We start from the raw sequence: 56,442 nt of genomic DNA, 5'->3' as shown, positions 1-56,442 counted from the left end.
AGACTGTCACTCCTTTTAAATCTTCCAATTGTGGCTTAAGCCATGCAGAAAGAGGTCGAAAAAACATAAATAAAGGGGAATTTTATCCCCAGTGTTAAGTAAAGTATAATCATTTTAAAACGATAAAATTTCGAATTGTTCACAATGTTATCCACAGCCTGTTAATAAATCGGCGGATAAACTTAGATATTCACAACGAAAACAATATAATCATAGCAAAAGAAGGCCTGTTTTTCAATGAGCTGTCTGCTTTTATCCACAAATTCAATAACTTGTGCATAATTATCATGCACACCACTACATATTGTTTATAATTTGTTTAAAATTCGACAGGGAGTCCCAAAATCTCAAAAAAAATATTCACAGGTTATTACAAGAAAGCTCGAACTACCGAATTTGATGTGTATAAATCAACCGGCAGGGATAGACAGTTAGCTTCGTTCTTCTTGGTAAAAATAAAAATCCGACCAACCCTTACGGGTGGTCGGATTTTTATCATCTATCATCGAGTGAATTATTGTTCGGATTGTTGCTGCTGGAACTTGGCGATCGCCTCGTAATCTTCCTCCAGCTTGCGCGAAATGCGAATATAGATCGGCAGCAGCTGTTTATAAATTGCTGCATGTTCCGGATTTGGCGTATGCTGATGGGTGCCACCTACCATTTCTTTGACGACTTCGAAGGAGTCGATTTCCCCTAATGCATACAAGCCGAGCACTACTGCGCCCAAGCAGGAGCTCTCATAGCTCTCCGGGATAACGACCTGTTGGTCGAAAATATCAGCCATCATTTGGCGCCACAGTGGGGAGCGGGCAAAGCCGCCCGTCGCTTGGATTTTCTGCGGCCGTCCGATTTGTTCTTCCATCGCCAGAAGTACCGTATAGAGGTTGTAAATCACGCCTTCCAGCACGGCCCGGATCATGTGTTCCTTCTGATGGTGCAGCGTCAGCCCGAAGAAGGATCCACGCGCATGCGGATTCCACAGCGGTGCCCGTTCGCCGGCCAGGTACGGATGGAAGAGCAGCCCGTCCGCGCCCGGACGGACACGCTCGCCGATCTTGGTCAGCACGTCGTACGGGCTGATCCCCAGCCGTTTCGCCGTCTCTACCTCGGAAGCGGCGAATTCGTCCCGCACCCAGCGGAAAATCACGCCGCCATTGTTGACCGGCCCCCCGATTACCCAGTGCTTATCCGTCAGCGCGTAGCAGAAGATTCGGCCCTTGGGATCGGTCCTTGGGCGGTCGACAACGGTGCGAATCGCCCCGCTGGTACCGATCGTGACGGCGACGACGCCGGGGTCGATTGCATCGACCCCAAGATTGGACAGAACGCCGTCGCTGGCACCAATGACGAAGCGGGTGGAGGGTGCGAGTCCCATGGCGCTGGCGTAGCTTGGCGCCAGGCCTTGCAGGATGTGCGTCGTCGGCACGAGCTTCGACAGTTGATCTGGCGTGATGCCGGCCAGCCGCAGCGCTTCTTCGTCCCAATCCAGGCGCTCCAGATTCAGGAGGCCGGTCGCCGAGGCGATCGAATAGTCGACGATGTACTCCCCGAACAGCTTCAGGAAGATGTATTCCTTAATGGAGACGAACTTGCGGGCTTGTGCGAACAGTTCCGGCCGTTCATGACGCAGCCAAAGCAGCTTGGTCAGCGGGGACATCGGGTGAATCGGCGTGCCGGTGCGCAGATAAATTTCGTGACCACCCAGCTCGTTCTTCAGCTTCTCTGACCAGTCCGCACTGCGGTTGTCCGCCCAGGTGAGACAACGCATCAGCGGTTTGCCCTCGACATCCAACGGGATTACGCTATGCATCGCTGAGCTGATGGAGACGAAGCCAATCTGTTCAGGAGCGATCCCGCTCGTATTCATGACTTGACTCACCACCGCGATCACCGCGGCAAAAATCTCCTCGGGATCCTGCTCCGCCACCGCTGCGGAGGGCGTGTATAGCGGATATTCTTCATTGGCTGTGGCGATCACTTGACCGTTGCGTTCATATAACACGGCTTTCGTGCTGGTCGTGCCGATATCCAGGCCAATCATATGCGTCAAAGAACCCATATCCTACCTTCTTTCCAAGTCAATTCTTCTTATTTTCATTGTAATGAGTTTTGCCTCAAAAAATAAAGCTCAGCCCGAGGAGGTCAAATCCCATTCTGTATACTTGTCGACAAGAATAAACGGCCAAAAGGGCCCGGGGTACCGTCCCAGCTCGAATTATTGAGGGATGCTCGTCTGAAGCGTGCGGTGCGAGTCGGCGAAGTATTCCTCGACGTTCTGCCCGATAATGTCGGCGTCACGGGACTCTAATGCCTGCAACAGCTTGCGGTGTTTCCCGATCACATAGTCGATTTTGTCCTCACCTTGCGACAAAACCTCCCGCGTCGTAATCAACATGACCGTCATCACGATTTGGCGGATGCTGGTCCAAAGATGCATGATGCGGGTATGGTTCGCTCCAGCGATAATCGTCTCGTGAAAACAGAGATCCTGATAGGCGAATTCTACGACGTCCCGGTGTTTGCCGGCCAAGACCATTTTATCGATGATTTGCGATAGCGGAGCAATCAGGGCCTCTGGACCTTCCGCCATCCGCTGGGAGGCGAAGCTTTCAATTAAATAACGAACATCGTACAATTCGTCCACGTCCTGCAAGCTAAGGCCATTGACGACCGCACCCATGCGTTGTAGGTGGATCAGACCTTCGCCGGAGAGCGTTTTTAGCGCCTCGCGGACCGGGGAGCGGCTCGTGCCGAAATCCGCGGCGATACGATTTTCCGACAGGACCGCGCCCGGCTTGATCGTACCTGCTATGATTTGCAGCCGCAGCTCTGCGGCGATCGATTCGCCGAGTGAACTGCCTTTCAACCAGGAAGAAGGGTATTGCATGCGATATTTCTCCTATTCCAAGGGATGTCATCCCGCTTGATGATCGATGAAACCTAAATACTTCGATCATAGCATGAAATTTGTCGGATGGGGAATCTCGCTCTAGGTTTTTGGAGGAATTTAAATGATTTATTTAGCCGATTCTACCGCATGTCCGCCAAATTCGTTGCGCAGCGCCGCGACTACTTTGCCGTGAAACGTGTCCTCCTGGAGCGAACGGTAACGCATGAACAGCGACATTGCGATCACCGGTGCGTTTGCTTGCAGATCCAGCGCCGTTTCAACTGTCCATTTGCCTTCTCCGGAAGAATGCATGACACCGCGGATCCCTTCCAGCTTCGGATCTTTGGCAAAAGCGTTTTGCGTCAGCTCCATCAGCCAGCTGCGAATGACCGAACCATTCGACCATACCCGGGCGACCTGCTCGAAATCGTAATCGTAAGGGCTTTTGTCGAGCAACTCAAAGCCTTCGGCAATGGCCTGCATCATGCCATATTCAATTCCGTTATGGACCATTTTGAGAAAATGGCCGCTCCCGGAAGGTCCGGCATATAGATAGCCGCCGCTAACGGCGATATCACGAAAGATCGGTTCCATCAACCGGAAGGCCTCTTCCTCGCCGCCGATCATAAAGCAGCCGCCTTGCTCCGCGCCTTCGACCCCCCCGGAAGTACCGACATCGAGGAAGTGAATGCCCTGCGCCGCCAGTTGTTCCGATAACTCCAGCGAGTTTTTGTAATGCGAATTTCCGCCGTCAATGACGACATCGCCCGGTTCTAACAAAGGGGTTAGCTGATCGACGACTGAGCGCAGCGGAGCACCGGCCGGAACCATTACCCATATGAATCTTGGCGTTTCTAGAGCAGCGACGAGTTCCTCCAGGTTGGCGGCGGGGACCGCGCCTTTTTCGGCCGCGCCTGCAACTGACCGCGGATTCATGTCATGAGCCACAACGTCATGTCCGTGCTCCAGCAGATTCAGAACGAGATGAAAGCCCATTTTTCCAAGTCCAATCATGCCTAATTTCATTGAAGTAAGCACCTCATTTCGAATTATTGTATACTTGTATACAACTTATAAATTGAATATACTCCGATTCGATTTGGCTGTAAACCATCTACAAGAAGGCGTTTCTTGACGGGTTCTTTCGGTTGAAAGTACTTTTCCACATGTGCATAACTTATATGCGAGGAGGTTATCGGGAAGGCTGTGGAAAAGTGAAGCGTGATTTTTTTTCGTTACGAGGGCTGTGGATTGTGGATAATGGGAAGGGAATAGCGGGAGATGGCGAGGGAAGTTCGGTTGACTTTTACTAGGCGGTGTGGTTAAATGTATAAAGGCATTTTCTGTGGATATGAAAATGGTAAACATACAGATAATGATAATCCTGTAAGGGGGTGCGATAAATGAAACCAACTTTCAAACCGAATGTGAGCAAACGTAAAAAGGTTCACGGTTTCCGCAAAAGAATGAGCACGAAAAACGGCCGCAAGGTTCTAGCTGCTCGTCGTCTCAAAGGCAGAAAAGTACTGAGTGCGTAAAGCGTGCGTAAAGACCACCACGGTGGTCTTTTTTTTATACTTGAGCCTAGCGCGAGAGTTACGGCGACGTTTGGTCAATACTAATTTAGAAGTGATGAATCAAGGAGATTGCTCGTGCATAAACAACTTCGATTGAGAAACCGCGCCGATTTTAACCGCATCTACCGGTTTGGTAAGTCCTTTGCGAATCGTCAGCTGGTGGTGTACTGGTCCAATAAACCGGATATTGAACGTTTTCGCCTGGGGGTATCGGCCAGCAAAAAAATCGGAAATGCCGTCGTTCGCAACCGGATGCGGCGGATGTTAAAGGAGATCGTCCGACTGCATGAAACGGAAATTCGCGACCATGTCGACCTGATCCTGATCGTGCGTAATGGGGCCGTTGGAATGGAATATAAGGACCTCGAAAAAAGCGTGCTTCACGTGCTTCGAAAAGCTTCGCTGCTGCGGGCTTCCGGGCGTTAGGCAGGCTTGTTTCTTTGTCCCTTCAAATATGTTATGATTTACGTTGAATGGATAGGTTAAGAGAGGGGTTTTAAAGTGTCGCGATTGATGACTAACCGAAGAAGATGGCTTCTTCTCCTTCTGGCGGTCGTGATGGTAGCGGTTCTCGCGGGATGCGCTCCGCAGAATGCTCATTTGGCAACCACGACGGAAAATATGAAGGATAGCAATTCGTGGTGGACCGCGAACGTGGTTTACTATTTCTCGCTCGTACTGGATACGTTTGCAAAATGGTTTAATGGTGCTTATGGCGTAGCGATTTTGATTATGGTGCTGATCGTTCGGACGTTGATCCTGCCTTTGACACTGAAGCAGGTCAAGAGTTCGAAAGCGATGCAGGCCATTCAGCCTCAGCTCCAGAAAATCCGTGAGCAATATAAAGATAATCCGGAGCTACAACAGCAGGAGACCATGAAGCTATTCCAGGAACACAAGGTCAATCCGATGGCGGGTTGTTTCCCGTTGATCATTCAGATGCCGGTGTTCATTGCGTTGTATAATTCGATTTACTACAACTCGGCGATCCGAGAGCATTCCTTCCTGTGGCTGCAGCTCGGCGAACCTGACAAATTGTTTATCTTGCCGGCGGTCGCGGCTCTGACGACTTTTATTCAAACGAAGATGATGTCGAGCGTGAATCCGCAGGGCATGCAAGGCCCGATGGCGTTTATGATGTGGGTCTATCCGATTTTGATTTTTGTCATGGCGTACAATTTCGCCGCTGCGTTGCCGTTGTACTGGATTTTCAGTAACCTGTACACAATTGCGCAAAACTTCTTTATCTACCGTAAGAAAGATCCGGCTTTGGCTGCGGCTGCTGTTACAGCAGGCGGCGGCGGTTCATCTTCCGGCTCTGGGAACAAGAAGCGAGGCGGCTCCAATCTAAAAGCCGGTCATCCCGGTAAGGGTGCCAAGGAGGCCAAAAAATCGAAATGAATAAAATCGTGACGTCGGGAAAAACCATTGAAGATGCTGTAAGACAAGGATTGGCCAAGCTCGGCACCACCGAGGATAATGTCGCCGTGAACGTGTTAGAGCAGCCATCAAAAGGATTCCTGGGACTGTTTGGGGGAAAGGAAGCAAAGGTTGAGCTTACTTTGGTTGAGGAACCTGCCCCTGTATCAGTACCCACCCCGAATAGGGCTGCTTCGGCACCTCGTTCGTCTGCTTCCGTGATAGAGGAGAAGGCGGCGGGAAGCGAGAAGGATCCCTACGCGGAGGCGGCGTCATTCATCCGGGAGGTCGGCGTAAACATGGGCTTGGACGTCAAAGTCGAAGTCTCCCATGGCAAAGACCATACCGTGTTGAACATTTCGGGCCATGATTTGGGTTTAATGATCGGGCGGAGAGGGCAAACCCTCGACGCGCTGCAATATTTGGCGAATATCATCGCTAACCGTTATTCCGACAGCTTCATCCGCATCGTCCTCGATGCCGAAAACTTCCGGGAACGCCGGAAGAAAACGCTGGAGGAGCTTGCCGTCAGATTGGCCGGACGGGTCGTTCGAACGCGTAAAGAGGTTACGCTCGAACCGATGTCGCCGCAGGAGCGCAAAGTGATTCATTCCAAACTTCAGGATCACCCGGAGGTCAAAACTTACAGTAAAGGCGAAGAGCCGAACCGGCGGGTCGTTATTACTCTGAAGCATAGTAAATGAATGAGACGCAATGACGTTTGCTCGGCGTAAGCTGGGGGACGTCATTTTTTTATCCCCAGGCCTCAACCCACCCCACCCCTCCCTTACCGTAAGGGAGGGCGTCCGAGGGCCTGCTGCCCTCTGGGCTCCCGCAAACTGGAGGAACGTAGGAGGGAAAGAGGCGCTCCTGCTCGCTGTCCCCTTCGGGGATACGCTTTACTTCGGTGTGTGGAACGCTTTTCCCCCCTTCGGGGTACGTCTTACTGTTGAGCACCCGGGATACCTGGTAAACCGTTCTGCTCATGACTACTGCTGTCGGCGCACCCGAGGGGATGTGGAGGTGGGAGCGGCTTCTCGCCCCTGCGGGGCCCGCCTCTACTTTAGAGTTCCTGCCTGTGAGTGAGAGGCTCTGAGGGGAGCGTCGAGTACGGTTTGCGGTGGTAGAGAAACTACATGCAAGGAGGGCGCTATCCCTTCGGGATGCGCTGACGTAGGAGTAAGACGTGAGGGCGGATGCTTCGAAGGGATCGAGGAGTAGCGGCAGGCGCTTGAAGTGTGACTATGTGCAAGGAGGGCGCTGTCCCTTCGGGATGCGCTGACGTTGGAGCAAGACGTGAGGGCGGATGCTTCGAAGGGATCGAGGAGTAGCGGCAGGTGCTTGCGGAGTGACTATGTGCAAGGAGGGCGCTGTCTCCTGCGGAGATGGCGCTGACACTCGGAGCAATGCGATGCATGAGGATGCTCTGATGGGGTGAGTGAATTGGGGGCGGAGAGGGGCGTATGAATCCGAAGAAGCGGAGTGTTCGCCTTTGTGAGCGGATTTCTACAACTTCTGAATTTAGTCCAATCCAAGAAATCCGCGAACAACAGCGATCGTAGGATCATACGACCAGCGGAGCTATGAAATTCACGAACGGTTTTAAAACAACTTGCGAGGTGAAGCAAAATGCTTAGCGATACAATTGCAGCGATATCGACAGCGGTGGGCGAAAGCGGCATCGCCGTGATCCGCGTCAGCGGACCGGAGGCCATCGCCGAAGTGGGGCGGTTATTCCGCGCCAAGACGGAGCTGCCGGAGGCGGAGAGCCATACGGTACATTATGGCTTCATCGTGGACCCGGCGACGGGCGACAAGCTCGAGGAGGTGCTCGTCAGCGTCTTTCGCGCGCCGCGCTCCTTCACAACGGAAGACGTGGTGGAGATTAGCACGCACGGCGGGATCATCTCCGTCAAACGCGTGATGGACCTGCTGCTCCAGCAGCGAGGCATTCGCCTCGCAGAACCGGGCGAGTTCACGAAACGCGCGTTCCTGAACGGCCGGATCGACTTGTCGCAGGCGGAGGCGGTCATCGACCTGATCCGATCCAAGTCGGATCGGGCATTCTCCGTGGCGCTGAAGCAGGTCGAAGGCCAGCTGTCGCGCCAAATCGGGATGCTGCGACACACATTGATCGAGACGTTGGCGCATATCGAAGTGAACATCGATTATCCGGAGCATGACGTGGAGTCGATGACGATGGCGTTTATCAAGGAGAAATGCACGGCGGTGTCGGAAGGCATCGATGCGCTGTTGAAAACGGCGGAACAGGGCAAGATTTTGCGAGAGGGAATTACGACGGCGATCGTCGGTCGCCCGAATGTCGGGAAATCCTCGCTGATGAATGCCCTAGCCCGCGAGAATAAGGCAATCGTCACCGACATCCCCGGAACGACGCGGGATGTGATCGAAGAATATGTGACGATCAATAATATCCCGCTGAAGCTGCTCGACACGGCGGGGATCCGCGAGACAATGGACGTAGTCGAGCAGATCGGGGTGGAGCGGTCCAAAGCGGCGGTGAACGAGGCGGACTTGATCTTGCTCGTGCTCAACAGCGCCGAGGCGCTGCATGAGGACGAAGTTGCGTTGATGGAGCAACTGAAGGGGCGGTCCACGATCGTTCTTTTGAATAAAATCGATTTACCGCAGCAGTTGGATCAAGAGGTGGTACGGCGTTATTTTTCCGAGGAAGCGATCGTCGAGTTGTCGGTCAAAACGGAGGAAGGGCTGGATCATCTGGAGGAAGCGATTGCCCAATTGTTCTTCGGCGGAAAGCTGGAGTCGAACGACCTGACGTATGTAAGTAATGTGCGCCATATTGCCTTGCTGAAGAAGGCAAAGCAGTCCCTTGCGGATGCGTACGAGGCGGCGGACAGCGGGATTCCGATCGATATTTTGCAAATTGACGTGAGGTACGCTTGGGAGCAGTTAGGCGAGGTGATCGGGGATTCGGCGCCGGATGCGTTGATCGATCAGATTTTTTCGCAATTTTGCTTGGGGAAATAAGCGTTCTCTAGTATCAGCAGAGCCGGTTCATGGTATGATGTTACGGATAGAGTTTGTAGGGTGTAGGGTAAAGGAGGTTGACGATACATGGGTTATGCTGCCGGAAACTATGAGGTGATCGTGGTTGGCGCAGGGCATGCTGGCTGCGAGGCGGCTTTGGCTGCAGCGCGGATGGGATGTCGAACGCTGATGGTTACGATCAATTTGGATATGGTTGCTTTTATGCCGTGCAATCCTTCGATTGGAGGTCCGGCAAAAGGCCACGTCGTGCGCGAGGTTGACGCCTTGGGCGGCGAAATGGGCCGTAATATCGACAAAACGTTCATCCAGATGCGGATGCTTAATACCGGGAAAGGCCCGGCCGTTCACGCGCTTCGCGCGCAGGCGGATAAATTCTCCTATCAACATACGATGAAGGAAACGATGGAGAAGGAGCCGAATCTAACGATGCTCCAAGGGATGGTTGAGGAGTTGATCGTCGAGGATGGCCAGTGTGTGGGTGTAATTACCAAGACCGTCGCGGAGTATCGGGCTCAAGCGGTGGTACTGACGACCGGTACGTATTTGCGCGGCAAAATCATCATGGGCGAGCTGATGTACGAAAGTGGCCCAAACAACCAGCAACCTTCGGTGCGACTGTCGCAAAACTTGAAGGAGCTGGGCTTTGAACTGGTGCGTTTCAAAACCGGGACGCCGCCGCGGGTGCATAAGGATACGATCGATTTCTCGCAAACGGAGATACAGCCTGGGGATGAGAAACCGAAGTTTTTTTCCTATGAGACGAAAGAATCGGACAATGAGCAGCTCCCTTGCTGGCTGACGTATACTTCCGAAGAGACGCATAAGATCATTACGGATAACCTGGATCGTGCGCCGATGTTCTCCGGGGTGATCGAAGGCACGGGTCCGCGGTACTGTCCGTCTATCGAGGACAAAATCGTGCGGTTCAGCGACAAGCCGAAACATCAGATTTTCCTGGAACCGGAAGGTAAGAATACGTCGGAGTATTATGTACAAGGCTTCTCCACTAGTATGCCCGAGGAGGTTCAGCTAAAAATGCTGCGTTCGGTGCCGGGTCTGCAAAACGTACAAATGATGCGCACCGGTTACGCGATCGAATATGACGCGGTTGTACCGACTCAGCTGTGGCCTTCCTTGGAGACGAAACGGCTGCCTGGGCTGTTTACAGCGGGACAAATCAACGGGACCTCCGGTTATGAGGAAGCGGCGGGACAAGGTATTATGGCCGGGATTAACGCTGCCCGTAAAGTTCAGGGGAAGGAACCCGTTGTTCTTGATCGTTCGCAAGGTTATATCGGCGTATTGATCGATGATTTGGTGACGAAAGGCACGAATGAGCCGTATCGCTTGCTTACCTCGCGTGCCGAATATCGCCTGCTGCTTCGTCACGACAATGCAGACTTACGTCTGACGCCGCTGGGCCATGACATTGGCTTGATTTCGGAAGAGCGGTATGCGCGGTTCTTGGATAAGAAAGAGAAGGTTGAGCAAGAGATTGAGCGATTGAAGTCAACGAAGGTTCGTCCTACTGATATCAACCCGCTGCTCGAGTCGATCGGTTCGGCACCGATTCAGGATGGCAGCAACTTGCTCACGATTTTGCGGCGTCCGGAAGTGTCGTATGCTCATATCGCTTCATTGTCCCCGTCGGAGATCGAACTTGATGAAGAGATGCAGGAGCAAGTTGAAATTCAAATCAAGTATGCGGGTTATATAGAGAAGCAATTGATCCATGTTGAAAAGTTACAAAAAATGGAAAAGAAGAAAATACCCGAAACGATCAACTATGATGATATTCAAGGCTTGGCGATAGAGGCACGGCAAAAGCTGACTAAAATTCGTCCGATCTCGATCGGTCAAGCTTCGCGGATTTCGGGGGTTACACCGGCCGACATTTCGATTTTGCTGGTGTATTTAGAGCATTATAACCGGGTCACGGCTGCAGGAGGGTAACCATTGGATTCGATACAAGCCCAATTTTGCACACTGCTCCAAGGTCATGGCATCGAGGTGTCGGACGAGCAGTTGAAGCAATTCGAACGATATTACGAAGTGCTAGTTGACTGGAATGAAAAGATGAACCTCACCGGGATTACCGAACGAGAACAGGTGTATCTCAAGCATTTCTATGATTCGATAAGCCTAGCGTTCCATGTCCCGATGGGGGAGATGGGGTCTATGGCGGATATTGGCTCAGGGGCGGGTTTCCCCGGCATTCCGTTAAAAATTTGTTATCCACATTTGCAGCTAACGATCGTGGACTCTCTAAATAAACGAATCCAGTTTTTGCAGCATGTGGTTACTGAACTTGGTTTATCCCGAGTACAATTGCTGCATGGACGCGCTGAGGACTTGGGGCGGCAGGAGGAACTTCGCGATGCGTTTGATCTGGTCACGGCCCGAGCTGTTGCCCGGATGGCCATTCTCAACGAGTTTTGTCTGCCATTTACTAAACCTGGTGGATTATTCGTGGCTATGAAAGGAAGCAATCCGGTGGATGAAGTGAAGGAAGCGGCCCGTAGTTTGTCTGAATTAAAAGGGAAGTGGGTCAGCACTCCCGAGTTTTCACTTCCGCTGGAAAATTCGGAACGTCATTTGGTCATTATTCAAAAGACAGCCCCAACACCAAAAAAGTACCCCAGAAAACCTGGAACACCGGTCAAGATGCCGCTGATTTAAATCATAAGCTATGCCCCTTAGCAAATTGTTCCACGTGAAACATAGCTAAGGGGGATTTTTTTGTCTTTAGGCCGATAAATCTATCTTCTTTTCTTAAACTTCTCTCAATTAGAGAATAGGATTATAGAGGAAAAAGTGGTAGAATAGATATATCAGGTTTTATATTGCATTTCGTTTGGAGTAATGTCATCCCGGGGGATGATTCGTAAGGCGGTTTGGCCTTATGTCACTATGAAACTAGGTGGTAATTGACGGAATGAAAGAACAATTTTCTAAATTGTTTGGGTTAACCGAACGAAGCGGCGGAGATGAAGTGAGACAAATTCCGGTGGAGGAAATTGTCGGCAGTCCTTATCAACCGCGGACGATCTTTGACGACGAGAAAATCGATGAGTTATGCCAAACGATTCGTACGCATGGCGTGATTCAACCGATTGTCGTTCGTTACCGGAATGAGAAGTATGAAATTATCGCCGGAGAGCGCCGCTGGAGAGCCGTCAAAAAGCTGGGTTTAGAGTCCATTCCTGCAATTTTGCGAGATTTCAACGATTCGCAAGCGGCATCGATTGCCTTGATTGAAAATCTCCAACGAGAAGGGCTCACCTCGATAGAGGAAGCTATAGCTTACCAAAATTTGATTGATTTACACCAGTTGACGCAGGAAAGCCTGGCACAACGCCTTGGAAAGAGTCAGTCAACCATTGCTAACAAAATCAGACTGTTGCAGCTTCCGGAGGGTGTAAAGACAGCGCTGATGGAACGGAAAATTACAGAACGTCATGCGCGTGCTTTACTGTCCTTGGACTCGGAAGAATTGCAGTTAAAGGTCCTGGGTGAAGTAATTAGCAAAGAGTTGAATGTCAAGCAGACAGAAGCTCGCATTACCTTCTACAAAGAATTGGACAAAAACAAAAAGTCTCCATCGAAACGAATTTCTTTTACGAAAGATGTTCGTTTAGCCTTGAATACGATCCGCCAATCCATTGACATGGTCACCGGATCGGGCTTGCAAATCAAAACGGAAGAAAAGGATCATGAAGATCATTATGAAATTGTGATTCAGATTCCAAAACGTTCATAAATTCACTCGCTGACCCCAACCGCGAGGTTGAAGGTCAGTTTCTTTTTCGGTCTTGAACGATAAGCGTTATGCACATGTGGATAAAGACTGTTACGGCTGATATTTTTATCGATCGGCAGCTGTATTCACAACGCATTGCTATAGGTCTTTTTGTAGCAGCAGCCTAGAATGCGTACATGAGGACTACAAAGAGATTCTTCTATTATATTGAGGTGAACTGGATTGTCTAAAATCATAGCCATAGCTAACCAAAAAGGGGGCGTCGGAAAGACGACGACTTCCGTCAATTTGGGGGCGGGCCTAGCTGCCATCGGAAAGAAAGTACTACTGATCGATATTGACCCTCAAGGCAATACGACAAGTGGTGTTGGCATTAATAAAGCAGATGTAGCGAATTGCATCTATGATGTGCTGATCAACGAAGTTCATCCGAAAGAAGCTATCGCACATACCGACATTGAAAACTTGCATATCATTCCAGCAACGATTCAATTAGCCGGTGCTGAAATCGAGTTGGTTCCAACGATATCACGGGAAGTCAGACTCAAAAAGTCGCTACAACCGATTCGTCATTTGTACGATTATATCTTGATCGATTGCCCGCCATCGCTTGGGATCTTAACGATCAACTCTTTGACCGCAGCAGATTCCGTACTTATCCCTATACAGTGCGAATATTACGCTTTGGAGGGATTGAGCCAACTGCTAAATACGGTACGATTGGTTCAGAAGCATTTGAACACATCCCTGCAAATTGAAGGGGTCTTGTTGACGATGTTTGATGCTAGAACGAATTTGGGCATTCAAGTGATTGAAGAGGTCAAGAAGTATTTCCAGCAGAAGGTGTACAAGACAGTGATTCCACGCAATGTGCGTTTAAGCGAAGCTCCATCCCATGGTCAATCCATTATTACGTATGACCCTCGATCGAAGGGTGCGGAAGTTTATCTTGAGTTGGCAAAGGAAGTGGTATCTTATGAATAAACGATTGGGCAAAGGATTGGATGCTCTGATCCCAGCACTATCGATCCAAGATGATGATAAGGTGGTCGAGATTCCACTCAATCAGCTTCGTGCCAATCCGTATCAACCACGCAAAACTTTCGACGAAGAGGCAATACGGGAATTGGCCGAATCTATTCGGCAGCATGGAGTCATTCAACCGATTATTGTGCGTAGCGTGCTTAAAGGGTATGAAATTATCGCTGGGGAGCGGCGGTTCCGCGCTTCGCAATTTTGTGGAAACGCAACGATTCCTGCTGTAGTACGGAGTTTCTCTGATCAGCAAGTGATGGAGATTGCCCTTATTGAGAACCTGCAACGGGAGAACTTAAACGCAATGGAAGTGGCCGTGGCGTATCAAGGGCTGATGGATCAATTCCAATTGACCCAGGAAGAACTTTCGATGAAGGTGGGTAAGTCTCGTTCACATATTGCTAATTTCTTACGGTTATTGTCTTTACCGGAGGAAGTTAAGGAATATGTTTCACGTGGAACATTGTCGATGGGACATGCTCGAGCATTAGTTGGACTAAAAGACCCAACCACGATCAAACAATTAGCCCAGCAGTGCATCGATCATGAGTGGAGTGTTCGAGATCTGGAGGATGCGGTACAACAACTCGATCGCAAGAAACAAGAAAAACCGAAAGCAACCGGAAAGAAACGGGATCCTTATATCGATGAGGTAGAAGAAAATTTGCGTGAACGATATAAGACGACCGTGAAAATTAAAGCAAACAAGGATAAGGGAAAAATCGAAATTAACTATTATAGCCAGCAGGATTTGCAGCGATTACTGGATATGCTGAGCTAAAGGATAAATGAAATGACATATCCATCTTTTGGATAGCCTGAGCAAGAGGGGCTCGATAAAAGAAGGGTATGTCATTTCTTGGTCTGTCTCTGATCTTATGAATGAACACTTGTGGAGCTTAACGCCCGAGGAGGAGTTATCGTTGCGCGAGACAAAATCGGTCATCTACCTAGATCATGCAGCTACATCTTGGCCAAAACCTCCTAGGGTAGGAGAAGTCATGTTGGAAATACTAAACGGATCAGCTGCCAATGCAGGACGTGGAAATCATGGGATGGCGTTGCATGCAGGTAGGGTACTGTATCAGACCCGTATGAAGCTTGCAAAATTGTTTGGCGTACTTAATCCGAACGACATCGCGTTCATGTCCAACGCAACTTCTGCTTTGAATTTAGCCATTAAAGGTTGGTTGAAGCCGGGGGATCATGTTATAGCTACGTCGGTCGAACATAATTCAGTAAGGCGTCCTTTGGAATTTTTAAAACGGACAATAGGTATTGAAGTTGATTATGCCGAGGTGGATCGTCAGGGCCAGTTGGATTTGCTTCAGGTGGAGAAACTTTTTCAACCTCATACACGTTTACTTGTATGTTCTCATAGTTCGAATTTGCTGGGTTGCATTTTACCGATTCAAGAGTTAAGTCGGATAGCTCATGCAAATGGAGCGATTATCTTGGTTGATGCAGCTCAAACGGCGGGTTGTTATCCAGTGGATGTGCAAGAGATGGGGATTGATCTTCTTGCTTTCCCGGGTCACAAAGGATTGCTCGGGCCTCAAGGAACCGGAGGCTTGTACATTCACCCGGAAATTGATTTGGAACCGCTGCTGCATGGAGGGACGGGAAGCCAATCCGAGGAAAGCGAGCAGCCTTCCGTTCGACCTGATCGTTATGAAGCGGGTACTGTAAATACTCCGGGGATTGCCGGACTAGGTGCTGGTGTAGAAACGGTTCTGGAATGCGGGGTGGAGCGGATTCATCAGCATGAATGGAAGTTAACGCAGTATTTAATGAAGGAACTGCAGGCCATCCCGGGTATTCGTCTGATCGGTCCGCAAGTGGGACAGCCTCGAACAGGCATCGTTTCCTTTACGATTGAAGGAAGAGATGCATCTGAGGTCGCGTTCACGTTAGACAAGGAGTATGGTATCGCCGTTCGCGCCGGTTACCATTGCACGCCTTTAGGACATCAAACCGCTGGGACCTTACAAGGTGGCGCCGTCCGTGCAAGTGTAGGTTATAGGACGACAGAGGCAGAGTTACGAATGTTCATTCATGCAATACTTCAATTAATTAAATGATCTCAAGCATAGAGGAGTAGACAGTCGCATGCGGGAATGGAATGATCTCATCTTTGAGCAATTAAGCTGGATCGTCGGAGGTTTGGTTCTCCTGATTCTGTGGCTATTGGTCTGGAATCTGATCCAAGGAAGTAAGCTGCGCAAGATGAAGAAAAGATACGAACTGATGATGAAAGGTGCCGGCGTTGAAGATCTGGAGAGCTTGTTGATCGATTTAAAAATGCAGCAGGGTAAAATCGAAGACCTCCAGGAGGAACAAAAGCAGCAGCTCGCGCAAATCCAAAAAAGAATGCCTATGCAAAAGTCGAAGATCGGCATTAAACGGTATAACGCTTTTGGAGAAAAAGGGAACGATTTGAGCTTCTCGATTGCGTTCGTCAACGATCAGCAAGATGGTGTGGTCCTCACAGGGCTTTACAATCGAGATGGCTCTTTTGTATATGCCAAGGGCTTGGAGAAAGGGGAGTCACCGCATGCACTCTCTCCGGAAGAGCGTGAAGCTATAGCTCTCGCCGGGCTAGAGAAATCGAACCCCGGGTCCACTCCTTAATCGCGGTATACAAGCAATTTGAGATAATTTCGGAAAGCCGCATGACTAGACTAAGACGCGTATTTTGCAGAACAAAGTATTCCATGAAGCCGCCGACATTGACGATGCCCGTTAGATGGATATCGCCGACCGGCGGTAATTCTTTATTTACGCCTGCGCCGGGACGAAGCGGTCCTTGGACGACCTGAATGGATCCCACGCTGGACGTTTGGCCGAGACAAGCGTCAATGCTAATAATATACGGATCAACGAAGCGAGAGTGGATTTGGTCCAGCGTTTCTTTTAAATTCATCGCATGTACAGGCTCTTCTAAGGTGCCATAAAGGTGGAAGTGCGAGCTGTGATACTTGGCCAATGCGCTACCGACCAGAGGCCCTAAGCAATCACCGGTAGAACGGTCCGTACCAATGCACACGATGACCATATCTTGCCCAGGGGTAACCTGTCCAAAATGCAAAAGCAACCGGTGAATAATCGCCGAATGAATGCCGGGTTCGGTATGCGGGATTTTTAAATAAGGAATTTCTTGCCCTGGAATTGTCGGTTGAAGCTGTGACATGGAATCTTCCTTTCCACTGGGGGATCATGTGCGTACGAAGCGCACTTCAAAGATTTAGTAGATAGTATATGGAAGAAACACATATTATATACTCATACGAAAGTCTCATTGGGGAAAAGGAGAGGAATCGAAGTGGAAGAAGAAGATTGGTTAGTGATGGCCTTTGATTCAACCCAGCAAGCGCTGCGCGCCGAAATGCTTTTGGAGTATGCCGACGTAGACATTGATTTATGCCCCACGCCTAAAGAAATCACCGCCGGGTGCGCGTTATCGATACGGTTCCCGCAATTATCATTGGATGCGGTTAAAGAGATTATTACATCCGAATCAGTAGAGATTCGGGGAATTTACTCCCGTCAAGGGATGGGCTATGATAGCATCAAGTTATGAAATCTGAGAAGGATTGATAGATATGCTATTGGCGAATGAAACTGAAGTGATCCAGGATGCTGCCGAAACGGTAAACACCTGGAGAGATAATATGTGGAATTGGTTTACAGATATGGATATGTGGACGAATGTTCTCTACGCGGGGATAAAAATCATCATTATCTTTGTCCTCACTCGTTTGTTCGTTCATATCGTGTTCCGGTTGATCGATCGATCATTGCAGAAGCGAGAAAAAAGCCGGCTGCAGATGAACCCGCGGCGATTGATTACGGTGGGAGAGCTGCTGAAAAATGTCACCAGTATCACCAGCAACTTCATTATGGTGATGTTGGTGTTGGGGGAGATTGGTTATGATTTGGCACCGCTGTTAGCGGGCGCCGGTGTTCTTGGGCTGGCGATAGGTTTTGGTGCCCAGAGTTTGGTGAAGGATGTCATTACTGGGTTCTTTATTATCCTGGAGGATCAGTTTGCCGTTGGGGACGTGATTCAAACGGGCAGTCTGAAGGGAACGGTAGAAATTATTGGTCTACGTTCCACGCGGCTGGTGAGTTGGACGGGGGAGGTACATATCATTCCAAACGGGATGATCACCAATGTGACGAACTTTTCCGTGGGGACCGCATTGGCAGTGGTCGATTTGCCGTTCAGCAACACTCGGAAATTAGAAGGGGCCGTAGAGCTGCTCCAGGGGGCCATGCAGCGATTGAGCGAGGAACAGGAGCATATCCCTCAGGTACCAAGCGTCCTGGGCATCCAGTCCTTAACGGCAAGCGAATACGTCATTCGGATCGCCGTGGAGTGCCCCCCGGCTGTACGTGCCGATGTCGAGCGGCAGATTCAGACCTATGCCAAGGAAGCACTGGAGCAGGCAGAGATGAACGCGTAACACCGGAAGGCCTCATGTAGGAATAGGACATAAGTATAGAAGATGGGATAGGGGGAATAAGCGATGGAGCGTAAATCATTTCAGTTGGGCGATATCGTGCAAATGAAAAAAAACCATCCTTGCGGCAGCAATGAAATGGAAATCATCCGAATGGGTATGGACATCCGCATCAAATGCGTAGGCTGCAAACACAGCGTTTTGGTGCCCCGTGCCAAGTTCGAGAAGAATATGCGTAAAGTGCTCCGCTCGGCGACGCCCACACAAGAGGAGTCGGGGCAGGACGGACAATAAACGTCAGAGGAACAAACAATTTATGGGATGAAGGATGCCTCTATTGCATTCGGAATGAATTCATGGTACAATCATTCTTGCTGTGGAGAGGTACCCAAGAGGCCCAAGGGGGTTGACTCGAAATCAACTAGGCGTCGCAAGGCGTGCGTGGGTTCGAATCCCACCCTCTCCGCCATTTACTTAATTAGACGAACTCTTACGTTTATGCGTAGGAGTTATTTTTGTTGTATAGAATTTTGAGCCTAATCAAAAGGAAAGAAGGACCCTTTCGGGTCCTTCCTCTGGTTGACGGCGAACTGATTTTGGAATTCTTTTCTCAGCGACAAACAGAAACCTTACGATGTTTGCCTTAGCAAGCACGAATCAGGGAAGAGGGGTCTTCGCTAACTCGTGATCTGATGCTTCTACAAGTCGTGAACAAGATCTCCTTGCGGTTTGTTTCTCGCGGAATCCTCTAAACGGACCAACGGAACCACACCTCTCTTGCTCGCCGTCGATTGTATTATGTGCAGGATTCGTTTTTCTATACACATGAATTTTAATGGGTCAAAAATCCTTAATGGACGCGGGCCTTTTCTTCCTTTTTCCACTTGCGGTCTTTGTTTGACGTCTCAGGGAATTTCTCGCCCTTCTGCAACGTAATCCGCTTTGGATGTTGTATCTGCGTATGGAAGCTTCGCGCCTCACCGACTTCCACGTATACGCCCGGGTTTGGAGCGCGCATGCCTTCCTCAAATTCCGTTTGTTCACCCATCTGGCGTTCCTCCTTTCAGCCTCACATTGGAATTCACGCTTATTGTTTGTCAGAGCGGCTTAATCATGTACCGCGAAGGACCGATAATTATTTACAAGCATAAAAGCGATGTGGAGGAAATGTTTAAGTCATGGGAAGCGGATGAGAGGACTTGTCATCATGGTCTTAAAGAAGGCAAGTATTGGGTCCTTGCACAGCTGACATCAATTTGATATACTACTATGGTGCGAGTTTACGCTCGCTCCTTGCTCCTAAACGAGTTACGTATTGGGGGCCATAGTCCAAGAGGAGGTGAATCAGATGCGCAAATACGAAGTGATGTACATTATTCGTCCTGACGTTGAACAAGAAGCTGTTCAAGCTACAGTCGAAAAATTCCAAGGCATCATCCAAAACGGCGGTGAAATTACCAAACATGACGTGATGGGCAAACGCCGGCTTGCGTATGAGATTAACAAGGTTCGCGATGGAGTTTACGTTCTCGTAAATTTCACAGCTACCCCTGAAGTGGTAGCTGAGTTGGAACGGATCTTGAAGATTTCCGACGAGGTTATCCGTTATCTCATTACGAAAGACGTAGCCTAATTCAAGTTTGAGTAACCATTGCCCGAAGGAGGGGATTTGATTGTTGAACCGTGTCATACTCATCGGACGTCTTACCCGGGATCCAGAGCTGCGATATACGCCAGCCGGCGTAGCGGTAACTCAGTTTACGCTTGCAGTGGACAGACCGTTCACCTCGCAAGGGGGCGAACGCGAAGCGGATTTTATCCCGGTCGTAACCTGGAGACAGCTTGCCGAAACTTGCGCGAACTATTTGCGTAAAGGCCGGTTAACGGCTGTGGAAGGACGTATTCAAGTACGGAACTACGAGAATAACGAAGGTAAACGCGTATACGTAACCGAAGTTATTGCCGATAATGTCCGTTTCTTGGAATCGAACCGCGAAGGCGGTGCAGGTGGTGGCGGCGGTACGCGGGAGGAAGCTCCATTCGGAGGCGGCGGCGGTGGCAATAGCAACCGTGGCGGTAATTTCTCACGCGGCAATCAAGATGATCCATTCTCCGACGACGGGAAACCGATCGATATCTCGGATGACGATTTGCCATTTTAAACACGGAAAGGACTGACAAGCATGAGCTTCAAGCAAAGAGAAGGCGGAGACGACAAAAGACCGGCTCGCCGTGGCGGCCGCAACAAACGTCGTAAAGTGTGCTACTTCACTGTGAATAAAATTACTCACATTGACTATAAAGATACGGAGCTGCTGAAGAAATTCATCAGCGAACGCGGCAAGATTTTGCCTCGTCGTGTTACTGGCACTAGCGCTAAATACCAACGCCTTTTGACGATCGCGATCAAACGCTCCCGTCAAATCGCATTGCTTCCTTACACAACGGAATAAGCAGTGATCTGCTAAAGAGACAGCCGAACCTTAGGGTTCGGCTGTTTTTTTGTTTAGAAAAGGGATGACTAAAGAACCACCTATCGAGTACTTACGACATAATTCTAGTAAATGGAGGGGAGATTCAGTCGATTCGTGACGAGATAGATAGATAAACATCGAAAATTGTTAACATATCTGGTTAAGTACGAGTAAGAAAAATTAACGTTCAACTTTTTGCAAACGCTTCATATTCAAAAATTCTATAAAATATTAGTAATTCAGGGGTAAAAAGGAGCCAACAAACGATTAAAAAAGATATTGACGTGAGATATTTTCACATGTATTATGAACAATAATTCAACTGGTGTTTTTCCCTTGCTGGGGACCGGCTAAAGACCCTTATTAACCGTTGGTTTATACCGAACCTATGTCACCCTTTATTACAAATGGCTCATGGAATTCAACTCCTTAAAGGCTAGAGGTCATGGTAGAGGTAGTGCCAAAGGTTAATAGGTAAGTCGTTTTATTCCAGGCTGTAAGCACGGTTAGAAGTGACGGAAGAAGATAAAGGGGGAGATTGGAGGACAGATCCAGACGAAAGTGAAACTAGACGAAACTGCATGTTCTCAACTTCATTAAACAAGGAGGAGTCAACACACATGGTGGCTAAGAAGAGAAGTTTATGGTCCCTTTTACTTATTTTATCCCTCGTAGGAATTTTGTTTACGGGCTGCAGTACCAATAACACAGCTTCCAATACGCCGACTCCGACAGAGAACAACACAACTCCAGAGAATACAACGGAGCCTGAAGCAGAACCGTCGGCCGATGAGCCGGTGGATGGCGGTACGATTACATTGAGCACTTTCTCTGACGTCGTCAGCTTGAACCCTATTTTCATTAATGATACTTCTTCCGGCGATGTAGCTCAGTTCCTGTTCGCCAAGTTGTACGACTTGGATCGCGAAGGGAATGTCGCTGCCGAACCTTGGTCTTTGGCATCCGAGCTCCCGCAAATTTCAGAGGATGGTTTGACATATACCGTTAAGCTGAAAGATACAGCGAAATGGAGCGACGGACAGCCGGTAACGGTAGATGACCTCATCTATACTTTCGATACGGTTCGCAATCCGGAAGCAGGTGCTCCAGGCATCAGCTTATTCGATAAGGTTGAGAAAATCGATAAAGTAGATGACCATACCGCAAACATTAAATTGAAACAAATTTATGCTCCTTTCCAATACACGCTGGTGACGGAGTTGGTTCCAGCCCATGTCCTTAAGGATATTCCTGTGAAAGAACTTCAATCTAATGCTTACGGCACCGATCCAGCGAAGACGGTCACGAATGGACCATGGAAGTGGACCGCTTGGAAGCAAGGGGAAAGCCATACACTTGATGCCGATCCAAACTATTGGGGAGCCGTCAAACCGCATATTGCCCAAGTTATTTATAAAATTTATGCCGATCAAAATACGGAGGTTCAGGCATTACTCAAAGGAGACACCGATCATGTCAGCGCCATCCCTGTGACTCAGGTTGAGGTCGTTAAGGGAAATGACAAGATTGACGTCATTCAGAAGCCGGGACCAACGTATGAATATATCAATTTTAACTTCGATTCGAAAAACTTCCCTGAAAAATATGGTTTATTCGAAGGGCAGAAGACAAGACAGGCCATTGCCTACGCGATCAATCGGCAAGGGATGGTTGATAATGTATTGAAGGGCGTCGGCGCATTGATGAATGCCCCGTTCCTCCCGGATACATGGGCCGATCCGAAAGATGCCGCCGTTAACTATGATTACAATCCTGAGAAGGCCAAACAATTGTTGGCAGAAGACGGTTGGGTAGCCGGCAAAGACGGGATTCTTGAAAAGGATGGACATCGTTTCTCCTTCGAATTGCAGTACAATGCCGGGAATAGCCGTCGTGAGCAGGTGTCGGCAATCATCCAACAGAACCTGAAAGATGTTGGCATTGAAGTGACTCCGAAGGGGATCGATTTCGCAGCTTGGATTGACCAGAATGTAACGCCAGGTAAATATCAAGCGATTCTTCTGGCCTGGTCTTTGAATACGCCAGACCCTGATTCCGAGAGTATCTTCTCTTCGAAGTATTTCCCGCCAGCAGGACAAAACAGCGGTTGGTATAAAAACGAAAAACTCGATCAATTATGGGTGGATGGATACTCTACAGTAGACCAAGCAGAACGCCAAAAGATCTATAAGGAAGTAGCCAAAGAGATCTCCACTGACTTGCCTTATGTATTCCTGTACCAATATGGTAGTGCGATTGGGACGGGACCAAGAGTACATTGGGCTGAGGATGACCGACCTGAACCATCATTGGGTTATGGTCAATACTTCCATGCTATTAAATGGTGGGTAACCGAATAAGAAGTTGTACGGATACAGGAAATAAACCGCAGGAGGGGAAAGGGAGAATTCTCTTTCTCCTTCTCCCTTTCAAGGAAGGAAGTTTCCCTGCGGCTTTATACCTATTAAATGTGGGAGGATAAAACGATGACAGAATATCTGATCCGTCGCTTACTGCAATCGGTTCTAGTTATTTTTTTGATCACTGTCGTCACCTTTTTGCTCATCCATGCAGCACCGGGCGGTCCAACTCAAGTCATGCTTGCCCCCGGTTTGTCGCCGGAAGCTTTTGAACAGCAGAGGCACAATATGGGGCTGGATCAACCGATTCCCGTCCAATATATTCGATGGGTCGGAGACTTGCTGCAAGGCGACATGGGTTATACGTTTAAAAACCATTTGCCGGTTGGTGATTTGCTCTGGCCGCGGATCGCTAACACGCTAATTTTGATGGGCGCAGCTTGGTTGCTTACGCTTGTTATCGCTCTACCTTGGGGCATTTACAACAGCACGAAAGTGTACGGCATTTCAGATCAGACGGCATCCTTTATTTCTTATTTAGGTTTTGCCATGCCGACTTTTTGGTTCGGTATCCTGTTACAACAATGGTTCTCCCTTGGCTTGGATTGGTTTCCGCTTTCGGACATGCATAGCCGCGGCAAGGAGGGAAGCGTCTTTGATTTGTTCATGCATCTGGTATTGCCAGTCACCGTCCTCTCTTTGGGCTTCCTTGCTTCTTACATTAAATACGCTCGAGCCAGTATGTTGGAAGTGTTAGAACAGGATTACATTCGAACTGCCCGTGCTAAAGGGGTAAAGGAAAGGAAAGTCATATTCCGCCATGCCCTGCGAAATGCGCTCATCCCGATCATTACGATCTTAGGATTGGATTTGCCGATCCTTGTAGGTGGGGCGGCATTGACTGAAAATGTATTTAACTGGCCAGGGATGGGGCGCCTCTATGTTGAGATGGCTACTGCACGGGAATATTCCGTGTTAATGGCGATTACGATTGTCACCGCCGTGGTGGTCGTCATCGGCAGCTTATTAGCGGATATTCTGTATGCCATTGTGGATCCGCGAGTTAAATTGGGAGGAAAGGGGACAAAGGCAGCATGAGTGATATGAAGGTAACGATATCGTCGAGAACATCCCCGGACGTAGTGACGCCAGAACCCAATCCATCGCCTAACCTCAAAGACTCGGCAACCTCACTTTCAGCGAAGAAGCCTTTAGGGCCTTGGGGGATGTTATGGAGGAAGTTTTCGCGGAATCCCTACGCGATGACTGGATTTGTGGTATTGCTTATCTTTATCCTCGCCGCCGTATTTGCGCCGTGGATTACCAAGTACGATCCGGCAAAAATCGATATGATGTTTCCGAATCTCAAGGCAGGGGCTGAGGGTCATCTGCTGGGAACGGATGAATTGGGTCGTGACGTATTCGCAAGGTTATTGTACAGCGCGAGAATCTCCTTGTTAATCGGGTTTTCGGTCGCCTTGGCATCGGTGGTTGTAGGTTCGATTATCGGCGCTATTTCCGGTTATTTTGGCGGATGGGTGGACACGGTGTTCATGCGGATCGTTGACGTCATGAACTCGGTACCTACGTTGTTCCTCAACATTTTGGTGCTGGCGATCTTCGGATCGGAAATCAAGTATATGATTTTGATCTTGGCTTTTACTAGCTGGATGAGCATCGCTCGGCTGGTGCGGGGGAACTTCCTCCAACTGCGGGAGATGCAGTACGTGGAGGCCGCTCGTGCGATCGGGGTGTCCAACACGGGCATCATATTCCGTCATTTATTGCGAAACTCTACGTTCCCGATTATCGTCAACGCGACCTTGATGGTCGGTGCGGCCATTCTTAGCGAATCGGCCTTGTCTTACCTTGGTTTAGGCATCCAGCCGCCGGCCACCAGCTGGGGGCTCATGCTGAGTAATGCGCAGGAGTTTATGTTAGTTGATAAAATGCAGGCCGTATACCCTGGATTGTGTATCTTGATTGTCGTCCTTGCGGTGAACTTTATCGGTGACGGTATCCGCGATGCGCTGGATCCAAGACAGAATCTGAACAAATCCCGGAGGAGGCTGGCAAAATGGCGGAGAAACTTCTCGAAATCCGAAAACTGACGGCGGGCTTTTTGACGGAGAATGGGGTCGTTAAAGCGACGGATCGGATTTCGTTATCCATAGGCAAGGGGCAGACGGTTTGTCTGGTAGGCGAATCGGGCAGTGGGAAAAGCGTCACCTCGCTCGCCATCATGCGCCTGATCGATTACGCCGGCGGGACGATCATGGAGGGCAACATCTCGTTCCGGGGACAGGAATTAGCAGCTAAGAAACAAGATGAGATGCGAAATATCCGCGGCAATCAAATCGCTATGATCTTTCAAGACCCGATGTCGGCCCTGAATCCGGTATTTACCGTAGGGGAACAAATCGCCGAGAGCTTGCGGCTGCATCAGAATAAATCCGCAGGCGAAGCCTGGAACATGGCCATCGTTCTACTTAGGCTCGTCGGCATCCCTGCACCGGAAATTCGTGCCAAGCAGTATCCACATGAACTGTCAGGCGGGATGTGCCAGCGGGTCGTTATTGCCACCGCTCTAGCCTGCAATCCAGAGCTGTTGATTGCCGACGAACCGACGACCGCACTGGACGTGACCGTTCAGGCGCAAATCCTGGATCTGCTGCGGAAGCTGCAGGCTGAACTCGGCATGTCCATCCTGCTGATCACCCATGATATGGGTGTAGCGGCGGAAATGGCAGATCGGGTAGCGGTCATGTATGCGGGGGCAATCGTTGAAGAGGGGCCGGTGGAGGATATCTTCAACCAGCCCAGCCACCCGTACACTGTGGGGCTGCTTCAATCCATCCCGGGCTTTGAAGGGGAACGGGGTGGAGAGCTCTACACGATCCAGGGGACCATTCCGCCGATTGGCCAGTTGCCTTCCGGGTGCCGGTTCCACCCGCGCTGTCCGCATGCAACGGAGGTGTGTCGGCAGAAGGAACCTCCTGAGTTTATGATTGGAGCAGATCATCGCGCTTCCTGCTGGCTTTATGAAGATAAGCCGGTACGTCTGGACGATTCCCATAGCAGTAGAGACGAGGTGAAACCCGCATGATGACGGAAACGGCAAATGTAGAGGCAAAGCGACCGATCGGTTCGAAATCCGGGGAGATCCTGGTGGATATCCGCGGGATCAAGAAGTATTTCCCGATTCACAAGGGCCTGCTCAGCCGAGTTGTCGGCCAAGTGAAGGCGGTGGACGATGTGTCCCTGGCGATTCGCCAAGGGGAAACCTTTGGACTGGTTGGGGAATCCGGCTGCGGTAAGTCGACATTAGGGCGTGTTATCCTTCGTTTGCAAGGAGCCACGGAGGGCGCAGTGGTATACCAAGGCCAAGATATCCATTCATTACGGGGTCCCGAGCTGCGGAAGCTTCGCGAAGAGATGCAAATTATCTTCCAAGATCCGTTTGGTTCATTAAACCCTCGGTTTCTGGTTAAAGACATCATCGGTGAGCCGTTGCGCGTGCATCGCAACATGTCTCCGAAACAGATAGATGCGCGAGTTGTTGAGCTCATGGAGCTGGTCGGATTGGATGCCACCCGGCGCAATCGTTATCCGCATGAATTCTCCGGCGGGCAGCGACAGCGGATCGGCATTGCCCGGGCAATAGCGCTTAACCCGAAGTTCATCGTGGCTGATGAGGCGGTGTCGGCGCTTGACGTGTCCGTCCAATCCCAAGTGATTAATCTGCTCATGAAGCTTCAACGGGAACTGGGCCTGACATTCCTCTTTATTGCACACGGGCTTAACGTTGTCCGACATATTTCTGACCGGGTCGGCGTCATGTATCTGGGTAAGCTGGTGGAGGTTGGAGAGACGGAGACGTTGTTCGCGTCGCCGCTGCACCCCTATACCGCCGCTTTGTTGTCGGCGATTCCAAAGCCGGTGCCGGGCCGCAAGCAGGAGCGGATCGTGCTGCAGGGGGATGTTCCCTCCCCGGCGAACCCGCCTTCCGGCTGCCGCTTCCATACCCGCTGTCCGTTTGCCCAAGAGCTTTGTTCCAAGGTAGAGCCGCAATTGGTTGAGGCAGTCCCCGGACGCCAAGTGGCCTGCCATTTCCCGCTGCAGCCTGGGACCGTATTGTCCTAAACTTCAGCGAAAGCAAGTTAGCTCTACAAATCGATCATGGTAGAGGCCCGATCTCCGGAAGGAGCGGGTCTCTCTTTTTTGCCACCTCAAACCTAATTTGGATGCCTGCCTGGTTAGCCGACCAGCATCTGCATGTACCCTATTGTTGTACCCGAATTCCCCGATGTGTTATAGTACGAAGCGGTAGAGTTGTTTTGAAAAGTGATAGATAGAGACGTGCAGAAAAGTAGACTCGTGACGAACTCATAGATGAAGATATGCGAAATCAACCAGAATGGCGATGGAGGCGTAAATCAATGATCGAACGACAGAAAAGGCATAAGGCAAAACCAAAGAAAAATCGTAGAAAAGTGGCAATCCTTTCACTGGTGATCCTACTGGTGATTGGGGCAGGGGGATATTTATTCCGTAAACCCCTCGCCGTGATGGCGTTTGACTTGTTCCTGTCAGGGAAAGTCGAGGAGACTCTGGAGCGATCCTATTCTCCGCTGGAAGGGGAAGAAGCGCAGGCCGTGCAGCCGCAGGAAGAGAACATGAAGCCGTTCAGCGTACTGCTGCTCGGCGTGGATCAACGAAATAACGAGCCGGCTCGTTCGGATACGATGATCTATGCGGTGGTGCGCCCAGAGGATGCGAAGGTGCTGTTGGTATCCATCCCTCGCGACACCTACACAGAGATTGTGGGCAAGGATAAGGAAGACAAGATTAACCATGCGTATGCTTTTGGCGGAGAGAAAATGGCCAAGGACACGGTGGAGCATTTCATCGGATATCCGGTCGATAACTATGCGGCCATCAACTTCCAGGGTGTGCGGGATATCGTTGATGCATTGGGCGGCGTCGAGCTGCCGATTACCAAGGATATCGTGAATAAGCAAGCGGATCATGAGAAGTTTACGATTAAAGCGGGGAAACCGCTGTACGACGGCACGGAGGCTTTGAACTTCGTCCGTTACCGCGAGGACAGTGACTTTAACCGGACGAAACGGCATCAGGTGTTTCTAAACGCCATGGTCGATCGAATGTTAAAGCTGAATCAAGTGACAAAAATTCCTGAATTGATGAACCTGATGGGCGATAATTTTAAGACGGACCTGCCGCCAAGCCAAATCATCGATTTGTCCAAGCAAGTGCTGCTGGGCGATGCTTCTCCGCAAATTAGCGGATTTACGATTATGGGCGAAGGGATGCGGCTGAACGGCATTTATTATGACAAGGCCAACGAAGAAGATGTGAACTTTGCTAAAGAGATGATCGACAACTGGCTCAACCCGGAAACAGAAACGTCCGCCTTGATAACGCCAGAATCGCGGGACGCCGAGAAGGCCGCGACCGAGTCAAATGGCACGCAGGGAACGGCAACCAACCAGCAATAGCAAGAATGAGTCATCTTGGGGCATCATACTTTAGATTAAACCGCTTTATAGGTTTATATCAAACCTCGGCAGTCCGGTGTTCCGGCTGCCGATTTCACACGGCCCGTCCCGGAACATATCCCGTTTCGAAACGTATCAATTAGGGGAGTCTGAATGAAGGATGAGGAGGATTTTGTTCTCATGAATATAGCGTTTTTTTTGCTTCCGAAAAATGACGTGGTGACCGTAACGCTGGATTCCACCTTGCGGCAGACGTTGGAACGCATGGAATTTCACCGATATACGGCTGTGCCGATCATCGACCGGGACGGTGCGTATGTCGGCACGGTGACGGAAGGCGACTTACTTTGGCATATGAAAAATTCCGATGGTAGGATCAATTTTGAGACCGCTTCAAAATTTTTGCTCAAGGACGTTCCGCTGAAGATGGACATGAAACCGGTACGGATCGATGCGGATATGGAGGACCTGATCAATCTAGCGAAGGTGCAAAACTTTGTGCCTGTCGTTGACGACCGGGGCCGGTTCATCGGGATCGTCCGGCGCAGCCAAATTATCGAATATTGCGAGAAGTTCGTGACCCGAAATGCGGCACAACCCCAATAAATCCTAAAGGTTTGCGTCTTTTGTCGCGGTTGCATTATGCTATAATGAAGAATAAAGCTTTTTCGGGGAGGGTGGAAGCTGTCCGCCATGCAAAGGGAAATGGATGTGGCCAAACGTGCCAAGGTGATTGAATGGCTCAAAACGGAAGTAGTCGATCACGTATCCCGTTTGTTTAAAGCATTATGGGAAGGCAGCACGACACGGGTTATGGACAGTCTTGCCAGTCTGATTGTCAGCAGTTATATTTTGGGGCGAAGACTAGGTGTTTCCTATCGGGATATGGATGACAGCATCTTGGAGAAACTGAAAAAACATAAGCAGGAGGGTCACCAGCTCGAGGATTGGTATCAAGATATTTCTACCCTGGAAGAACATATGCGTAAGAGGTGAACCCATTTGAAGTTACGCTGGACATCGGTGGCCTGGAGCGCCGCATATTTGCTGCTTCTGCTGTCACTTGCAACTCCGCTTACCGTGATTACGATGTTTTTTCTGATCGTGCCGGGCATCTTGTTGTACACGACCTTGTCGACAAGGGTGTTTCTCGTGCACGTAGCGGTGGTCTGGCTAGCGGCTTCGCTGATCTTCGGACCGGTTATTCTGCTGCAGGCCGTTTATTTTATTATTCCTTCGATCGTGATGGGCTATTTATATAAGAAAAGAGTTCCGGCCTTTCGCACGATCATGACGGGAGCCGGCACCATTTTGCTGGAATTTTTGCTGGTCCTTCTGATCAGCACGGTGTTCTTTGACTTTAACCTGGCTACGGCGATTGAGGACCTGGTCAATTCGGCCATGGCTCCGTTTACGAATGTCGCCGACAGCTCGCTGGCCGGCGGGATCGTCTGGTCACCGGAGATGAGTCAGCAGTTTTCCAGTCTCACGGTGCGAATGATTCCGTTTACGATGATCGTCTGCTCGCTTCTGATCGCTGCGGTGGCCCATGCCATCTCTAGGCCGACGTTATCCAGCTTAGGGCATGCGGTGCCGAAGCTGCCGCCGATCCGCGATTGGCGGTTGCCGCGTTCGCTGATTTGGTATTACCTGATTGGCGTGCTGCTGCAGTGGTTCGGCGGAGAAGCTGTTCAGCAGGGGTTCATGGGCACGATTTTGTTGAACCTGATGCCGCTGTTGCAATTCCTCTTTATGGTTCAAACGGCAAGCTTCTTCTTCTTTGCGGCCTATCACCGCAAGTGGAACCCGGTCATTCCGATCCTGTTGATCGTAGCGATGTTGTTTATTCCGCCGCTGCGAATCGTGGGGATTCTGGACATTGCATTTCCGCTACGGGATATGATTACGAGATCAAGACGATAGGGTGAGAAGGCATGCCTAATATTTTGCAAAAACGTTGGTACGGGTACCAGACCGTATGGATGTTCATGCTTCAGTTGCTGCTCGTCATCTTCGTCTCCTACTTTAACTGGATTTTGGGGCTAGTCTGCTTATGCCTTGTCTGCGTGTTGACTTACAGCATGCTAAGGGCGGAGCGGCAGTTCCGCAAAGAGCTGATCCGCTACGTGACCGATTTGAACTACCGGATCAAACGGGTAGAAGGCGAGGCGGTCAGTAAACTGCCGTTTGGTCTGATGCTCTATAGCGAGGAGCGGACGATCGAATGGCATAACCATTTCGTAGCCGGCATGTACGGTAAAGACTCCGTCGTAGGTCTACCTTTGTCCGAGCTACTGCCGCAGCTCCCTGCGCCAAGCCGCGACAAGAAAGATGGCGGCGGTGCTCGGACAACCGCGGAGACGATGGTTGGGGATCGACATTACGAATTGGCCATCGATACGAATGAACGACTCATTTACATTCATGATATGACAGAGTTGGCGGTGCTGCGCAGTCGGTACGAAGACGAACGGGCCGCGCTGGGCATCATCCTGCTGGACAATCTAGATGAGGCTACCCAGGGGATGGATGACCAGCAGCGGACCGCCTTGATCGCCCGCGTAGCGACGGCGATCACGGAATGGGCCAAACAGTACCGCGTGTACCTGCGGCGGCTGTCCTCCGAGCGATATCTGATGATCCTAAATCAGAAATCGCTGGACGAACTGGAGCAAAGCCGGTTCGTGATCTTGGACGAGGTCCGCGAAATGACCGCGGACCTGAAGGTGCCGATTACGCTCAGCATCGGCCTCGCATTTGGTGCCGAGCGCTTCAGCGAGCTGGGCGAACTCGCCCAGTCCAGCTTGGATATGGCGCTCGGCCGCGGGGGAGACCAGGCCGCCGTGAAGGCCGGTCAGCGGTTGTCCTTCTATGGCGGCAAATCCGGCGCCATAGAGAAGCGGACGCGCGTCCGCGCCCGCGTCATCGCGCATGCCTTGCGCGATTTGATGCAGGAGAGCGACCGCGTCATCATCATGGGCCATCGCGTACCGGACCTCGACGTGATCGGCGCCTCCATCGGCGTGCTGAAGGCCGCCGATATGTACAAGGTCGAGGCCCACATCGTGCTGGATGGCCCGAACCCGGCGATCGAGCGCCTGATGGAGCGCATCGGCAAAGAAGAGGCCCTGCTCCGGCGGTTTATCACGCCGGAGCAGGCCCTGAATTTGATGACCGAGCACACGTTACTCGTGCTCGTTGATACGCATAAGGCTTCCATCACGATGGAGCCCCGGCTGGTCGAAGAAGCGAGCCGCGTCGTCATCGTGGACCACCATCGCCGCGGGGAAGAATTCGTGGCCGATGCGGTGCTCGTCTATCTGGAGCCTTACGCTTCCTCGGCGTGCGAGCTCGTTACGGAGCTGCTGCAGTACATTCACGAGAAGGTGGAGCTCAGCCCGCTGGAAGCGACGACGCTGCTCGCGGGCATCACCGTCGATACGAAGCATTTCGCGCTTCACACCGGCTCTCGGACGTTTGAGGCTGCGGCGTTCCTCCGTCGAAACGGGGCGGACACGGTGATGGTGCAGCGATTGTTGAAGGAAGACTTGCAGGAGTACATCGCCAAGGCCGACATCATCAAGCATGCCCGCATGATCCACGGGCATATCGCCTTGGCGGTGACGGAGACGAACCGCAAAATCCCGCAGCTGTTGATCGCCCAAGTGGCGGATACGCTGCTGAATATGACGGGCGTACTTGCTTCGTTCGTGATCAGCGAGCGGCCGGACGGCCTGATTGGGATCAGCGCCCGTTCGCTCGGGAGCATGAATGTCCAGGTGGTCATGGAGCGGCTCGGCGGCGGAGGACACTTGACGAATGCAGCTGTTCAATTGGAAGGAACCCAGACGGAAGCGGAGAAACGATTGCTCGCCGTGCTGGATGAAATAGAGAAGGAAGAGGGGTTATTCGAATGAAAGTGATCTTTTTGAAGGATGTCAAAGGCCAAGGAAAAAAAGGGGAAGTTAAAGAGGTATCGGAAGGTTATGCACAGAACTTCCTGATGCCACGGGGACTGGTTCGCCCGGCTACCGAAGGTAATGTGAAGACGCTGGAGCAGCAAGCGGCATCCGAACTGAAGCGCAAAGCGCAGGAGAAGGAAGAGGCAGTCCAGCTCGGCAAGAAGCTGGAGGAAATGACCGTACAGTTGAAAGCGAAAGCTGGCGAGGGAGGCCGCTTGTTTGGCGCGATTACCAGCAAGCAAGTCGCGGAGGCGCTGGAGAAAGCCGGCGTGAAGCTCGATAAGCGTAAAATCGAAATGCATGATCCGATCCGGACTCTAGGCGTAACGCAAGTGCCGGTGAAGCTTCACCCGGAAGTGAAGTCGACGCTTAAGGTTCACGTTACGGAGGAATAAGATGAGCGGAGATCTGTTTTTTGACCGGATCCCCCCGCAAAACCTAGAAGCTGAACAAGCGGTACTCGGGGCGGTACTGCTGCAATCGGAAGCGCTCATCTCCGCGATGGAGCGGGTGCGGACCGAGGATTTTTACGATAAGCCTCATCAATTGATCTTTGAAGCGATGGTTCAGCTGGGCGAGGAAGGCAAGCCGATCGACCTCGTCACGCTGACCTCGAAGCTGAAGGACCGCGGCGAGCTCGAAGAGATCGGCGGCGTCAGCTATTTGGCCAAGCTGGCCCATGCCGTGCCGACGGCGGCCAACGTGGATTATTACGCACGGATCATTGAAGAGAAATCGATGCTGCGGCGGTTGATCCGTACGGCGACGCAAATCGTCAGCGACGGTTATTCCGGCGGCGAAGACGTGGCCGATATGCTCAGCGATGCCGAACGGCGCATTCTGGAGATTTCCAACCGCCGCTCGGGCAGCGGGTTTATCGCCATTCGCGACGTGCTGATGGAAGTGTTCGATCGCGTTGAGTTGCTGCATCAGAATCGCGGAACGACAACCGGGATTCCATCCGGATTCGTGGATTTGGATAGAATGACCGCGGGATTCCAGCGCAGCGACTTGATTATCGTAGCGGCGCGGCCATCCGTAGGTAAAACGGCTTTCGCCTTGAACATTGCACAAAATGTGGCGGTGCGCGCTAAAGAGACCGTGGCGATCTTCAGTCTGGAGATGTCCGCAGCTCAGCTGGTACAGCGGATGATCTGCGCCGAGGCCAACCTTGACGCCAGCGTCATGCGTACCGGCGATTTCAAGAGCGATGACGACTGGTCAAAGCTGACGATGGGCATTGCGGCCTTGTCGGAAGCGGATATATATATCGATGACACTCCGGGGATCACCGTTGCCGATATCCGGGCGAAATGCCGCCGGCTCAAGAAGGAACGCGGCCTGGGCATGATCGTGATTGACTACCTGCAGTTGATTCAGGGCCGGGGCAAACCCGGCGAGAACCGGCAGCAGGAGGTCTCGGAAATTTCCCGGACGCTGAAGCAAATCGGCCGGGAGCTGGAAGTGCCTGTTATTGCTTTGTCTCAGTTAAGCCGGGGCGTCGAGCAGCGGCAGGACAAGCGTCCGATGATGTCCGACCTTCGGGAATCCGGTTCCATCGAGCAGGATGCCGATATCGTAGCGTTCCTGTACCGGGACGATTACTACAACCAGGAGACAGAGAAGAAGAACATCATCGAGATCATCATCGCGAAACAGCGGAACGGCCCGGTTGGGACGGTTGAGCTCGTCTTCTTGAAGAACTTCAACAAGTTCGCCAACTATGAGCGGGCTCATGCGGACGCCTTTGCGGGGTAGCCTAAGTACGGAACTTCTTCATATGGAACTCATCAATAATCGATCATCATCTAGCTATATCGGATTCTAAGGGCTGACCTAATGCGTCGCTCTTTTTTGCTGGATTCATGAATTAATTCCGAACATTTGTAAAATGCGATCGAATAATCGTTCGCTTTTTAATTTGACTTTGAAAATGGAGACTGTTAAACTGGTATTGCTGCGTTAAAGCGATAGATCAACTTCGGTTTGACGGCAGCGGAACGTTTGTTAGCGCGTACAACAGGTGTAATGTCGCATCGGCCTAAGGTTTGCAGGGAAGCATCAGCAATCGAAAGGCTGTCTTTTGCAATGTTCAAATACAGGTGCTTGACGCACCAGGCGGGGGAATGTACATGTCAACGGTAGTCGTTGTGGGAACGCAATGGGGAGACGAAGGTAAAGGTAAAATCACGGATTTCTTGGCGGATAGCGCCGATGTGGTGGCCCGTTATCAAGGCGGTAACAACGCCGGTCACACCATTCTTATCGACGGCAAGAAGTACAAACTCACCTTGATTCCGTCAGGCATCTTCAATCAAAATAAACGTTGTGTTATTGGAAACGGGGTCGTCATCAATCCGGCGGCATTGATCGAGGAGATCAATTACGTGGAAGAGAACGGGTTCAGCGCGAAGAATTTGGTCATCAGCGACCGGGCCCACGTGATTCTGCCATATCATTTGGTCCTGGATGCTTTGGAGGAAGAACGCAAGGGCGAGAACAAGATTGGAACAACCAAGAAAGGGATCGGCCCGGCTTATATGGATAAGGCCTCCCGCAGCGGGATTCGGATTGCCGATTTGATGGATGCGGAGGAGTTCGAGGCGAAGCTGCGCCATGCAATGAAGGAGAAGAATCATCTGATCGAGACCGTCTATGGCGGCCAGCCTCTCGACGTGGAGGAAGTGCTGAAGCAGTACCTGGAATACGCAGAAATCATTCGTCCGTATGTAGCCGATACGTCGGTGATTTTGAACGAAGCAATTGATGCGGGCGAGAAGGTATTGTTTGAAGGCGCGCAAGGCGTCATGCTCGACATCGACCAAGGGACGTATCCATTCGTGACCTCGTCCAATCCGTCGGCAGGCGGAGTCTGCAATGGCAGCGGCGTGGGTCCGACGAAAATCCACCAGATTATCGGCGTGGCTAAGGCGTACACAACTCGTGTCGGCGACGGCCCGTTCCCGACGGAGCTGTTCGACGAAGTTGGCCACATGATCCGCGAAACCGGCCACGAGTACGGGACCGTGACCGGGCGTCCGCGCCGGGTTGGCTGGTTCGATAGCGTCGTTGTCCGCCATACGCGCCGTGTCAGCGGGTTGACCGGGTTGTCCCTGAACTCGCTGGACGTGCTGACTGGGCTGAAAACTGTGAAGATCTGCACCGGGTATAAATACCGCGGCGAGATTATCACGCACTACCCGGCTAGTCTGAAAATGCTTGCCGAATGCGAAGCGGTGTACGAAGAAATGCCGGGCTGGTCGGAGGACATTTCCGGGGCGAAAACGCTGGAGGATCTCCCTGAGACCACCCGCAATTACGTCAATCGCGTATCCGAGTTGACTGGTGTACCGATTGCGATTTTCTCGGTCGGCCGCAACCGCAGCCAAACGAATCAAGTGCTGCCGATCTACGAATAAGCAAAACTTAGACTATGAACCTATAGGAGCCGCCGATAGAGGATGGAAACATCGCGCTGTCGACGGCTTCTTTTTCTAGTTTTGCCTACTAAACCAAGGTTGAAATCGGGTTTCTCCGTCCATACTGAAGGTTGAGAGACTAGATTCTTAGGCAGTAGGAGGATAAAACGATGAAATGGCTCGGATGGATCTTGAAATTATGCGTAACGATTGTAGCGGTCAGTCTATTGACCGTTGCCACGACGGGATATATCGTCAATTCGTACATCCAATCGCTTATGAGCAGTTATAACCTGCCGGTCGCCGGACAGGCTCCTGGTTTTGGTGGGATCATGAAGGGGATGTTGGGGTTCGGTAAGGATTCAGACCGTACCGGTAAGGTAGAGGGGGAAACCGATCCAGGGGATAACGCAGACAAAGTCGACAGTAGCTCCGTCGCCGACGCCAACTCGAACAAGACCGGGGACAATTCGACAGATCCGTCTGGCGGTGGTGGAGAGAAGAACGGGACTCCCAGTGGTAAGACGACGGAGACTAGCGGGAATCCCCCATCCGGGAGTACGGGCAAGGATGCCAACGAGACGGATCCGAATGGGAATGCGCCGGAGGACGCTTTGCCGGTCATGGGCGGAATGAGTGCCGGCGATGCCTTAGGCGAGGACCAGCAAGTCGTGGTGACGCCGGATGATCTCGTCGCCAAGAAGGAGGAGCTGCCCGATAAGCAGAAGGAGGAGATTTTTGCGATCCTCATGAAGAAGCTGCCGCAGGAGGAGATGCAAATTTTAACCGTCGCTTTAGAGGGCGGACTGACCGAGACGGAGATGATGAACATCGAGCAAATGCTATCTAAACATCTGGACAAGACGGAATATGCCAAGGTCATGGAATTGTTAAAAAAGTAACGCCAAACCCCCGGTATACAGGGAATGTCAGCGTTAACATTCACAGGATTGTAAATTAAAAAAACCGGCCGAGATGCCGCCAAATTCGCGATAACCCGCTTCGTTAAGCGGGTTGTTTGCATTTTGGCCCAAGGTTGAAATCCCTTGCTGGGCTGTGTTAAAGTTAACAATAGCGGTAAAAGGTTAAAATTTTGAAACCATTTTAAGTCGAATCGAGTCGATGAATAAAGGAGATCGGTATGAAAGGTTTTACGGGAAAACGTTGGCAGCTGTGGCGCGGAGAAAACTCTCGAACGCAGGAGCAACACAGCCGCCCGGAAAACGATTCAGAGATATCCGAAGCAGAGAATGGGCGGAAATGGCCCCATCTTCTTAAATCCCGCAAGGTCGCCCTGGCAGGGGCAGCGGTGGTATTGATCGCCGGTACGGTTTATTTGGCAGGGCAGCAATATGTCAAAGCCAATACGGTAGCTTATTACCGGGTTTATGTCGGCGGGAAGGAAATTGGCACGATCGCGAGCGAATCGCAATTACAGGCTCTGATTAAACGCAAAGAGCAAGAATATAAACAGAAGTACCCGGAAGTGGAGATGGCGGTGAATACCGAGGACATTACCACCAAACCGGAACAGGCCTACAAAGCGGAAGTCGATGCGGATTCGACACTCAATGAGCTGTACGGGATGTTGACCGGCTATGCCAAAGGCGTTGAGCTGAAGGTGGACGGCAAAGTGATTGCTGTCGTGAAGGATCAGGAGGCGGCACGGGAAGTGCTGGACCGGGTCAAAACGCAATATGCACCGGATGTGGCAGCCAGCACACTGGCAGCGAAAGTAAAACGCACCGGAGGCAGCGCGACGGCGGGGGCCAAAACAAAGGCATCCAACACGACGCTGGAAACGGTGGAAATCGCCGAAGAGGTGGCGCAGGGTGAGATCAAATCAGATCCGAACAAGGTACTGAGCCCTGAGGAGGCTGTACGTAAGATTCTTCAGGGAGACGAGGAAGCCATTCAATATGAGGTACAGGAAGGGGACTCGATCTCGTCGATTGCGGCCCGTTTTGATGTGTCTCAGAAAGAGTTGTTCGCGAACAATCCCGGGATTGAAGAGCTGACGCTGCAGATTGGAACGTTGCTGAATGTGAAGGCGGTCCAACCGGCGCTGACGGTTCGCACCGTGGAGCATGTGACGGAAGAGATCATCACCGAACCGCAGGTGGTCGTCAAGACGAACGCCAGCATGCGATCTGGAGAGACCAAGGTCGTCTCGCCGGGGAGCAGCGGCCTGAAAACGATGGAGTATCGGATCACGAAGGAAAACGGCATGGTCGTGGATGAAGAATGGTTAGGCCAGGAGGTCACCAAGAAATCGTCGCCGAAGATCGTCGTGCGCGGCACGAAGGTCGTGCTGGGCGAAGGTTCCGGGCAGTTTGCCTGGCCGGTATCCAGCGCCAAGATGACAAGCAGCTATGGAGAGCGCTGGGGGCGGACGCATAAAGGCGTCGACCTCGTGTCCTCGAAACGCAATATCCTCGCTGCCGATGACGGGGTGGTCTCTTTTGTCGGGACGAAGACGGGCTACGGCAACTGCATCATCATCGATCACAAGAACGGGTATGAGACGCTGTATGGCCATTTAAGCAAGATCAGCGTGAAGAAAGGGCAAGTCGTCGAGAAGGGCGACAAGATCGGCGTCATGGGCAACACCGGGCGCTCAACCGGTACGCATCTTCATTTCGAGATTCATAAGAACGGCAGCATTCAGAACCCGATGAAGTATCTATAAGATATAAGATCAGTCCCGCAGCCCGTGAGGGAGGCGGGCTTTTTTTTGCCTCAACCCTTATTTACCCCGAAATCGGCGTTGTCAATCGTTACCGGATCGGCGGATAGCTGATGCGGCGTCAGATATGGTAAGATAGAGGGAGCAAAAGCCCATGGCTGAAAGTTGGGGTGAACGAAGTCATGCAAGGAAAAATTCTGGTCGTGGATGACGAGAAACCCATTGCGGATATTTTGAAATTTAATTTGGAAAAAGAGGGTTACGAGGTGGTTCTCGCCTTCGACGGGATTGAGGCCACTCGACTCGCGTTCTCCGAGCAACCGGATCTGATCCTGCTCGATTTGATGTTGCCCGGCAAGGACGGAATGGACGTGTGCCGGGAGGTGCGGGCGAAGCTCGAAACGCCGATCATCATGCTGACGGCCAAGGACGGGGAGATCGACAAGGTGCTGGGGCTGGAACTGGGCGCCGACGACTACGTCACGAAGCCGTTCAGTACGCGGGAACTGTTGGCTCGGGTGAAGGCGCAGATGCGCCGTCAGCAGAAGGCGGCGGCGACCGAAGGTGCGGAGGAGACAAAGCAAGGCATCAGCTTATTTGAGCTGTTCATCGATACGGACATGTACACGGTCCATAAGAACGGCGAACCGCTGGACCTGACGCACCGGGAGTTCGAGCTCGTGCATTACCTGGTTAAGAACGCCGGGAAAGTGATGACGCGTGAACACCTGCTGCAGGCGGTATGGGGCTTCGAGTATTTTGGCGATGTTCGTACGGTGGACGTGACGATTCGCCGGCTGCGCGAGAAGATCGAGAAGGATCCGAGCAAGCCGGAATACATTTTGACGCGGCGGGGATTGGGGTACATGATGCGTAGCTCCAAGGCGGGTGGACTCTAGAATGAATCTGCCCTCTTTTTTTCGCACCATCCAGGCCAAACTGATCATCATCTACGTGCTCCTCATCCTGATCGCGATGCAGTTGATCGGGGTGTATTTCGTGAGCGCGATGAAGACCTCGCTGACCAGCAACTTCACGAAGGAGCTGCAGGAGCGGGCGGAGCTGCTCTCTGTGCTGGCGGCGCAAAACCTGGGCGTGACTGGAGAGTCGGCGGAAGAATCGATGGAGAATTTGCGCGTGCTGGTGAACAACCTGTTTAACATTGGCGGGGCTGAAATTCAGGTGCTTGATGCGAGCGGCAAGGTGTTGACGACGTCCAAGCCGTCCCACGCCGATTACGTGGGCACGAAGAACACGCAGACGGTCGTGAGCCGGGCCCTGCAAGGCATCCGCGACAACGAGGAATATATCATCGATGAGGATAACGTCCGGAAGAAGGTCGTCGCCAAGCCGGTGGTCAGCAGTGGAAAAATCGTCGGCGCGATCTACATCGCGGCGTCGATGAGCGAGCTGTACAGTACGATGGAGCGGATTAATAATATATTTATTTCCGGGATCTTGCTGGCGCTGGGGCTGACGGCGGTGCTTGGCGTCATCTTAGCGCATACGATCACCTCGCCGATTAAGGAGCTGACCCGGCGTGCCACGGCGGTGGCCGAAGGGGAGTTTCACCAGAAAATGCCCGTGCTTGGCAACGATGAGATCGGGCAGCTCAGTAAGGCATTTAACTATATGACCAGCCGACTTCGCGATGCGCTGGCGCAGAACGAGGAAGAGAAGGAGAAGCTCGCCTCGATCCTCACGAACATGAGCGACGGAGTGATCGCGACCGACGAGACCGGACGGGTCATCTTGATGAACCGGCGTGCGAGCGAGATGCTGGGGACACCGGATACGGCGCTCGACCGGGCCGATATCATGTCGCTGATGAACCTGCCGGAAGAGGAACGGGATGTGCTGGAGCAAGGGACGATGCACTCAACGATTCTCGAAAATACTGGGCCGGACGGCGATGTTTTCCTCATCCGGGTGACGTTTACGCCGATTCATCGGCGGGAAATCGGGATCATCGGCACGATCGCCGTGCTTCAGGACGTCACCGAGCAGGAGAAGCTGGAGGCCTCGCGGCGGGAGTTCGTGGCCAACGTGTCGCATGAGTTGCGGACGCCGCTGACGACGATCAAGAGCTATACGGAAGCGCTGGAGGACGGCGCAATGGAGGATTCGGAGCTTGGGCCGCGGTTCGTGTCTGTGATTCAGAATCAGACCGAGCGGATGATCCGCCTCGTCACCGACCTGCTGCACCTGTCTCGCTTCGATTCCCAAGAGGCCGAACTTCGTAAGCAGCCGACGAACGTGATGGAGATGCTGGAGGATGTGGCGGATCGGTTTTCTTTTCAGATGCAGGAGAAAGGGATCAAGCCAACGTTGTTTATCGCCAGTGACGTGGATACGGCTTGGATCGACCGTGACCAGATCGACCAGGTGCTGGACAACCTGATCTCCAATGCGATGAAGTACACGCCGGAAGGCGGCACTATCACACTGGAAGCACACTTGACCGATGATCGCCAGTTGGCGATTTCGGTACAGGATACCGGGATCGGGATTCCTAAGAAGGACCTGGACCGGATTTTTGAACGGTTTTATCGCGTCGATAAGGCGCGTTCTCGGAATATGGGCGGGACGGGCTTGGGATTGTCCATTGCCCGGGAAATTGTGCGCGCCCACGGCGGAACCATATCTTTGCAATCGGAATTCGGCAAAGGCACCAAGGTGACCTTTACGCTGCCGGCAGAGAAGCAAGGAGGCGAAGCGCGATGAAGGAAAGGGTCAAATCGCTGGCGCTGGCCTTGCTGGTCGCGTGCAGCCTGGTACAGAGTTATTTCCTGATCTATCAATTGCCGGGCAGCAATCCGGTGGTCAAATCGGAGAGCGACTACATCCGTACGGAGAATATGGGGACGACCCAGGAGGCCGATGTGATGCTCTTTCCGGCGCAAATTGCCGTACATATGGGCGAGGAGCGGCACACCGTGTTTTACCCGGATTCGACGTTTTACAATCTGATTTACAACCGGCTGAAGGGCCGTCAGTTCGAAGGTTTCCAGCGGTATGACATCGACAATATCCAGTGGTCGGACATTCGCAGCAAAGATATCGGCGTGGAGCTGGAATTTGGCGGAGGCGTGCCAGTGCAGCTCCTGCAGAAGGTCATGCAGATAGCGCCGGACCCGCTGTTTGACGCGGAGAACGTCAACCGGCTGCTGATCTTCAACACGGGAACCGATGACCAGGTGCGCGTCTTTTTCTTTAGCTCTCGGGGTGACGTCGTGTACGAAGCGACCAAAGCCGACTTGACGGTGCAGGACGTCCAGCAGCAGGTCGACTTCGGAAAGGACTGGGTGCCATATACGTTGACGGACGGCTACTACGTTCCTGAGGAGCCGATCGATCTGGTGGAAACCGGCTTGAACATTGGGTTATATACCACAGAGCAGATGCAGAGTTTGTTCTTTGATCCGAGCATCACCCGTTATATCCGGGAAAAAGACGGCTCCGAGATTTACACAGACAGTAAACGCAGCCTTCAAGTCAAACAAAACCGGAACTGGATCAATTACACCGATCCAGCCGCCCCCTCGGCTGGCGAGAACAGTCCTAGCAAAAACGTGCTGTCATCGATTGACTTCGTTAACCAGCACGGCGGCTGGAATGGGAAGTACCGGTTAGAGCAGACGAGCGAAGGCATCGAGGAAAACCAGCAACGGGTCGTGTTCCAACAGTATTACGGGACTGGGCAGTTTGGCGCATTCCCGATCATCGACTTGCCGACGTTCCATTATGGGGCGATCACGCTCGAGATGCGCCAAGGTACGATCGCCGGATATGAGCGTTCGTTGATCTACGGCTCCGGCGGCAACTGGGAGAAGAAAGTTGTCTCCCTGCCGGGCGGCAAGGCGCTTCGTGAGCAAATTGCAGCGCTTCGGGCGGAGGCCGGCATCGCCGGGTTGTACCCGGCGTACTTGCCGTCGCTCACTGAAAAGGGCCTGCTGCTGAAGCCAACTTGGGTCGTCGAGCTCAGCAATGGCGCGACCCGGGTACTCAGCTTGGGCGCGGTGGAGAAGACCGAGGCGGGTGTGAATGAGGGTGCCGGCGTAGGCGGGGATGTTGGCGTTGATGCTGGTGGTAACGCTGGTGCCGGTGCTAATGGGAATGCTGCTGCAAATGATGCTGCAAATGCAAACGAGTAACTTAGTCATTTCGTAGCCTCTTCCACGTCAAACGTTACTTTTTAACGGACTCAGGAGGCGCTATTGGGCCAAAGTTTGGGGGATCTTCGTGCTATAACGGACCCAGGAGACGTTATTCGGCTGGGTCGAGCCCAATTTGTTTCGATAGAGTGCGAATAGGGTCACTGGAGTCCGTTAGGCTGGGATATCGACGGGAAATACACCATTAACGTCACTACGGTCCGTTACGTCACGTTTCGGTACGGTATGAGAGAATCGAATCTATACGAAAGGGGGACGAACCATGGATTGGGGTCGGGCGAAAAACGTATTGATTTACGCCTTTTTGCTGTTGAATCTGGTGCTGGGTTATCAGCTGTGGAACGATCTGCGCGAGCAGGCCGACTCCAACCTGGATATCACCGCCCTGGAGAATAATACGCAGCAAGCGATGGACGAGAAGAACATTCGTGTGCTTGCCAAGATTCCGATGGAAACGCCGGAGCTGCCGAAGATCGCCTACCGGTTCGTGGACGATTCGCAAAGCGGTAAACTGACCGACCTGTCGGTGCCGGTTGATAGCAGGCTAATTTTTACGCCGAGGGATTTGGCGGCTGCACTGAAGGCGAGCTTGCCGGACATCAGCGATTATCGATATGACGAAGTGGCGAGCAGTTCAGACGTGTTTGTGTTGCATCCGTTGGTCGACGGGAAATGGCCGCTTTTCAAAATTGAGCTAAAACTGTTCAATAGCAATCAGAAGATCATTTCGTACCAGCGCCGGGCGATTGAGATCACCTATCCGGAGGAGGAGAAGCCGCAACGCGTGCTGTCCGCCTCGAAAGCGCTAGGGAACCTGATCGAGAACTTCCTTCCGGAAGGCTCGGTCGTTACGGAAGTGGAGTTGGGCTATTACGGCGAGGTGTTCGATTCGGATGCCCATCTGCCGGCCGCGCCGGCATGGAGGTTTATGCTGGAGAGCGGCAAGGAGTATTACGTGCAAGGCATCAGCGGCGATGTCATCAGTCCGAACACAGAGAAAACGAAGGAGTAATGGGAGATTATGGGGATACGATTTTCGGTGCTGTCGAGTGGTTCGACGGGCAATGCAACGTTAGTTGCGAACGGGGAAGTCACGCTGATGGTCGATGCCGGCTTTAGTGCCAAACGCATCGATGAGCTGATGATGGAGCGCGGGGTGACCGGGCAGGAACTGACGGGAATTCTGGTTACGCATGAGCATTCGGACCATATCAAGGGCCTAGGCGCGGTGGCGCGAAAATACAATCTGCCGATCTATGCAAACGAGAAGACGTGGGCCGCTATGGAAAAAGCAATCGGGAACCTCGCGGACGACCAGCGCTGCATCTTGGGTACCGGGGATACTCGCGATTTCGGCTCGCTCCGCGTGGAGTCGTTTGCCATCTCGCATGATGCCGCCGAGCCGGTGGGCTACAACTTTTACGATGGCAAAGAGAAGCTGAGCGTATGTACCGACCTCGGCTACGCCAGCGACAAGGTGAAGGAAGCGATCTGCGACGCTGACGTGTTGGTGCTCGAGGCGAATCACGATATCGAGATGCTGCGGATGGGACGTTACCCGTGGAACATCAAACGCCGCATTCTCGGCGACCTGGGACACTTGTCCAACGATGCAACCGGCGAGTTGATGAGCGAGATCTTGAACGGCCGCCTGAAGCGGACGTATCTGGCTCACCTTAGTCGCGAGCACAATATGCTCGACTTGGCCAAGATGTCCGTTCGCGGCGCCATGGAAGACCGCGGCTGCTTCTTCCGGGACAGCGAGTTCAAGCTTTGCGAAACGTACTATGACCGACCCACGCCGTGGGATGTGTTGAGTGAGCGGTAGGTGGCGGCGGGAGGGGACCGATTGATGTTTGGAACCCGCCTAGGTTGGGCTAGCGTGTATATGTGGACTCATTCGTTGAATTATATATGATTTTTCGAATACAATGTGCTGCGGATGGAACCAAATTTGAAATTGTATACGATATTTCATATAGATTCTGGCCGATTGACCTTCTGGGACGAGAATGTGTATGAAAATTCGAATACATTCCGTCGAAAACGGCATAAACGGTAAAATGTATTCGGCTTTTCGCATACATTTATAGATTCTGACAAGCAAACCGCCCGGGGATGGCGAACCCCGGGCGGTATTTATTATGCTATAGTTCCCACCCCGGCAAATACGCCTTGGTGTTATTCAGCATCGTCGTGAACAGCTCCTCCGCTTGGTTCGGCGTGAGGCCGGAAAGCAGCGGGTCGTTCAGGAACGCGCGGTAGGCCAGATCGCGGTCTTTATTGATAGCCGCCTTGAGGATGGCCTCCTGGTTGTAGACATGACGGGTGACGAGATTGTTGATGTCCTCCGGCAGGCTGCCCGCCAGCACGGGCTGGACGCTGTCCGCACTGAACACGGCATTCGTCTCGACGACGGCGTTCAGCGGCAGTGAGGTCATCTGGCCGCGGTTCGGCAGATTGACGTTGGTGATCATCGGGGCGCTAGCGCCGGTTAAGCTGCGCAACATGGCAATGCCTTCCTCGCCGCTGGATTTGAGCGAGAACGACTCCTCGCCGGCAACAAGCCGGCGGCTGCGCTCGCGCAGCTTCTGCAGATTGTCGATCCGCCAGGCTACGGTTGTCAGACCGAATTTCCACTGCTTCACGTGCTCGGGGCTCCGCAGATACCAAGTGTTCGGCATGAATTCGGCCAAATGGCGGTCACCGGCGGCGGCAATCAGGCCGAAGCGGCGGAACAGGTCGAAATGGATGCGGTTCGCCGAGGTGAAGCTGTTGTTCATCCAGTGGTCTTTTTGACCATGGGCGCTAAAGCCTTCTTCAGCATACTTCTCGGCAAAGGCCCGGTAGATCGGGAACAGGTCGGTACCGCGATAGGAAGCCCGGTCCAGCCAGGTGAAATGGTTGATCCCCAGCACGTTCACTTCGATATCTTGGCGGCGGACATCGGTCAGCCCCTCCATCTCCTGCAGCATCTCGGCGAGCAGCTCTTGCGTGCCGAAGACCTCATGGCAGCAGCCGAAGGCTTTGATGCCCGGAAAGACCTTGTACAAGGTGCGGGTCAGCACGCTCATCGGGTTCGTGTAATTGATGACCCAAGCGTTTGGCGCATGGTCGCGGATCGCTTCGGCGATCTCCACGTACATCGGGATGCTGCGCATCGCGCGAATCGCGCCGCCCGGGCCGACGGTATCGCCAACGGATTGGTAGACGCCGTAAGCTTCCGGCGTATGTACGTCCGATCGCATTTCCTCGAACGTTCCGGGAAGGATGGAGATGATCACAAAGTCGGCGCCCTTCAGCGCTTCCGGCAGCGTCGGTACCGCCTCGTAACGCCAACATCCGACCGCATCAGGATGATTTTGCAAGCGGTTACCAATCACTTCATTCGCTTGCGCCGCTGCTAAGTCGATATCGTATAAGGCCACATGCCCCGAAAGCGCCGGTTCCAAAGCCAAGTCGCTCATCAGTCCCCACGCCCAGCCGCGCGAGCCGCCGCCAATATAGGCGATTTTCAAGTTTTTGACCGTTGTTGCTTCTTGCATATCTCGTTCACTCCCCTTGAATGATGTTACAATAAACATAGAGCAATAATAGAAAAGTTACCGCACGAATTTTGTTAATTTGAGCTGTTAGTCTACATTTTTTGCTGTTAATTAAACGAGGGGGTTAGCGATTTGACGATGGAGGGGCAGTTGGCGCCGATTCGCCGGATGCTGTTCATTGAGGCGGCGAAGCAGCCGGGACGGTTCTCGATGGAGGGGGAGCATTTTCACGATGCGTGGGAAATTTATTATCTCGTGTCCGGGGAACGGTGTTATTTCATCAAGGATCAAATCTACCGCATTTGCGCGGGCGACCTCGTGCTGATCCCGGTCAACGTGCTGCATAAAACTTCCCCGTCCGGGAAGCTGTCGCAATCCCATGAGCGGTTGCTGGTGAACTTCCGCACAGAGGCGGTGAGTATGTTGCTTCCCGGAAGGGAGGAAGAGCTGGAGCAGCTCTTCGAACGGTATCCGGTTCTGCGTTTAAGCACCGAAGAGCAACATCTCGTGCAGCCGCTTTTGGCCCGTATGCTGACGGAGCAGAAGCAGCAGGCGAGCGGGTATGAGGAGTATGGCCGCCTGCTGCTGGCCGAACTGCTGCTCAACCTGCTCCGCATGGCGCAGGGACGGCCAACCCACGATGGGGAAGAGGGAGGCGGGAAGCGCCCTTACCGGGAAATCTCCGAAGTCGCCCGCTACATCAATGCGCATTACGAAGAGAATCTAAGCCTCGGCGAGCTGGCCGGCCGTTTCCACCTCAGTCCCTATTACCTGAGTCATATTTTCCCCCGGGTCACGGGGCTAACGCTGGTCGCCTATATCAACCGTGTCCGCATCGAGGAAGCCTGTACGCTGTTGGGTGAGACGGAGCTGCCCGTGACCGATATCGCGTATCGCGTCGGCTACCAAAGCGTGACCCACTTCGGCCGTGTATTCAAGAAGTCCAAGGCGGTCTCGCCGCAAAGCTACCGGCGGGAGCAGAGGATGTTTAGCGGCGGGCATACGGCGCTAAAGGGCTGAATGCAGCCGTAGGGGCTATGACAGCGAGGATCACAGGAGAGGTACTAATGAGGTGGAAAGGGCCGAATGGGATCTAAAGCTCTGTGCATGTAGTGAGCGCATGGATTGTAAGTTAGATGCAGGTTTGGCTCAGTTAAAATCCGAAGGGAATACTCGAGAGTAGCTCCGTCCTCAGAAATGAGTCAGATCGCGGAAATGTTGCATTTTGTGCAACAAACAGAAACTCCCCTCCCATAAACAACGGGAGGAGAGTTCTTAGGTTACGATACGATGAGGTTTACAGCGGGAAGAAATTCGGCAGATACTCTTTGTTCGCCTCCAGCATCTCGTCCAGCAGCTTAATGGCGACTTCGACCGACGGGACCAGCGGGTGGTGCGCCAGCGCTTGCAAAGCAAGGTCGCGGCTGCCGGTGACGGCGGCGTCGATGGCGAGCTGCTCGTAGGTTTTGACCGCATGGATCAAGCCCTTGGCCATGGGCGGGATAGTCGTCAGCGGGAGCGGAAGCGGGCCGGTCTTCGTAACGACGCAATTGACCTCGATGCTGGCGTCGTCCGGCAAGAAGTTGAGGATGCCGTTGTTGGCTACGTTCAGCGTCTGGATGTCGTTGGTCCCGTTATAAAGCGAACGCATCAGGTTCACCGCCGCTTCCGAGTAATACGCACCGCCGCGCTGCTCCAACTGCTTCGGCTTCTCCTTCAGCTCAGGATCGCTGTAGAGCTCGAAAAGCTCTTCTTCGACCCGCTTCACGACTTCGGCACGGTTTTGCCCCTGATTCAGGGACTCCAGCTGCTCTTCGAGCATCGCGTCGGTCATGTAGAAGTACTTCAGATAGTAAGAGGGCAGGGCACGCAGGGAACGGAGGAAATCCGGGTTCCATTCGCGGGCAGGGACGTTCTTGGCACTATACCCGGCCGTGTCCGCCAGCATTTCGTCCAGCTTGTCTTCGCCGTTCACATCGATCCGCGATACCCAATGCAAATGGTTCAGCCCAACGAATTCGGCATACACCCGATCCGCGGTTACACCGTATTTGCTGGACACCTGCTTGATCAAGCCGATCGGCGCATTGCAGAGCCCGATGCTCTTCACCTTGGAATACTTGAGAATGGCTTCGGTCACCATACCCGCCGGGTTGGTGAAATTGAGCAGCCAGGCGTCCGGCGCCAGCTCCTCGATGTCGCGGCAGATCTCCAGCAGCACGGGGATCGTGCGCAGCGCCTTCAGCATGCCGCCGGGGCCGGTCGTCTCCTGGCCGATGACGCCGTATTTCGGCGGGATCGACTCGTCGCGGGCCCGGGCATCCAGCATGCCGACACGCATCTGTGTGCTGACGAAGTCTGCGCCCGAAATGGCTGCCCGGCGATCCGTCGTCAGATGAACTTCGATGGGTAAGCCAGCTTGCTCAACCATCCGTTTGGCTAAGTTTCCAACGATATTCAGCTTGCGCAGGCCCGGCTCAATGTCGACCAGCCACAGCTCCCGCACCGGCAGCTCCTGGTGGTGCTTAATAAAGCCCTCGACCAGCTCGGGTGTATACGAAGATCCGCCGCCGATGACGGCGATCTTTAAACCTTGCTTTGTTGGTGCCAAGAGGGGTCACTCCTTTATCTTGTCATTTAAAATAATGGCGTCAAAATCACGGTATGCGGCCATTCGCTCATGCACTTCGCCGGAGACGGTTAGGCCGTCCTCTTCCATCGCCGACCAGACGGCGCCGACGACTGGCTCCGTGGCCAGCGTCACGACGGAGGCCTGCGGCGCTTCCGCCCGCACGGCTTGCTCGATCGGCCCGCGGATCCAGCCGCGGTCGCCGCGCGTCAGCAGGCTTCCGGCCAGGACGACGTCAAACTCGTCGTCCTTCATCCCCAGCCTGCGGATCACCGCCACGGCCGATTTGCCCAGCTCGGCTCCCTGGCGGTGCAGGATCTCCAGCGCGACCGCATCGCCCTCGGCCGCCGCCGGGAACAACAGCCGCGCCGCGTCCACGGGGACATGCTTCCCATGATCCAGGAAATCGTTGAACATGTCGTCCACGCGCGCGTACCCCAGCATCTCCAGCAGTAGTCCGGTCAGCACCGTCGCCTGCTCCCGTCCGTCCCAAGCGCGGATGACGGAGCGGAACACCTCGATATTCAGCGCGCCGCCGCCGCCAAAATCGCCATACATATAGTCGAAGCCGCCGCATTGAACATGCTCGCCCTGCAGGTTGCGACCGGCCGCGTTCGTGCCGGTGCCGCAGATCAGGGCGATGCCGTACGGGCGGTTCGTGCCCGCGCGCAATCCGATCATCGTATCGCAGTTGATCGTATAGTTCGTGAACCCGATATTCCGTACCATCGGGTGGAGAATCCGGTAGTCCGCCTCACGGTCGGCTCCGGCAAGCCCCAAATAGGCGTGCCGCAGGTCCTCCATGCGGAGTCCGGCTTCGCCCAAAGCCGTCAGCGCGGCGTCCCGGATGCTGGCCGCCGCCTCAGCGGCGCCTGTCTGATGGTTGCCGTTCCCGCTGCGGCCTTTGCCAAGCACGCGTCCGTGCTCATCGGTCAACAGGGCATAGGTTTTGGTGCCGCCCCCGTCGATCCCCAAGTAATAAGCCAATCGTCGTCACTCCTTACGGACAGTAGTTTCGCGGAGGATCAGCTCCGGATCGATCCGCTGGCCGGCGCCTCGCTTCATGCGCCCATCAATGCGCTTCAGCAGCATGTCGGCTGCTGCCAGCGCGATCTGGTCCGCCGGTTGCCGGACGGTGGTGAGCTGCGGCCGGAGCTGGGATGCGATGTATTGGTCGTCGTACCCCACGACCATCACCTGACCCGGCACGGAGATGCCGGCCTCCATCAAGGCGTTCATCACGCCAAGCGCGATATTGTCATCCCCGGCGAAGACAGCGGAGGGGAGGCGATTCGCAGCGATCCAACGCTTGCACGTGTCGTAGCCGAAGGCGATTTCAAATTCGCCGGTCACGATCTCGAACGGTTCAAGCCCCTGCTCCGAAAGCGCCTGCAAAAATCCGCTGCGCCGCTCCCGGGTGCTGCGGAACATCTCCTCGCCGCATAGATGGGCGATGGACATATGCCCTTGCTCCAGCAGATGCTTCGTGGCCATATATCCGCCTTTGAAATTATCGATCGTTACAGAGAAGCTGTCATTATCCGGCTTCTGGTTATCAATCAGCACATAAGGAATGCCGCGCCGCTTCAGCTCAACAATATAATTGTCCTCCTCCATCGGAGAGAGCAGGATCAAGCCGTCGACGCGGTCTTCCTGGATTAAGTAATGGGTGTCGCCACTGCCGATCCCGGTCGTAACCGAAATCGCCAGAAAATAGCCGTGCAGGGCGAGCACCTCGTTTAGTTCTTTTACCACTTGATCGAAAAAAGAGTCCTGCAGCGTCGTCACAATCACGCCGATGATTCCTGTCTTTCCGCTGGCGAGGCTGCGGGCGGCCGCATTGGGGCGGTAGTCCAGCTCCTTCATAGCGTCCAGCACCTTCTGGCGATTCTTCTCCCGCACGGTTTCCGCCCCGTTCAGGACACGGGAGACCGTGACCACGGACAACCCGGATTTTTTGGCGACGTCAAAAATGCTAACCTTCATCTCTATATCTCCTTGCGGCAGTTTTTCCGTACCCTTAATGTCATCTTGTTAGGTTTAGTATATATCAGGCCGGGTGACGCTGTCCGCTTGTTCTGGGCTGCCCGCGGTCAGGAACTCGGGTTATCGCTTGAGAATTTCCGTAACCTTCGCTTGAATCGTTGGCATCACTTCCTCTACGGTTTTATGGCCGGTTTCGATCGGTTGCATTTCGTTGATGAACATGTCGTTGATTTGCGAATAGTTCGTAATGAGGTGGTTATAAGACTCGAACCCGTATTTCGTTGCGCCTTCATACACCTTTTTCACGTCCTCCGGGTCAATGCCTTCGAAATGCTTGTAATAGGTTTCAGCCGCCTTCGTGTTCACCGGCGGATTGCCGCCGCTTAGCTCAATCGACTTCTCCTGAACGTCATCGGTCAGCAGGAATTTGATCCACTCAAAAGCTTCCTTCGGATGCTTGGAATCCTTCAGGATCAGCAGCGGGTCGACGAACAACGTGCTGCGTACCTTCTCGTTACCGCCCCATGGCACAGCCGCTACCCCAATTTTGAACGGAAAATCATTCGCCCCGGCCAGGTTCCAGGAACCGCCAACGGACATCCCGATTTTGCCGGCAACGAACGGATCGCCGTTCTGCCCGGCAACGCTCTTGCTCCACTCGGAGTTCGGCGACACCTTATCCTTGAAAATAAGATCGAACAGCTTGTTATAAGCTGCGATCACTTCCGGGGAATCGAAATGCGTCTCCGAAGGTACGCCGCCGTTCGTCCAGGTGTCTGCGGAATAAGGCTCCGCGCCGAAGTATAGCGGACGCATGTCGCGTTCGGCCCAGGTGAAGTCGACGCCGTATTGTGTTTTGGCGATGTCTTTGGAGATGACGGTCATTTGCTTGGCGTCCTCGACCATTTTATCGAACGTCCAGCTCTTATCCTCGAAGTCGCTTGGCGGATAAGGAATCCCGGCCGCGTCGAACATGTCCTTGTTGTACAGCATCAGCGTGACGTAGATATTGACGGGAATGCCGTATGTGCGGTCCTTGACCTTATAGATGTCCATCAGGTGGGAAGGAATGCTGTAGTCGTCTGCATTGAATCCGTCTTCGGCCATCAGATCGGTCAGATCGAGCAGCATGTCTTTGTTGTAATACTCTGCGAATCCGCCGTAACCGTAATGGCTGGTCACGTCCGGCGAGTTGCCGCCGGCGATCAACGTCTGCAGTTTGCTGTCGAATTGCTCGTAGGGAGCTTTCTCCACTTTTACTTTAATATTCGGGTGGGTGGCCTCGAATTCCGGGATCAACTCCTCGATAAACGTGCGATCCGGCGAATCGATGGTATAGTGCGTGATCGTAACCTTCTCGACTTTGCTCCCGGCATTGCCGGAGTTCCCACCGGTGCTCGTACCCGAGCCGAGATCGCCGGCCGATTTGCCGCCGCTGCAAGCGGACAGGATCATGCTGAGGAGCAGGATGGTCCCCAATAAAACGGATAACTTTGGCTTTGGTGCTGCGGGGTTCTTCGTCATAAAACCGATTCCTCCTTGGGTTAGGTTGTGGACGCCGCCCCTTGCGGCAGTTTAGGACTTGATGCCGGTCAATACGATCCCTTCGACGAACTGCTTCTGAGCGATGGCGAACAACGTGACGATCGGCACCATGGCCAGCACGGACGCTACCATCAGCAGATGCCACGGCGGGATGCGGAACCGCGACGAGGTGAGGGAGGCCATGCCCACTGGAAGCGTAAACAGCTCGGATGAGCTTAAGTAAAGCACGGGAGTCAGCAGGTCGTTCCAGCTGTAGATAAAAGCAAAGATCGCCACGGTTGCCAGCGCCGGTCCGGAGAGGGGCAGGGCGATTTTGTACCACATGCCGAGCTCACTGCAGCCGTCGATCCGGCCGGCGTCGAACAGCTCTTCGGGCAGGGTAGAGAAGAACTGGCGCAGCAAAAAGATGTTGTACGCCGATCCGAAGAACGCCGGCACGATCAGCGGCAGGAACGTATCGATCCAGTGCAGCTTGGAGAACAACACGAATTGCGGGACCATGATCGCCGGGTACGGCAGCATCATCGTGCTAAGCAGCAGCATAAACCAGAAGCTGTTGCCCCGTCCGCGATAGCGGGCGAACCCGTAGGCGACCAGCGCGGAGGAGAGCAGCGTGCCGACGACCGTCAAGACGCCGATGATCAGGCTGTTCTTATACAGCGTACCGAACTGCAGCGTATCGAAAATCTCCACGTAATTGCCGAAGCTCCAGCTGGTCGGAAGAAAGGTCGGTGGAAACTTCAGCATTTCCCGGTGCGATTTCAGCGAAGTGGAGACCATGAAGAATAAGGGCAGCAGCATCAGGAACGTGGTGGCGACGAGCAGGATGAAGCTGACGATTTTCACCGGGTCCGGCTTGCGGCGGCGGGACCTGACGGAGGTGGAGCGGGAAGTTGGCGAGGTTGCCGGAATAGAGCTCATCTATCTTCCTCCTCCTTCATAGTGAACGTAGCGGTTCGAGACTTTCATGATGAGGGCGGTGCACAACATGACGGCAATCAGCAGCACCCAGGCCAAGGCCGAGGAATAACCGGCGCGGTATTCTTTGAAGGCGCTGGTGTACAGGTTGTAGACATAAAACCAAGTGGAGTAGTTCGGTCCGCCTTGCGTCATGACGAACGCTTGGGTGAAAACCTGGAACGAATCGATGATGCCCATGATGAGCTGGAACAGCAAGACGGGCGAAATCATCGGCAGGGTCACGTTGCGAAAAATCCGCAAGCGCCCGGCACCGTCCAGCTTCGCGGCTTCGATCAGGCTGGCCGGCACGCCCTGCAGCCCCGCGAGGAACAGGATCATACCCGATCCGGCGGTCCAGAAGGTCATGATGATGAGCGCATAAAGGGCAGTATCGGGGTCCATGAGCCAGGCCGGGCCGTGGATGCCAAACCAGGACAGCATGTAGTTGAACAGTCCGATCTGCGGATTGAAGATCCAATACCACAACAGCGACATCGCCACGCCGGAAACCATGCTGGGAAAATACATCGCCGTCCGGAAGAACCCCCGAAGCGGCATCGTCTGATGAAGCAGTAACGCGAACCCCAGCGACAGCAGCAGTTGCGCCGGTACGCTGAGGAAGGTGAACTTCAACGTGACCGTCACCGATTTCCAGAACAAATCGTCCCGGAACATCTCGGCGTAGTTGGCGAATCCAACGAATTCGGGCGGGTGGATAATGTCGTAGTCGGTGAAGCTGTAGTATAGCGATGCCAGAATCGGATACAAGGCGAACACCAGGAAGCCTATTAACCACGGGGAGATGAACAGGTACATATAGAATGTCCGCCGCCGGCCTTCACGATGAATCACAGAACCACCAGCCTTTCTTCTAAAAGTTTAAGCGCTTTAACTTTTGGGCGGAAGAATGAAGTAATTGTCGAAGTGTGTGAGATCTGAACGAGGTGAAAGTTAAAGTGCTTTAATTCTTATCCTGCGATTAACCCTATCATAGAGGATGGGATGGAAATAATCAACCCTCTTTTTGCAAAATGGAATCGCTTTCTGTTAGGTAATGTAACATTCGGGATAAAAAAGTGGAGAAGATGTGAGTGAAACTTTGAGTTAAGGCTCGCGTTTGGGGTAGCGAAAACAAATCTATGTTATGTAATGTGACATTAATGGATCGGGGGGCGGTAGCTATGAACGGGAAGGAGGCAACAAGAATCAACTGAATGGAACGAGTAACTCGAACTAACTGAAAGGAACCGGTAACCCGAACTAACTGAATGGAACCGGTAACCCGAACTAACTGAACGGAACGGGTAACCCGAACCGGTCGAATCGCTAACGCTTAGGAGAAACGCTAAATGGGCAAAAACGGGAAGGTGCAGGATGTAACGCGGATCAGAGAGCTTATTTCCCTGATTCATAGGAAAAAGGGGGCGATTTCGCCAATATAAGCACGCTGGCAAGCGTTAAAAGTGAAATGGTCCGATTTGTACCCATATAAGCACTCTGGTCAGCGTTAGCGACAATCTCCCCCTATTCACGTCACGATAGGAGGGAAGATTTAATATGCAAACCGGTCCGGTGATCGGCCGGTCCGACACCTTGGCGATTACCTAGTGACTCGAGCTGAGGTATCAGCTTAGACGGTGGGGTACGGAGGCGGGGTTAAGAAACCGTCGATCTCCAGCGCTTTTTTCTCAATTTCCTCCCGGGTCAAAATCCCTTTCTCTATGAGCAGCTCCATGATGGCGCTTAAGGTCACCAATTGGTGATAGTGCTCTTCCTTCATATCCGCCAGTTTGGCCAGCACATTCACTTCGTTCATCGGCGTTGAGTAGTAGGAATCCATGGAATGACCTCCTTAATTGGACGCGCGAGGTGCGCGATTTTCATTGTTTATTGCCTACAAATCTGCGACTGAATGAGGGTTGCGGGATTGCCCAAAAAATCCCGTTATTTCCCTGATCAAATTCTGCTTCCGAACCATCAAAATATGGTAAAATAAATCTATCAATCTATCGCATTAATATAGTGTAGTCATGGGTAAGGTCAAACATTCCAATTTTCAGAAAAAAAAGCGGCAATTTCCCGAAATTCAGGCAACATCTCCCCGGTTCATGACGTTAAAGAAATAAAAGGAACGTGCGAATATGGCTTTGCCGTAACGGCATAAAGTTGAAGGGGACCTATGCTTGAGGCGGATGGCATGAAGGAGATGCCAACGCGGTTTTGGGGAAGAGCGACGGAGGGAGAGAATAGAGATGGGATGGTTTGACGATGACTTTTATTCCACCAAGGTTCCGGGGCGGCGCGTGCGCTTGTCCGAAGGCGGCGGCCTGCGGCGTTGGCGCGGGGGGCCGCGGAAGCAGCACCACCGGCCGGTGCTGTCCACGCTACAGATCTCTTTAATCTCTTCCGTTCTTAGCGCGGTGGTGGCCGTGCTGTTATTCAGTTTCATTACGGGACTTCCTTCTTCATCGACTCGCCATGCCGCTACCGGTAGTGCCGTCTTGCTCTCGGATGCCGGTGATCCCTATGACCGGATTAGCTCGGCGGCAGCCAAGGTCGCGCCTAGTGTGGTGAGCATCCTCAACCACGGAGGCGAGGTGTCGGATTTCGATCCGGAGCATGCGGCGCTGGGTTCGGGTGTGATTTTTAAGAAGGAGAAGGGCAAGGCCTATATCATAACGAATGCGCATGTGATCAGCGGCGCGAACGATCTGGAGATCGTGAAGAGCGACGGCAGCTCGCGTAAGGCGGAGGTTGTCGGGCAAGATTCCATCAACGATATCGCCGTGTTAGAAATCGACGGCCAAGGCATCGATACGGTCATTGATTTGGGCGATTCCCAGAAGCTGCGCGCCGGGCAAACCGTCATTGCCGTTGGCAATCCGTTGGGGCTTGGGGGAACGTTGACCTCCGGGATCGTGAGTTATACGAGCCGAATGATTCCGGTGTCGCTGAACCAAGACGGCGTATACGACTGGGAGCAAGAGGTCATCCAGACGGATGCG

General features: G+C 52.7%; 53 protein-coding genes and 1 tRNA gene (1 of these 54 running past the window's edge). 41 read left to right on the top strand and 13 right to left on the bottom strand.

All coding sequences use genetic code 11. From position 1 onward, the window contains the following. Positions 1 to 514: 514 nt before the first annotated feature. The 3 genes from gntK to gnd form a co-directional block, all read right to left on the bottom strand. The gene (gene gntK, locus MKZ15_RS24115; RefSeq protein ID WP_339818885.1) at positions 515 to 2,062 is read right to left on the bottom strand and encodes a gluconokinase; all 1,548 of its coding nucleotides are present in this window, start codon (positions 2,060 to 2,062) and stop codon (positions 515 to 517) included. Positions 2,063 to 2,218: 156 nt separating this feature from the next. Next, a complete protein-coding gene (locus tag MKZ15_RS24110; protein WP_339818883.1) occupies positions 2,219 to 2,890 on the bottom strand; it encodes a GntR family transcriptional regulator in 672 nt (223 codons plus the stop codon). Positions 2,891 to 3,019: 129 nt separating this feature from the next. After that, the gene (gene gnd, locus MKZ15_RS24105) at positions 3,020 to 3,919 is read right to left on the bottom strand and encodes a phosphogluconate dehydrogenase (NAD(+)-dependent, decarboxylating) (protein WP_339818881.1); all 900 of its coding nucleotides are present in this window, start codon (positions 3,917 to 3,919) and stop codon (positions 3,020 to 3,022) included. 377 nt (positions 3,920 to 4,296) lie between these two features. Between gnd and rpmH the strand changes: the two genes are divergently transcribed. From rpmH to MKZ15_RS24045, 12 genes are all read left to right on the top strand, one after another. Continuing rightward, positions 4,297 to 4,431, top strand: a complete 135-nt coding sequence (rpmH, locus tag MKZ15_RS24100; protein WP_009223341.1) for a 50S ribosomal protein L34 — start codon at positions 4,297 to 4,299, stop codon at positions 4,429 to 4,431. Between the two features lie 114 nt (positions 4,432 to 4,545). Then, on the top strand, positions 4,546 to 4,896 hold the full coding sequence (gene rnpA / locus MKZ15_RS24095) for a ribonuclease P protein component (RefSeq protein ID WP_339818878.1): 351 nt from the start codon (positions 4,546 to 4,548) through the stop codon (positions 4,894 to 4,896). A gap of 75 nt (positions 4,897 to 4,971) precedes the next feature. Next, positions 4,972 to 5,871, top strand: a complete 900-nt coding sequence (locus MKZ15_RS24090) for a YidC/Oxa1 family membrane protein insertase (protein ID WP_193417625.1) — start codon at positions 4,972 to 4,974, stop codon at positions 5,869 to 5,871. Further along, entirely contained in the window at positions 5,868 to 6,593 is a 726-nt protein-coding gene (gene jag / locus MKZ15_RS24085; RefSeq protein ID WP_339818875.1) for an RNA-binding cell elongation regulator Jag/EloR, read from the top strand. The genes MKZ15_RS24090 and jag overlap by 4 nt, the downstream gene beginning before the upstream one ends. 925 nt (positions 6,594 to 7,518) lie before the next feature. Then, the gene (gene mnmE, locus MKZ15_RS24080; protein ID WP_339818870.1) at positions 7,519 to 8,898 is read left to right on the top strand and encodes a tRNA uridine-5-carboxymethylaminomethyl(34) synthesis GTPase MnmE; all 1,380 of its coding nucleotides are present in this window, start codon (positions 7,519 to 7,521) and stop codon (positions 8,896 to 8,898) included. A gap of 87 nt (positions 8,899 to 8,985) precedes the next feature. Next, positions 8,986 to 10,872, top strand: a complete 1,887-nt coding sequence (gene mnmG / locus MKZ15_RS24075; RefSeq protein ID WP_339818869.1) for a tRNA uridine-5-carboxymethylaminomethyl(34) synthesis enzyme MnmG — start codon at positions 8,986 to 8,988, stop codon at positions 10,870 to 10,872. 3 nt (positions 10,873 to 10,875) lie between these two features. Beyond that, positions 10,876 to 11,598, top strand: a complete 723-nt coding sequence (gene rsmG, locus MKZ15_RS24070; protein ID WP_339818867.1) for a 16S rRNA (guanine(527)-N(7))-methyltransferase RsmG — start codon at positions 10,876 to 10,878, stop codon at positions 11,596 to 11,598. Positions 11,599 to 11,854: 256 nt separating this feature from the next. Next, a complete protein-coding gene (noc, locus tag MKZ15_RS24065) occupies positions 11,855 to 12,679 on the top strand; it encodes a nucleoid occlusion protein (protein ID WP_155604526.1) in 825 nt (274 codons plus the stop codon). A 222-nt stretch (positions 12,680 to 12,901) separates the two neighbouring features. Then, complete coding sequence (locus MKZ15_RS24060; protein ID WP_155604527.1) at positions 12,902 to 13,663, top strand: AAA family ATPase; 762 nt, start codon at positions 12,902 to 12,904, stop codon at positions 13,661 to 13,663. Beyond that, a complete protein-coding gene (locus tag MKZ15_RS24055) occupies positions 13,656 to 14,495 on the top strand; it encodes a ParB/RepB/Spo0J family partition protein (RefSeq protein ID WP_193417614.1) in 840 nt (279 codons plus the stop codon). The genes MKZ15_RS24060 and MKZ15_RS24055 overlap by 8 nt, the downstream gene beginning before the upstream one ends. A 142-nt stretch (positions 14,496 to 14,637) precedes the next feature. After that, complete coding sequence (locus MKZ15_RS24050; RefSeq protein WP_339818863.1) at positions 14,638 to 15,795, top strand: aminotransferase class V-fold PLP-dependent enzyme; 1,158 nt, start codon at positions 14,638 to 14,640, stop codon at positions 15,793 to 15,795. A 28-nt stretch (positions 15,796 to 15,823) separates the two neighbouring features. Then, positions 15,824 to 16,345 carry a DUF4446 family protein gene (locus MKZ15_RS24045; RefSeq protein ID WP_193417610.1) on the top strand — a complete coding sequence of 174 codons (522 nt, stop codon included), beginning with the start codon at positions 15,824 to 15,826 and terminating at the stop codon, positions 16,343 to 16,345. On the opposite strand, the gene yyaC is transcribed toward MKZ15_RS24045, so the two are convergent. Then, positions 16,296 to 16,904, bottom strand: coding sequence for a spore protease YyaC (gene yyaC / locus MKZ15_RS24040; protein WP_213622511.1), 609 nt, complete (start codon positions 16,902 to 16,904; stop codon positions 16,296 to 16,298). The genes MKZ15_RS24045 and yyaC overlap by 50 nt on opposite strands. 156 nt (positions 16,905 to 17,060) lie before the next feature. Between yyaC and MKZ15_RS24035 the strand changes: the two genes are divergently transcribed. From MKZ15_RS24035 to MKZ15_RS24020, 4 genes are all read left to right on the top strand, one after another. Then, a complete protein-coding gene (locus MKZ15_RS24035) occupies positions 17,061 to 17,294 on the top strand; it encodes a DUF3343 domain-containing protein (protein ID WP_155604906.1) in 234 nt (77 codons plus the stop codon). Positions 17,295 to 17,316: 22 nt separating this feature from the next. Continuing rightward, on the top strand, positions 17,317 to 18,180 hold the full coding sequence (locus tag MKZ15_RS24030) for a mechanosensitive ion channel family protein (RefSeq protein ID WP_339818858.1): 864 nt from the start codon (positions 17,317 to 17,319) through the stop codon (positions 18,178 to 18,180). A gap of 63 nt (positions 18,181 to 18,243) precedes the next feature. Continuing rightward, on the top strand, positions 18,244 to 18,471 hold the full coding sequence (locus MKZ15_RS24025; RefSeq protein ID WP_155604533.1) for a DUF951 domain-containing protein: 228 nt from the start codon (positions 18,244 to 18,246) through the stop codon (positions 18,469 to 18,471). Between the two features lie 84 nt (positions 18,472 to 18,555). Further along, positions 18,556 to 18,646, top strand: a tRNA-Ser gene (locus MKZ15_RS24020). 381 nt (positions 18,647 to 19,027) lie between these two features. Here MKZ15_RS24020 and MKZ15_RS24015 read toward each other — a convergent pair. Beyond that, positions 19,028 to 19,225: a YjzC family protein gene (locus MKZ15_RS24015; protein ID WP_155604534.1), complete on the bottom strand. Its 198-nt coding sequence runs from the start codon at positions 19,223 to 19,225 to the stop codon at positions 19,028 to 19,030. Positions 19,226 to 19,525: 300 nt separating this feature from the next. Here MKZ15_RS24015 and rpsF point away from each other — a divergent pair, with 300 nt between their 5' ends. From rpsF to MKZ15_RS23900, 23 genes are all read left to right on the top strand, one after another. Beyond that, the gene (gene rpsF / locus MKZ15_RS24010; RefSeq protein ID WP_155604535.1) at positions 19,526 to 19,810 is read left to right on the top strand and encodes a 30S ribosomal protein S6; all 285 of its coding nucleotides are present in this window, start codon (positions 19,526 to 19,528) and stop codon (positions 19,808 to 19,810) included. A 40-nt stretch (positions 19,811 to 19,850) separates the two neighbouring features. Beyond that, on the top strand, positions 19,851 to 20,339 hold the full coding sequence (gene ssb / locus MKZ15_RS24005; RefSeq protein ID WP_155604536.1) for a single-stranded DNA-binding protein: 489 nt from the start codon (positions 19,851 to 19,853) through the stop codon (positions 20,337 to 20,339). Positions 20,340 to 20,360: 21 nt separating this feature from the next. Further along, on the top strand, positions 20,361 to 20,630 hold the full coding sequence (gene rpsR / locus MKZ15_RS24000) for a 30S ribosomal protein S18 (protein ID WP_009223360.1): 270 nt from the start codon (positions 20,361 to 20,363) through the stop codon (positions 20,628 to 20,630). 641 nt (positions 20,631 to 21,271) lie between these two features. After that, a complete protein-coding gene (locus MKZ15_RS23995; protein ID WP_155604907.1) occupies positions 21,272 to 23,011 on the top strand; it encodes an ABC transporter substrate-binding protein in 1,740 nt (579 codons plus the stop codon). A 126-nt stretch (positions 23,012 to 23,137) separates the two neighbouring features. Next, positions 23,138 to 24,109 (top strand): ABC transporter permease, encoded by a 972-nt coding sequence (locus MKZ15_RS23990; protein WP_155604537.1) that lies wholly within the window; start codon positions 23,138 to 23,140, stop codon positions 24,107 to 24,109. Beyond that, entirely contained in the window at positions 24,106 to 25,122 is a 1,017-nt protein-coding gene (locus MKZ15_RS23985) for an ABC transporter permease (protein WP_193417603.1), read from the top strand. The genes MKZ15_RS23990 and MKZ15_RS23985 overlap by 4 nt, the downstream gene beginning before the upstream one ends. Next, positions 25,089 to 26,117, top strand: coding sequence for an ABC transporter ATP-binding protein (locus MKZ15_RS23980; protein ID WP_339818849.1), 1,029 nt, complete (start codon positions 25,089 to 25,091; stop codon positions 26,115 to 26,117). Before MKZ15_RS23985 ends, MKZ15_RS23980 begins: the two co-directional genes overlap by 34 nt. Continuing rightward, entirely contained in the window at positions 26,114 to 27,154 is a 1,041-nt protein-coding gene (locus MKZ15_RS23975) for an oligopeptide/dipeptide ABC transporter ATP-binding protein (protein WP_155604540.1), read from the top strand. The genes MKZ15_RS23980 and MKZ15_RS23975 overlap by 4 nt, the downstream gene beginning before the upstream one ends. A 296-nt stretch (positions 27,155 to 27,450) precedes the next feature. After that, positions 27,451 to 28,530 carry an LCP family protein gene (locus MKZ15_RS23970; protein ID WP_339818846.1) on the top strand — a complete coding sequence of 360 codons (1,080 nt, stop codon included), beginning with the start codon at positions 27,451 to 27,453 and terminating at the stop codon, positions 28,528 to 28,530. 180 nt (positions 28,531 to 28,710) lie between these two features. Beyond that, positions 28,711 to 29,136 carry a CBS domain-containing protein gene (locus tag MKZ15_RS23965; RefSeq protein ID WP_155604542.1) on the top strand — a complete coding sequence of 142 codons (426 nt, stop codon included), beginning with the start codon at positions 28,711 to 28,713 and terminating at the stop codon, positions 29,134 to 29,136. Positions 29,137 to 29,223: 87 nt separating this feature from the next. Beyond that, the gene (locus tag MKZ15_RS23960; protein WP_193417599.1) at positions 29,224 to 29,526 is read left to right on the top strand and encodes a MazG-like family protein; all 303 of its coding nucleotides are present in this window, start codon (positions 29,224 to 29,226) and stop codon (positions 29,524 to 29,526) included. Between the two features lie 6 nt (positions 29,527 to 29,532). Beyond that, complete coding sequence (locus MKZ15_RS23955; RefSeq protein ID WP_155604544.1) at positions 29,533 to 30,453, top strand: DUF2232 domain-containing protein; 921 nt, start codon at positions 29,533 to 29,535, stop codon at positions 30,451 to 30,453. 11 nt (positions 30,454 to 30,464) lie between these two features. Beyond that, entirely contained in the window at positions 30,465 to 32,447 is a 1,983-nt protein-coding gene (locus tag MKZ15_RS23950) for a DHH family phosphoesterase (RefSeq protein ID WP_339818842.1), read from the top strand. Further along, positions 32,444 to 32,887 (top strand): 50S ribosomal protein L9, encoded by a 444-nt coding sequence (gene rplI / locus MKZ15_RS23945; RefSeq protein WP_155604546.1) that lies wholly within the window; start codon positions 32,444 to 32,446, stop codon positions 32,885 to 32,887. The genes MKZ15_RS23950 and rplI overlap by 4 nt, the downstream gene beginning before the upstream one ends. Position 32,888: 1 nt before the next feature. Next, complete coding sequence (gene dnaB / locus MKZ15_RS23940; protein WP_155604547.1) at positions 32,889 to 34,250, top strand: replicative DNA helicase; 1,362 nt, start codon at positions 32,889 to 32,891, stop codon at positions 34,248 to 34,250. 374 nt (positions 34,251 to 34,624) lie between these two features. After that, positions 34,625 to 35,911, top strand: a complete 1,287-nt coding sequence (locus MKZ15_RS23935) for an adenylosuccinate synthase (protein WP_155604548.1) — start codon at positions 34,625 to 34,627, stop codon at positions 35,909 to 35,911. Positions 35,912 to 36,081: 170 nt separating this feature from the next. Then, a complete protein-coding gene (locus MKZ15_RS23930) occupies positions 36,082 to 36,813 on the top strand; it encodes a hypothetical protein (RefSeq protein ID WP_339818837.1) in 732 nt (243 codons plus the stop codon). 239 nt (positions 36,814 to 37,052) lie between these two features. After that, on the top strand, positions 37,053 to 38,600 hold the full coding sequence (locus MKZ15_RS23925; RefSeq protein WP_213622505.1) for a M23 family metallopeptidase: 1,548 nt from the start codon (positions 37,053 to 37,055) through the stop codon (positions 38,598 to 38,600). Positions 38,601 to 38,779: 179 nt separating this feature from the next. Continuing rightward, entirely contained in the window at positions 38,780 to 39,496 is a 717-nt protein-coding gene (yycF, locus tag MKZ15_RS23920) for a response regulator YycF (protein ID WP_155604551.1), read from the top strand. Between the two features lies 1 nt (position 39,497). Further along, positions 39,498 to 41,321, top strand: a complete 1,824-nt coding sequence (walK, locus tag MKZ15_RS23915; protein WP_155604552.1) for a cell wall metabolism sensor histidine kinase WalK — start codon at positions 39,498 to 39,500, stop codon at positions 41,319 to 41,321. Then, on the top strand, positions 41,318 to 42,751 hold the full coding sequence (gene yycH, locus MKZ15_RS23910) for a two-component system activity regulator YycH (RefSeq protein WP_339818834.1): 1,434 nt from the start codon (positions 41,318 to 41,320) through the stop codon (positions 42,749 to 42,751). Before walK ends, yycH begins: the two co-directional genes overlap by 4 nt. A 283-nt stretch (positions 42,752 to 43,034) precedes the next feature. Then, positions 43,035 to 43,784, top strand: coding sequence for a two-component system regulatory protein YycI (gene yycI, locus MKZ15_RS23905; protein WP_213622504.1), 750 nt, complete (start codon positions 43,035 to 43,037; stop codon positions 43,782 to 43,784). Between the two features lie 9 nt (positions 43,785 to 43,793). Continuing rightward, entirely contained in the window at positions 43,794 to 44,600 is an 807-nt protein-coding gene (locus tag MKZ15_RS23900) for an MBL fold metallo-hydrolase (protein WP_339818829.1), read from the top strand. 319 nt (positions 44,601 to 44,919) lie between these two features. On the opposite strand, the gene MKZ15_RS23895 is transcribed toward MKZ15_RS23900, so the two are convergent. Further along, positions 44,920 to 46,317 (bottom strand): alpha-glucosidase/alpha-galactosidase, encoded by a 1,398-nt coding sequence (locus MKZ15_RS23895; RefSeq protein WP_339818828.1) that lies wholly within the window; start codon positions 46,315 to 46,317, stop codon positions 44,920 to 44,922. 138 nt (positions 46,318 to 46,455) lie between these two features. On the opposite strand from MKZ15_RS23895, the gene MKZ15_RS23890 reads away from it, so the two are divergent. After that, positions 46,456 to 47,337 carry an AraC family transcriptional regulator gene (locus MKZ15_RS23890; protein WP_239483878.1) on the top strand — a complete coding sequence of 294 codons (882 nt, stop codon included), beginning with the start codon at positions 46,456 to 46,458 and terminating at the stop codon, positions 47,335 to 47,337. A gap of 277 nt (positions 47,338 to 47,614) precedes the next feature. Here the strand turns inward: MKZ15_RS23890 and MKZ15_RS23885 are convergent, their stop codons facing one another. From MKZ15_RS23885 to MKZ15_RS23855, 7 genes are all read right to left on the bottom strand, one after another. Further along, positions 47,615 to 48,928, bottom strand: a complete 1,314-nt coding sequence (locus tag MKZ15_RS23885) for a 6-phospho-beta-glucosidase (protein ID WP_339818826.1) — start codon at positions 48,926 to 48,928, stop codon at positions 47,615 to 47,617. Between the two features lie 6 nt (positions 48,929 to 48,934). After that, positions 48,935 to 49,933 carry a BadF/BadG/BcrA/BcrD ATPase family protein gene (locus tag MKZ15_RS23880; protein ID WP_339818824.1) on the bottom strand — a complete coding sequence of 333 codons (999 nt, stop codon included), beginning with the start codon at positions 49,931 to 49,933 and terminating at the stop codon, positions 48,935 to 48,937. Between the two features lie 6 nt (positions 49,934 to 49,939). Continuing rightward, a complete protein-coding gene (locus tag MKZ15_RS23875; protein WP_339818821.1) occupies positions 49,940 to 50,932 on the bottom strand; it encodes a LacI family DNA-binding transcriptional regulator in 993 nt (330 codons plus the stop codon). A 120-nt stretch (positions 50,933 to 51,052) separates the two neighbouring features. After that, positions 51,053 to 52,456: a sugar ABC transporter substrate-binding protein gene (locus tag MKZ15_RS23870; RefSeq protein ID WP_193417584.1), complete on the bottom strand. Its 1,404-nt coding sequence runs from the start codon at positions 52,454 to 52,456 to the stop codon at positions 51,053 to 51,055. Positions 52,457 to 52,507: 51 nt separating this feature from the next. Next, positions 52,508 to 53,398 carry a carbohydrate ABC transporter permease gene (locus MKZ15_RS23865; protein WP_339818819.1) on the bottom strand — a complete coding sequence of 297 codons (891 nt, stop codon included), beginning with the start codon at positions 53,396 to 53,398 and terminating at the stop codon, positions 52,508 to 52,510. After that, a complete protein-coding gene (locus MKZ15_RS23860) occupies positions 53,399 to 54,253 on the bottom strand; it encodes a sugar ABC transporter permease (protein ID WP_339822577.1) in 855 nt (284 codons plus the stop codon). Between the two features lie 814 nt (positions 54,254 to 55,067). Continuing rightward, complete coding sequence (locus MKZ15_RS23855; RefSeq protein WP_068784257.1) at positions 55,068 to 55,277, bottom strand: hypothetical protein; 210 nt, start codon at positions 55,275 to 55,277, stop codon at positions 55,068 to 55,070. A gap of 412 nt (positions 55,278 to 55,689) precedes the next feature. Between MKZ15_RS23855 and MKZ15_RS23850 the strand changes: the two genes are divergently transcribed. Beyond that, positions 55,690 to 56,442: the 5' portion of a trypsin-like peptidase domain-containing protein gene (locus MKZ15_RS23850; RefSeq protein ID WP_339818813.1), read on the top strand. The gene runs 528 nt beyond the window's last position; only the first 753 of its 1,281 coding nucleotides appear in the window; its start codon is at positions 55,690 to 55,692; the stop codon falls past the right edge of the window.

Source organism: Paenibacillus sp. FSL R7-0216, assembly GCF_037969915.1.
GTDB lineage: Bacteria > Bacillota > Bacilli > Paenibacillales > Paenibacillaceae > Fontibacillus > Fontibacillus rhizolycopersici.
This window is presented reverse-complemented; position numbering and strand designations above follow the sequence as displayed.

Bases quoted from the DNA above. Each gene is read 5' to 3' on its own strand.
- mnmG (WP_339818869.1), top strand. From the start codon at position 8,986: ATGGGTTATGCTGCCGGAAACTATGAGGTGATCGTGGTTGGCGCAGGG.
- MKZ15_RS23925 (WP_213622505.1), top strand. From the start codon at position 37,053: ATGAAAGGTTTTACGGGAAAACGTTGGCAGCTGTGGCGCGGAGAAAAC.
- MKZ15_RS23985 (WP_193417603.1), top strand. From the start codon at position 24,106: ATGAGTGATATGAAGGTAACGATATCGTCGAGAACATCCCCGGACGTA.
- MKZ15_RS23950 (WP_339818842.1), top strand. From the start codon at position 30,465: ATGCCTAATATTTTGCAAAAACGTTGGTACGGGTACCAGACCGTATGG.
- MKZ15_RS23930 (WP_339818837.1), top strand. From the start codon at position 36,082: ATGAAATGGCTCGGATGGATCTTGAAATTATGCGTAACGATTGTAGCG.
- mnmE (WP_339818870.1), top strand. From the start codon at position 7,519: ATGCTTAGCGATACAATTGCAGCGATATCGACAGCGGTGGGCGAAAGC.
- MKZ15_RS24045 (WP_193417610.1), top strand. From the start codon at position 15,824: ATGCGGGAATGGAATGATCTCATCTTTGAGCAATTAAGCTGGATCGTC.
- yycH (WP_339818834.1), top strand. From the start codon at position 41,318: ATGAAGGAAAGGGTCAAATCGCTGGCGCTGGCCTTGCTGGTCGCGTGC.
- MKZ15_RS23900 (WP_339818829.1), top strand. From the start codon at position 43,794: ATGGGGATACGATTTTCGGTGCTGTCGAGTGGTTCGACGGGCAATGCA.
- gnd (WP_339818881.1), bottom strand. From the start codon at position 3,919: ATGAAATTAGGCATGATTGGACTTGGAAAAATGGGCTTTCATCTCGTT.
- MKZ15_RS23860 (WP_339822577.1), bottom strand. From the start codon at position 54,253: ATGTACCTGTTCATCTCCCCGTGGTTAATAGGCTTCCTGGTGTTCGCC.
- MKZ15_RS23975 (WP_155604540.1), top strand. From the start codon at position 26,114: ATGATGACGGAAACGGCAAATGTAGAGGCAAAGCGACCGATCGGTTCG.
- MKZ15_RS23965 (WP_155604542.1), top strand. From the start codon at position 28,711: ATGAATATAGCGTTTTTTTTGCTTCCGAAAAATGACGTGGTGACCGTA.
- MKZ15_RS24015 (WP_155604534.1), bottom strand. From the start codon at position 19,225: ATGGGTGAACAAACGGAATTTGAGGAAGGCATGCGCGCTCCAAACCCG.
- jag (WP_339818875.1), top strand. From the start codon at position 5,868: ATGAATAAAATCGTGACGTCGGGAAAAACCATTGAAGATGCTGTAAGA.
- MKZ15_RS23995 (WP_155604907.1), top strand. From the start codon at position 21,272: ATGGTGGCTAAGAAGAGAAGTTTATGGTCCCTTTTACTTATTTTATCC.
- MKZ15_RS23980 (WP_339818849.1), top strand. From the start codon at position 25,089: ATGGCGGAGAAACTTCTCGAAATCCGAAAACTGACGGCGGGCTTTTTG.
- MKZ15_RS24035 (WP_155604906.1), top strand. From the start codon at position 17,061: ATGGCCTTTGATTCAACCCAGCAAGCGCTGCGCGCCGAAATGCTTTTG.
- dnaB (WP_155604547.1), top strand. From the start codon at position 32,889: ATGAGCGGAGATCTGTTTTTTGACCGGATCCCCCCGCAAAACCTAGAA.
- gntK (WP_339818885.1), bottom strand. From the start codon at position 2,062: ATGGGTTCTTTGACGCATATGATTGGCCTGGATATCGGCACGACCAGC.
- rplI (WP_155604546.1), top strand. From the start codon at position 32,444: ATGAAAGTGATCTTTTTGAAGGATGTCAAAGGCCAAGGAAAAAAAGGG.
- yycF (WP_155604551.1), top strand. From the start codon at position 38,780: ATGCAAGGAAAAATTCTGGTCGTGGATGACGAGAAACCCATTGCGGAT.
- MKZ15_RS23865 (WP_339818819.1), bottom strand. From the start codon at position 53,398: ATGAGCTCTATTCCGGCAACCTCGCCAACTTCCCGCTCCACCTCCGTC.
- MKZ15_RS24110 (WP_339818883.1), bottom strand. From the start codon at position 2,890: ATGCAATACCCTTCTTCCTGGTTGAAAGGCAGTTCACTCGGCGAATCG.
- MKZ15_RS23895 (WP_339818828.1), bottom strand. From the start codon at position 46,317: ATGCAAGAAGCAACAACGGTCAAAAACTTGAAAATCGCCTATATTGGC.
- MKZ15_RS24055 (WP_193417614.1), top strand. From the start codon at position 13,656: ATGAATAAACGATTGGGCAAAGGATTGGATGCTCTGATCCCAGCACTA.
- MKZ15_RS23990 (WP_155604537.1), top strand. From the start codon at position 23,138: ATGACAGAATATCTGATCCGTCGCTTACTGCAATCGGTTCTAGTTATT.
- walK (WP_155604552.1), top strand. From the start codon at position 39,498: ATGAATCTGCCCTCTTTTTTTCGCACCATCCAGGCCAAACTGATCATC.
- yycI (WP_213622504.1), top strand. From the start codon at position 43,035: ATGGATTGGGGTCGGGCGAAAAACGTATTGATTTACGCCTTTTTGCTG.
- rpsF (WP_155604535.1), top strand. From the start codon at position 19,526: ATGCGCAAATACGAAGTGATGTACATTATTCGTCCTGACGTTGAACAA.
- MKZ15_RS23890 (WP_239483878.1), top strand. From the start codon at position 46,456: ATGGAGGGGCAGTTGGCGCCGATTCGCCGGATGCTGTTCATTGAGGCG.
- MKZ15_RS24030 (WP_339818858.1), top strand. From the start codon at position 17,317: ATGCTATTGGCGAATGAAACTGAAGTGATCCAGGATGCTGCCGAAACG.
- MKZ15_RS23970 (WP_339818846.1), top strand. From the start codon at position 27,451: ATGATCGAACGACAGAAAAGGCATAAGGCAAAACCAAAGAAAAATCGT.
- MKZ15_RS23870 (WP_193417584.1), bottom strand. From the start codon at position 52,456: ATGACGAAGAACCCCGCAGCACCAAAGCCAAAGTTATCCGTTTTATTG.
- yyaC (WP_213622511.1), bottom strand. From the start codon at position 16,904: ATGTCACAGCTTCAACCGACAATTCCAGGGCAAGAAATTCCTTATTTA.
- MKZ15_RS23875 (WP_339818821.1), bottom strand. From the start codon at position 50,932: ATGAAGGTTAGCATTTTTGACGTCGCCAAAAAATCCGGGTTGTCCGTG.
- rpsR (WP_009223360.1), top strand. From the start codon at position 20,361: ATGAGCTTCAAGCAAAGAGAAGGCGGAGACGACAAAAGACCGGCTCGC.
- MKZ15_RS23855 (WP_068784257.1), bottom strand. From the start codon at position 55,277: ATGGATTCCTACTACTCAACGCCGATGAACGAAGTGAATGTGCTGGCC.
- rpmH (WP_009223341.1), top strand. From the start codon at position 4,297: ATGAAACCAACTTTCAAACCGAATGTGAGCAAACGTAAAAAGGTTCAC.
- MKZ15_RS23935 (WP_155604548.1), top strand. From the start codon at position 34,625: ATGTCAACGGTAGTCGTTGTGGGAACGCAATGGGGAGACGAAGGTAAA.
- noc (WP_155604526.1), top strand. From the start codon at position 11,855: ATGAAAGAACAATTTTCTAAATTGTTTGGGTTAACCGAACGAAGCGGC.
- MKZ15_RS24025 (WP_155604533.1), top strand. From the start codon at position 18,244: ATGGAGCGTAAATCATTTCAGTTGGGCGATATCGTGCAAATGAAAAAA.
- MKZ15_RS23960 (WP_193417599.1), top strand. From the start codon at position 29,224: ATGCAAAGGGAAATGGATGTGGCCAAACGTGCCAAGGTGATTGAATGG.